This window comes from Baaleninema sp. (assembly GCF_049974805.1).
Classification (GTDB): domain Bacteria; phylum Cyanobacteriota; class Cyanobacteriia; order Cyanobacteriales; family Geitlerinemataceae; genus Baaleninema.
On record NZ_JBNGCO010000005.1, the window covers coordinates 33,465 to 89,414 of the forward strand.

The 55,950-nt window shown below is 53.3% G+C and carries 56 protein-coding genes and 1 tRNA gene; 26 read left to right on the forward strand and 31 right to left on the reverse strand.

What is annotated here, in order from left to right:
- The 4 genes from ACP5D4_RS02005 to ACP5D4_RS02020 all read right to left on the reverse strand — a co-directional run.
- Window positions 1-900: calcium-binding protein (locus tag ACP5D4_RS02005; RefSeq protein WP_428009947.1), on the reverse strand; the 900-nt coding region annotated here is incomplete at its 3' end.
- A gap of 674 nt (window positions 901-1,574) precedes the next feature.
- Window positions 1,575-2,855 (reverse strand): valine--pyruvate transaminase, encoded by a 1,281-nt coding sequence (locus ACP5D4_RS02010; RefSeq protein ID WP_428009948.1) that lies wholly within the window; start codon window positions 2,853-2,855, stop codon window positions 1,575-1,577.
- 211 nt (window positions 2,856-3,066) lie between these two features.
- Window positions 3,067-3,501, reverse strand: a complete 435-nt coding sequence (locus tag ACP5D4_RS02015; RefSeq protein ID WP_428009949.1) for an NUDIX hydrolase — start codon at window positions 3,499-3,501, stop codon at window positions 3,067-3,069.
- Between the two features lie 26 nt (window positions 3,502-3,527).
- Window positions 3,528-3,950: a hypothetical protein gene (locus ACP5D4_RS02020; protein WP_428009950.1), complete on the reverse strand. Its 423-nt coding sequence runs from the start codon at window positions 3,948-3,950 to the stop codon at window positions 3,528-3,530.
- Between ACP5D4_RS02020 and folD the strand changes: the two genes are divergently transcribed.
- The gene (gene folD / locus ACP5D4_RS02025) at window positions 3,950-4,819 is read left to right on the forward strand and encodes a bifunctional methylenetetrahydrofolate dehydrogenase/methenyltetrahydrofolate cyclohydrolase FolD (protein WP_428009951.1); all 870 of its coding nucleotides are present in this window, start codon (window positions 3,950-3,952) and stop codon (window positions 4,817-4,819) included. The two genes, ACP5D4_RS02020 and folD, sit on opposite strands and share 1 nt — an antisense overlap.
- Before the next feature lie 306 nt (window positions 4,820-5,125).
- Here the strand turns inward: folD and ACP5D4_RS02030 are convergent, their stop codons facing one another.
- Window positions 5,126-5,848 carry a hypothetical protein gene (locus ACP5D4_RS02030; RefSeq protein ID WP_428010003.1) on the reverse strand — a complete coding sequence of 241 codons (723 nt, stop codon included), beginning with the start codon at window positions 5,846-5,848 and terminating at the stop codon, window positions 5,126-5,128.
- 321 nt (window positions 5,849-6,169) lie between these two features.
- Here ACP5D4_RS02030 and ACP5D4_RS02035 point away from each other — a divergent pair, with 321 nt between their 5' ends.
- Entirely contained in the window at window positions 6,170-6,697 is a 528-nt protein-coding gene (locus ACP5D4_RS02035; RefSeq protein WP_428009952.1) for a GNAT family N-acetyltransferase, read from the forward strand.
- 203 nt (window positions 6,698-6,900) lie between these two features.
- Here the strand turns inward: ACP5D4_RS02035 and ACP5D4_RS02040 are convergent, their stop codons facing one another.
- The gene (locus ACP5D4_RS02040) at window positions 6,901-7,398 is read right to left on the reverse strand and encodes a thermonuclease family protein (RefSeq protein WP_428009953.1); all 498 of its coding nucleotides are present in this window, start codon (window positions 7,396-7,398) and stop codon (window positions 6,901-6,903) included.
- A gap of 186 nt (window positions 7,399-7,584) precedes the next feature.
- Between ACP5D4_RS02040 and nuoH the strand changes: the two genes are divergently transcribed.
- The 4 genes from nuoH (at window position 7,585) to nuoK (ending at window position 10,521) form a co-directional block, all read left to right on the forward strand.
- On the forward strand, window positions 7,585-8,703 hold the full coding sequence (nuoH, locus tag ACP5D4_RS02045; protein WP_428009954.1) for an NADH-quinone oxidoreductase subunit NuoH: 1,119 nt from the start codon (window positions 7,585-7,587) through the stop codon (window positions 8,701-8,703).
- A gap of 86 nt (window positions 8,704-8,789) precedes the next feature.
- Window positions 8,790-9,419, forward strand: a complete 630-nt coding sequence (ndhI, locus tag ACP5D4_RS02050; protein WP_428009955.1) for an NAD(P)H-quinone oxidoreductase subunit I — start codon at window positions 8,790-8,792, stop codon at window positions 9,417-9,419.
- Window positions 9,420-9,508: 89 nt separating this feature from the next.
- Entirely contained in the window at window positions 9,509-10,129 is a 621-nt protein-coding gene (locus tag ACP5D4_RS02055) for an NADH-quinone oxidoreductase subunit J (protein ID WP_428009956.1), read from the forward strand.
- Between the two features lie 89 nt (window positions 10,130-10,218).
- Window positions 10,219-10,521 (forward strand): NADH-quinone oxidoreductase subunit NuoK, encoded by a 303-nt coding sequence (gene nuoK, locus ACP5D4_RS02060; RefSeq protein ID WP_190288540.1) that lies wholly within the window; start codon window positions 10,219-10,221, stop codon window positions 10,519-10,521.
- A gap of 339 nt (window positions 10,522-10,860) precedes the next feature.
- Here the strand turns inward: nuoK and ACP5D4_RS02065 are convergent, their stop codons facing one another.
- Window positions 10,861-12,792, reverse strand: a complete 1,932-nt coding sequence (locus ACP5D4_RS02065) for a GTPase family protein (RefSeq protein WP_428009957.1) — start codon at window positions 12,790-12,792, stop codon at window positions 10,861-10,863.
- Between the two features lie 127 nt (window positions 12,793-12,919).
- Here ACP5D4_RS02065 and ACP5D4_RS02070 point away from each other — a divergent pair, with 127 nt between their 5' ends.
- On the forward strand, window positions 12,920-13,708 hold the full coding sequence (locus tag ACP5D4_RS02070) for a hypothetical protein (protein WP_428009958.1): 789 nt from the start codon (window positions 12,920-12,922) through the stop codon (window positions 13,706-13,708).
- 144 nt (window positions 13,709-13,852) lie between these two features.
- Here the strand turns inward: ACP5D4_RS02070 and ACP5D4_RS02075 are convergent, their stop codons facing one another.
- A complete protein-coding gene (locus tag ACP5D4_RS02075; protein WP_428009959.1) occupies window positions 13,853-14,722 on the reverse strand; it encodes a 6-carboxytetrahydropterin synthase in 870 nt (289 codons plus the stop codon).
- Between the two features lie 658 nt (window positions 14,723-15,380).
- Between ACP5D4_RS02075 and ACP5D4_RS02080 the strand changes: the two genes are divergently transcribed.
- From ACP5D4_RS02080 to ACP5D4_RS02100, 5 genes are all read left to right on the forward strand, one after another.
- Window positions 15,381-16,685: a glutamate-5-semialdehyde dehydrogenase gene (locus tag ACP5D4_RS02080; protein ID WP_428009960.1), complete on the forward strand. Its 1,305-nt coding sequence runs from the start codon at window positions 15,381-15,383 to the stop codon at window positions 16,683-16,685.
- Window positions 16,686-16,792: 107 nt separating this feature from the next.
- Window positions 16,793-17,713 (forward strand): LysM peptidoglycan-binding domain-containing M23 family metallopeptidase, encoded by a 921-nt coding sequence (locus tag ACP5D4_RS02085; RefSeq protein WP_428009961.1) that lies wholly within the window; start codon window positions 16,793-16,795, stop codon window positions 17,711-17,713.
- A 246-nt stretch (window positions 17,714-17,959) separates the two neighbouring features.
- Window positions 17,960-20,374, forward strand: a complete 2,415-nt coding sequence (locus tag ACP5D4_RS02090; RefSeq protein ID WP_428009962.1) for an ATP-dependent Clp protease ATP-binding subunit — start codon at window positions 17,960-17,962, stop codon at window positions 20,372-20,374.
- Between the two features lie 514 nt (window positions 20,375-20,888).
- Entirely contained in the window at window positions 20,889-21,362 is a 474-nt protein-coding gene (gene scpB / locus ACP5D4_RS02095) for an SMC-Scp complex subunit ScpB (RefSeq protein WP_428009963.1), read from the forward strand.
- Window positions 21,363-21,551: 189 nt separating this feature from the next.
- Complete coding sequence (locus ACP5D4_RS02100) at window positions 21,552-21,899, forward strand: DUF760 domain-containing protein (protein WP_428009964.1); 348 nt, start codon at window positions 21,552-21,554, stop codon at window positions 21,897-21,899.
- An 18-nt stretch (window positions 21,900-21,917) separates the two neighbouring features.
- Here ACP5D4_RS02100 and ACP5D4_RS02105 read toward each other — a convergent pair whose 3' ends face one another.
- Window positions 21,918-23,141, reverse strand: a complete 1,224-nt coding sequence (locus tag ACP5D4_RS02105; RefSeq protein WP_428009965.1) for an HhoA/HhoB/HtrA family serine endopeptidase — start codon at window positions 23,139-23,141, stop codon at window positions 21,918-21,920.
- Entirely contained in the window at window positions 23,138-23,281 is a 144-nt protein-coding gene (locus ACP5D4_RS02110) for a hypothetical protein (protein WP_428009966.1), read from the reverse strand. The genes ACP5D4_RS02105 and ACP5D4_RS02110 overlap by 4 nt, the downstream gene beginning before the upstream one ends.
- A 357-nt stretch (window positions 23,282-23,638) precedes the next feature.
- On the opposite strand from ACP5D4_RS02110, the gene ACP5D4_RS02115 reads away from it, so the two are divergent.
- The 3 genes from ACP5D4_RS02115 (at window position 23,639) to ACP5D4_RS02125 (ending at window position 26,990) form a co-directional block, all read left to right on the forward strand.
- Complete coding sequence (locus ACP5D4_RS02115) at window positions 23,639-25,171, forward strand: DEAD/DEAH box helicase (protein ID WP_428009967.1); 1,533 nt, start codon at window positions 23,639-23,641, stop codon at window positions 25,169-25,171.
- A gap of 129 nt (window positions 25,172-25,300) precedes the next feature.
- Window positions 25,301-26,125: a DUF3153 domain-containing protein gene (locus tag ACP5D4_RS02120; RefSeq protein ID WP_428009968.1), complete on the forward strand. Its 825-nt coding sequence runs from the start codon at window positions 25,301-25,303 to the stop codon at window positions 26,123-26,125.
- Between the two features lie 58 nt (window positions 26,126-26,183).
- A complete protein-coding gene (locus ACP5D4_RS02125; protein ID WP_428009969.1) occupies window positions 26,184-26,990 on the forward strand; it encodes a peroxiredoxin-like family protein in 807 nt (268 codons plus the stop codon).
- A 113-nt stretch (window positions 26,991-27,103) separates the two neighbouring features.
- On the opposite strand, the gene rplL is transcribed toward ACP5D4_RS02125, so the two are convergent.
- From rplL to ACP5D4_RS02170, 9 genes are all read right to left on the reverse strand, one after another.
- Complete coding sequence (rplL, locus tag ACP5D4_RS02130; protein ID WP_428009970.1) at window positions 27,104-27,511, reverse strand: 50S ribosomal protein L7/L12; 408 nt, start codon at window positions 27,509-27,511, stop codon at window positions 27,104-27,106.
- A 66-nt stretch (window positions 27,512-27,577) separates the two neighbouring features.
- Window positions 27,578-28,138 carry a 50S ribosomal protein L10 gene (gene rplJ, locus ACP5D4_RS02135; protein ID WP_428009971.1) on the reverse strand — a complete coding sequence of 187 codons (561 nt, stop codon included), beginning with the start codon at window positions 28,136-28,138 and terminating at the stop codon, window positions 27,578-27,580.
- Window positions 28,139-28,506: 368 nt separating this feature from the next.
- Complete coding sequence (gene rplA / locus ACP5D4_RS02140) at window positions 28,507-29,229, reverse strand: 50S ribosomal protein L1 (protein ID WP_428009972.1); 723 nt, start codon at window positions 29,227-29,229, stop codon at window positions 28,507-28,509.
- A gap of 135 nt (window positions 29,230-29,364) precedes the next feature.
- Window positions 29,365-29,790, reverse strand: a complete 426-nt coding sequence (gene rplK / locus ACP5D4_RS02145) for a 50S ribosomal protein L11 (RefSeq protein WP_428009973.1) — start codon at window positions 29,788-29,790, stop codon at window positions 29,365-29,367.
- A gap of 3 nt (window positions 29,791-29,793) precedes the next feature.
- Window positions 29,794-30,447: a transcription termination/antitermination protein NusG gene (gene nusG / locus ACP5D4_RS02150; protein ID WP_428009974.1), complete on the reverse strand. Its 654-nt coding sequence runs from the start codon at window positions 30,445-30,447 to the stop codon at window positions 29,794-29,796.
- Complete coding sequence (secE, locus tag ACP5D4_RS02155) at window positions 30,444-30,668, reverse strand: preprotein translocase subunit SecE (protein ID WP_017661078.1); 225 nt, start codon at window positions 30,666-30,668, stop codon at window positions 30,444-30,446. Before secE ends, nusG begins: the two co-directional genes overlap by 4 nt.
- 233 nt (window positions 30,669-30,901) lie before the next feature.
- Window positions 30,902-30,974, reverse strand: a tRNA-Trp gene (locus tag ACP5D4_RS02160).
- 69 nt (window positions 30,975-31,043) lie between these two features.
- Complete coding sequence (gene rplS / locus ACP5D4_RS02165) at window positions 31,044-31,445, reverse strand: 50S ribosomal protein L19 (protein ID WP_428009975.1); 402 nt, start codon at window positions 31,443-31,445, stop codon at window positions 31,044-31,046.
- A 201-nt stretch (window positions 31,446-31,646) separates the two neighbouring features.
- Entirely contained in the window at window positions 31,647-32,600 is a 954-nt protein-coding gene (locus ACP5D4_RS02170; RefSeq protein ID WP_428009976.1) for a class I SAM-dependent methyltransferase, read from the reverse strand.
- A gap of 171 nt (window positions 32,601-32,771) precedes the next feature.
- Between ACP5D4_RS02170 and ACP5D4_RS02175 the strand changes: the two genes are divergently transcribed.
- Both ACP5D4_RS02175 and ACP5D4_RS02180 read left to right on the forward strand, forming a co-directional pair.
- Entirely contained in the window at window positions 32,772-33,401 is a 630-nt protein-coding gene (locus ACP5D4_RS02175; RefSeq protein WP_428009977.1) for a phycobiliprotein lyase, read from the forward strand.
- 175 nt (window positions 33,402-33,576) lie between these two features.
- Complete coding sequence (locus tag ACP5D4_RS02180) at window positions 33,577-34,332, forward strand: phycobilisome rod-core linker polypeptide (protein ID WP_428009978.1); 756 nt, start codon at window positions 33,577-33,579, stop codon at window positions 34,330-34,332.
- Between the two features lie 113 nt (window positions 34,333-34,445).
- Here ACP5D4_RS02180 and ACP5D4_RS02185 read toward each other — a convergent pair whose 3' ends face one another.
- Window positions 34,446-35,006, reverse strand: coding sequence for a hypothetical protein (locus ACP5D4_RS02185; RefSeq protein ID WP_428009979.1), 561 nt, complete (start codon window positions 35,004-35,006; stop codon window positions 34,446-34,448).
- A gap of 633 nt (window positions 35,007-35,639) precedes the next feature.
- On the opposite strand from ACP5D4_RS02185, the gene dnaN reads away from it, so the two are divergent.
- The gene (gene dnaN / locus ACP5D4_RS02190) at window positions 35,640-36,794 is read left to right on the forward strand and encodes a DNA polymerase III subunit beta (protein WP_428010004.1); all 1,155 of its coding nucleotides are present in this window, start codon (window positions 35,640-35,642) and stop codon (window positions 36,792-36,794) included.
- 262 nt (window positions 36,795-37,056) lie between these two features.
- On the opposite strand, the gene ACP5D4_RS02195 is transcribed toward dnaN, so the two are convergent.
- Window positions 37,057-37,449 carry a DUF4278 domain-containing protein gene (locus ACP5D4_RS02195; RefSeq protein ID WP_428009980.1) on the reverse strand — a complete coding sequence of 131 codons (393 nt, stop codon included), beginning with the start codon at window positions 37,447-37,449 and terminating at the stop codon, window positions 37,057-37,059.
- A 377-nt stretch (window positions 37,450-37,826) separates the two neighbouring features.
- Between ACP5D4_RS02195 and ACP5D4_RS02200 the strand changes: the two genes are divergently transcribed.
- Window positions 37,827-38,651 (forward strand): glycoside hydrolase family 24 protein, encoded by an 825-nt coding sequence (locus ACP5D4_RS02200; protein ID WP_428009981.1) that lies wholly within the window; start codon window positions 37,827-37,829, stop codon window positions 38,649-38,651.
- A gap of 58 nt (window positions 38,652-38,709) precedes the next feature.
- On the opposite strand, the gene ACP5D4_RS02205 is transcribed toward ACP5D4_RS02200, so the two are convergent.
- Window positions 38,710-41,037, reverse strand: a complete 2,328-nt coding sequence (locus tag ACP5D4_RS02205; RefSeq protein WP_428009982.1) for a putative PEP-binding protein — start codon at window positions 41,035-41,037, stop codon at window positions 38,710-38,712.
- Between the two features lie 274 nt (window positions 41,038-41,311).
- On the opposite strand from ACP5D4_RS02205, the gene ACP5D4_RS02210 reads away from it, so the two are divergent.
- From ACP5D4_RS02210 to ACP5D4_RS02220, 3 genes are all read left to right on the forward strand, one after another.
- Complete coding sequence (locus ACP5D4_RS02210) at window positions 41,312-42,139, forward strand: DUF4114 domain-containing protein (protein WP_428009983.1); 828 nt, start codon at window positions 41,312-41,314, stop codon at window positions 42,137-42,139.
- 195 nt (window positions 42,140-42,334) lie between these two features.
- Window positions 42,335-43,009, forward strand: a complete 675-nt coding sequence (locus ACP5D4_RS02215; RefSeq protein ID WP_428009984.1) for a ComF family protein — start codon at window positions 42,335-42,337, stop codon at window positions 43,007-43,009.
- A gap of 55 nt (window positions 43,010-43,064) precedes the next feature.
- Entirely contained in the window at window positions 43,065-43,700 is a 636-nt protein-coding gene (locus ACP5D4_RS02220; RefSeq protein WP_428009985.1) for a MarC family protein, read from the forward strand.
- 58 nt (window positions 43,701-43,758) lie between these two features.
- On the opposite strand, the gene rbsK is transcribed toward ACP5D4_RS02220, so the two are convergent.
- The 5 genes from rbsK to ACP5D4_RS02245 form a co-directional block, all read right to left on the reverse strand.
- Window positions 43,759-44,685 carry a ribokinase gene (gene rbsK, locus ACP5D4_RS02225; protein WP_428009986.1) on the reverse strand — a complete coding sequence of 309 codons (927 nt, stop codon included), beginning with the start codon at window positions 44,683-44,685 and terminating at the stop codon, window positions 43,759-43,761.
- 215 nt (window positions 44,686-44,900) lie between these two features.
- Window positions 44,901-45,287 (reverse strand): 6-pyruvoyl trahydropterin synthase family protein, encoded by a 387-nt coding sequence (locus tag ACP5D4_RS02230; protein WP_428009987.1) that lies wholly within the window; start codon window positions 45,285-45,287, stop codon window positions 44,901-44,903.
- A gap of 72 nt (window positions 45,288-45,359) precedes the next feature.
- Window positions 45,360-46,202 (reverse strand): sulfotransferase family protein, encoded by an 843-nt coding sequence (locus ACP5D4_RS02235; RefSeq protein ID WP_428009988.1) that lies wholly within the window; start codon window positions 46,200-46,202, stop codon window positions 45,360-45,362.
- 143 nt (window positions 46,203-46,345) lie between these two features.
- Window positions 46,346-47,692 carry a class I SAM-dependent methyltransferase gene (locus ACP5D4_RS02240; protein ID WP_428009989.1) on the reverse strand — a complete coding sequence of 449 codons (1,347 nt, stop codon included), beginning with the start codon at window positions 47,690-47,692 and terminating at the stop codon, window positions 46,346-46,348.
- Window positions 47,693-47,822: 130 nt separating this feature from the next.
- A complete protein-coding gene (locus ACP5D4_RS02245) occupies window positions 47,823-48,122 on the reverse strand; it encodes a 30S ribosomal protein PSRP-3 (RefSeq protein ID WP_428009990.1) in 300 nt (99 codons plus the stop codon).
- A 90-nt stretch (window positions 48,123-48,212) separates the two neighbouring features.
- On the opposite strand from ACP5D4_RS02245, the gene ACP5D4_RS02250 reads away from it, so the two are divergent.
- On the forward strand, window positions 48,213-49,037 hold the full coding sequence (locus tag ACP5D4_RS02250; protein WP_428009991.1) for a TIGR01548 family HAD-type hydrolase: 825 nt from the start codon (window positions 48,213-48,215) through the stop codon (window positions 49,035-49,037).
- A gap of 4 nt (window positions 49,038-49,041) precedes the next feature.
- On the opposite strand, the gene ACP5D4_RS02255 is transcribed toward ACP5D4_RS02250, so the two are convergent.
- From ACP5D4_RS02255 to ACP5D4_RS02265, 3 genes are read right to left on the reverse strand one after another with little or no spacing between them, the layout of a single operon-like run.
- On the reverse strand, window positions 49,042-49,461 hold the full coding sequence (locus ACP5D4_RS02255; RefSeq protein ID WP_428009992.1) for a hypothetical protein: 420 nt from the start codon (window positions 49,459-49,461) through the stop codon (window positions 49,042-49,044).
- Window positions 49,462-49,514: 53 nt separating this feature from the next.
- Window positions 49,515-50,507, reverse strand: a complete 993-nt coding sequence (locus ACP5D4_RS02260) for a glycosyltransferase (RefSeq protein WP_428009993.1) — start codon at window positions 50,505-50,507, stop codon at window positions 49,515-49,517.
- 4 nt (window positions 50,508-50,511) lie between these two features.
- A complete protein-coding gene (locus tag ACP5D4_RS02265) occupies window positions 50,512-50,745 on the reverse strand; it encodes a hypothetical protein (RefSeq protein WP_428009994.1) in 234 nt (77 codons plus the stop codon).
- A 234-nt stretch (window positions 50,746-50,979) separates the two neighbouring features.
- Here ACP5D4_RS02265 and clpS point away from each other — a divergent pair, with 234 nt between their 5' ends.
- The 3 genes from clpS to trxB all read left to right on the forward strand — a co-directional run bounded on the left by clpS (window position 50,980) and on the right by trxB (window position 54,698).
- Window positions 50,980-51,261, forward strand: a complete 282-nt coding sequence (clpS, locus tag ACP5D4_RS02270) for an ATP-dependent Clp protease adapter ClpS (RefSeq protein WP_428009995.1) — start codon at window positions 50,980-50,982, stop codon at window positions 51,259-51,261.
- A 612-nt stretch (window positions 51,262-51,873) separates the two neighbouring features.
- Window positions 51,874-53,130, forward strand: coding sequence for an RNA polymerase sigma factor SigC (gene sigC, locus ACP5D4_RS02275; protein ID WP_428009996.1), 1,257 nt, complete (start codon window positions 51,874-51,876; stop codon window positions 53,128-53,130).
- A 182-nt stretch (window positions 53,131-53,312) separates the two neighbouring features.
- Window positions 53,313-54,698, forward strand: a complete 1,386-nt coding sequence (gene trxB, locus ACP5D4_RS02280) for a thioredoxin-disulfide reductase (protein ID WP_428009997.1) — start codon at window positions 53,313-53,315, stop codon at window positions 54,696-54,698.
- A 125-nt stretch (window positions 54,699-54,823) separates the two neighbouring features.
- On the opposite strand, the gene ACP5D4_RS02285 is transcribed toward trxB, so the two are convergent.
- A partial coding sequence (locus ACP5D4_RS02285; RefSeq protein ID WP_428009998.1) for a Calx-beta domain-containing protein occupies window positions 54,824-55,950 on the reverse strand: 1,127 nt, incomplete at its 5' end.

The following is a 55,950-nucleotide window of genomic DNA, read 5'->3' on the forward strand; positions in this document are numbered from 1 at the left end:
ACCGTCATCGGTTCCGCCACCGTCATCGGTTCCGCCACCGTCATCGGTTCCGCCACCGTCATCGGTTCCGCCATCGTCCGTTCCGCCGCCGTCATCGGTTCCGCCACCGTCGTCCGTTCCGCCGTCATCGCCATCGTCCTCGTCCTCGTCGCCACCGCTACTCGGAGGATCGGGCGGCCCGGGATCGGGATCGTCGGAGGGGGTGAGATCGTCGGTGAAACTATCTGCGGTGAGAACGCTTTCGGTTACGTTTTCGAGGATCGCCACGTACTCGCCCGTTCTCAGGTTAGAAAAGACGTAATTCCCCATACTGGAATTGGGGTCGGGACGCACGAAGGCGATGTTAATTTCTGAAATATCGACATCGCCCATTAAGGCGATTTTATCGTCGCCGTCAAAGCCGATAATGCGATCGGCCTCTTCAATAGACGGTCCGCCAGAGTTGGTATTAATAACGTAAATATTCTTACCTGTCCCACCGATGAGAACGTCGGCACCTTTGTCACCGGAGAGGACGTCGTTGCCAATTTCACCGTAAATCGTATCGTCCCCTTCGCCGCCGAAGAGGAAATCGTTACCGTCGCCACCAAAGATCGTGTCGTTGTCTTTGTTGCCGAAAATGATGTCTTCGCCGTCGCCGCCTTCTAGAAAATCCGCCCCGATATCGCCGCTAATTACGTCGTTTCCGTCATCGCCGAAGATATAGTCGTCGTCTTTCCCCGACAGCAGCGTATCGTCTCCGTCTCCACCTTTAAGAGTGTCTTTCCCTTGATTTCCAAATTCGAGGTCGTCTCCCTCGCCGCCCAGGATATTATCGTCTCCATCGAGACCCACGATCGAATCGTCTCCAAGGGTACCGAGAAGGGCTTCGGAGTTTTCGGTTCCAGTAATTAAAGGCATGGGTTCGATCTCCTAGGGAATCCCTGACACGCAAAGGTAATAGTACAGTTACAAAAGCAGTGAAATGAGTGGGTTGAAAAGTCGAGGCAGCGTTTAACTGAGTCCCTCGGTGGTAAATGCGATCGATCTCAGCGTATCATCGGCTTCGAGACTCTCGATCGACAAGTTCGATGGGAGTTCAGCAAAATCGCGCACGCCGATATTTTGCACCCTATCTTAATCAGTCGTTGCCCCGATGGATTTTGTTCCCGAGTCCTTCTGCGGATGGCTTCAGGAAAACGGGGACTGTTAAACCGATGCGATCGCGATCGCTACAACGCTAACACAGCAAGAATACAGCCATCCAGCCAAATGCTGTTACTTCTATTGTGGCGAATTTTTGGCGAATTGCCTATAAAATTTATCAAAACCTTAATTTCGAGGAGTTTTTTTAAAAAAACGTAAATTCACGGATCTTAATTTTTCCCAAAACACTTGAAACCAGGGAAAACAAACAGGGGTGATACAGAGTTTCGAGAAACCCGTTTTTTTCAACGCAGAAACCCGGTTTTTAACGAGATTCTGTGATTTTACCCCGAAGCTTGCCACGAAAAACCGGTTTTCTTAACTGATAACTGCCTCACTTCTATTCGGGCAGAAATCACCCAATTTCTTTAAAAACCAGGTTTGCCCTCTTAACTCACCAAAGACGCGGAATAAACGCGATTTGCCACCTCTGCAATCCGCTGCATCGCCGTAGCGATTTCCTCAACCGTCGCCGTCAGACTAATCCGCAAACACTGCTGTTTGTGAGTCCAGTCCTCCCGCAAACCGGGGAAGAAGGGTTCGCCGGGAACCGCAATCACCCCCACTTTCTTGAGTTCCTGATAAAACGCCTTGTCGGTCATGGGTAAATCGCGGAACCACAACCAGGCGAAAATCGCCCCTTCTCCACAATGCAAGAACCAGGGTAACTCTTTCGGCATCGCCTGCTGTAATGCTTCCTCGAGAACCGCAAATTTCTTCTGATAGTGGGGACGAATCACCGATTCCGAGAGTTCGGCTAACTGTCCCGATGCAATGGCTTTAGCGGCGATCGCCTGTCCGTATCGCGACGAGTGAATGCAAGCGTTCGTCTGGAACGACTGTAACACCTCGATAATCGCTTCGTCACCGATGGCAATTCCCACCCGTTCCCCCGGAAGTCCCGCTTTCGACAAACTCATGCAGTGAACCAGGTTTCCGCCGAATTTCGGGGTCATCGGCGTAAAGTTCAACGCCGGAAACGGGGGTGCGTAAGCGGAATCGATGAGAACCGGAACTTCGTAAGCGGCGGCGAGTTCGCCGATTTTCGCCACTTCTTCGTCGCTGAGAACGTTTCCGGTAGGATTGCAGGGACGAGAAAAAATGACGCATCCGGTATCTGCCCCGATATCCACTTGGGAGAAATCCGGGCGATATTTAAACTGGTGGTTGGCTTCGTCTATGTCTAAGGTGGGTTTATAAGACACCACGGCTTCGGGAACCAAGCTGACACCGCCGTATCCGGTATAGTCGGGATTCAGCGGTAAGACGATTTTTTTCAAAGTTCCGTTTTGGGTATAGCCGCCAAAGGCATTCGCCCCGAAAAAGTAAATGGATTGAGAACCGGGGGTAATTAAGATATTTTTTGAAGTCAAATCCGAGTCGTAGCGACGGTTAAAATCATCGAGAACCGCATCGACAAGGGGTTGGTAGCCTTGACTGGAACCGTAGCGACAGACGACTTCGCCGTATTCGGAACTGTTGAGAAGTTCGGCGGTACAATCGCGCCACATCTGCTCGACTTCCGGCAAAATCACCGGATTTCCCGCACTTAAATTAATGAAATCCTGGGCGTTTCCACTTTGCAAGGTTTCGATAATATCTTTCATAATTGCCCGCACCCCAGTGAGGTGGGACATTTGTTGACCGAATTGAGACAGTGCAGGATTCATACGACAGCGTTTTCAAAGCGGAGTAGCAGGGTGTGTGATGCGGGCTGCAAAATGGTCTTTTTTGACGTTGACATGGGCTTTCCCGCGTCACGCACCTTTGACAGTGAACAGTGAACAGTGTAAGCCAGCCGGGGAGAGAATTTCAGATCGTCCCATCATCTCATCATCCCATCATCTCATCATCCCATCATCTCATCATCCCATCATCTCATCACCCCAAACCCGGGGCGACGCGATCGAGGAATTCGAGTAAAATCCGCTGGTGGGGTGGGGAGATCGATCTAACTTCCTGGGCTTTGGGGGAATACCGCTGTCCTTGACGGATTTCTTCCGGTGTCCAGAGGGCGAAATCCCAGCCTTCGCACAAGACTAAGCGATCGAGTTCTACTGTCAAGGGTGCGTAAAAGACGTAACGCACCAGGTCCGGGGAAAAGGTGAATCGATCGAACAGCGTCACGTCCGAAGTTCGATAGCGAATTTCTTCGTACAATTCTCGCACGATCGCCGCTTCTGGGGTTTCGTTGGCTTCGATGTGACCGCCGAAAAACGCCCAAAAGCCAGGATAGACGATCTGGGGAATATCGTCGCGCAGTTGCAGTAAATATTTACCCTCTCGGTGGAGAATGGCGGTTGCGACTTGTTTCATGGGGGAAGTTAGCGAGTTGGGAACTGTTATTTTTCTACGGGTTGGCGATCGCTCTCTTTGAGGTAAACTTCTCCATAATCGACGCCGTTGATGGGAATCGATCGATCGACTAAGGTTCCCGTCACCTGAAGCGGTTGTCCCACTTCCGGAAGCGCCTCGTCCGACAACACCCACAGCGTCCCCGTGTCGTCTTGGAGTTGATACGCACCGCCTTCGACAAAAGGAGCGAGATCGATCGTCGTTCCGCGCACGATCGCCTCTGTATTGTCCTCTAAATTGGCACGGGAATTTTCCCCGGAACCGCTTAACTCGGAAATCGGTGTGATTTCAACGCCGACGCCGCACCCAGCCAACACCAGGAGAATCGGAAAGAAGGGTAAAACTTTGCGTCGCACCGCAGAAGGAAATGATAGGGTATTGAAGTTCAACTGCACGGACTCGATCGTCAATGGATACGACTCGCATTTTAGACGGTAAAGCCCTCGCGAAAAAGATTCAAGGGGAGCTTCGATCGCAAATTCAAACGCAAGTTGAAAGCGGAAAGCGGCCGCCGGGTTTGGCGGTGTTGCGAGTCGGCGACGACCCCGCCAGTGCGGTATATGTTCGCAATAAAGAGCGGTCTTGCGAGAGAGTGGGAATTGCGTCGTTCGGTCGTCACTTTCCCGCCGATACCTCCGCTGAAGAGATTGCGGCGGAGATCGATCGCCTCAACACCGACGATCGCGTTGACGGTATCTTACTGCAACTGCCCCTCCCCGACCACCTCGACGCCGTATCGCTGCTGTTGAAAATCGACCCCGACAAAGACGCCGACGGACTTCATCCCGTCAATATGGGACGGTTGATGCGCGGCGAACCGGGACTTCGCAGTTGCACGCCAGCGGGGGTCATGGCACTGTTGAAAGAATACGACCTCGACCCCAAAGGGAAAAACGCGGTTATCGTCGGTCGCAGTATCCTCGTCGGAAAACCCATGGCGTTGATGTTACTCGAAGCCAACGCCACAGTGACGGTGGCCCACTCGAAAACGCAAAATCTCCCCGAGGTGATTCGCAACGCCGATATCCTGGTGGCGGCGGTGGGTCGCCCTCAGATGATAACGGGGGATATGGTGAAACCGGGTTCGATCGTTGCGGACGTGGGAATCAACCGCATTACGGACGGTGAAGGGAACTCGAAACTCGTCGGCGATGTGGATTTTGAGTCGGCCAAAGAAAACGCCAGTTTCATCACCCCGGTTCCGGGGGGAGTCGGACCGATGACGGTGGCGATGTTGTTGAAAAATACCGTCGAGGCGTATTTGGAAAAGATAGGTTAAGTTTTTTTTTACAGCCGAAATAGGAAAAATAGAGGATTTTAAAATGATTTCCGCAGCGTTTTTTATTAAATAAAACTGCGGAAATCTCGATTTATTTTGCACAAAAAATGTTTTTAGCTTACCAGAAAAACAGTAAAAAATGTTTTTTAATTCCAAAAATACAGGTGTTTGTTTGAATACAGCGAACCCGTCGATAAGTATTGAATTTTAGATTTAAGACGCAATTTCTGCACGATGAAGGTTCTCAAATTCGAGTGATACGGAATTCCTTTTCGATAAGCTGAGTTTCAACCACATCCCCCAAAATCAAGAACTTCCCAACAAACGCTGACGCACGCTTTCGGCGATTTGATTGCCCAAATAATCGGGAATCGCGCATTCGTTCGGGCCGAGTAAATACAAAATCAACCGAGTGCGACCGCGCCACACCAACAAATTCGCGTTGACGACCAATAAATCCTCTTGCCAAATGGCATACATCACCTTATAAAACAAACCCGGTTGGTTGTCTGCCTCGATTAACAACGCCGGAAGGTGAAACACGGGATCGACGTAAAACTCCGTTTCCACATCCTCCAACCCCGCATCGAGATTGAACTCCACCGCCAACATCTCTTCCACCTCGAAATGTCCCGCCAGCGCCTCCTGAATCGCACGCGCTACGTTTTCAGAGGTTTTCTCAGACAGCGCCTGACCACCGCGAGAGACCACCAACTTAATAAATACCAGCATCGGCGGCGCGATTTGGCCGTACAAACTCAAACTGTGAATCGTCAGTCCGTAAGCCGCCAGCACCCCGAAAATATCGCTGAGGAGAAAGGATTGATTGCGATAGGCGAAGTGTAGGGCGCTTTTCTGGCCTTCCGGACGCAGTTCGATGACCGCTTGGCGAGTTTTGTAAAGATGATAGGCCAACTTCAGATTTTGAAGTTGGATCTCGCTACTGACAAACTGCTCGTAAAACTGCGGAAACGCTCGGTTAAAGCGTTTCAACAGGTCTAAGGTAGATGATTTTAAGCCCGGAGCCATAGATATCGTCCAATTACTGGCCAGGTCGTCGTTTGATACGGCACCCCAAGGAGAGAGGGCAGCTTTGTCAGATGCAACCACAACGGATAACGTAAAGAACGCTATTCTACTTTAGGCGATCGACACAGAGTTGGAGGTTCGGGCGTTACGGGTGGATACCCGCCGACCGCGCTCGATGTCAAGTCGTTCGTCCTGGCTGAGCTAGACGACGATCGTAGATTTGTGCGGCGTCGTAGCCTGGAACAGGCAATCCCCAGATATAATGAAGCTCTAGGGCAACTATCCCGTTCGCGAACTTCTACTAACCATTACCACGCCTGCATGGGTTTTTGGAAAAGCATTTTCAGTAGTTCCGATCCGGCTCCGTCGCCGAACGCGCTGTCCTTGGAAGAGTACGCAGCACCCGGGACGATCGAGCGTTTAGGCACGCAAAGCCGGATCTTCTTTAGTACCGATCGCAGTATCGACCTCTACGAACTTGAGGAACTCTGCGATTCGGTGGGTTGGGCCCGTCGCCCACTCCGCAAAGTGCGCCGCGCACTCGAAAACAGTTTCCTCGTCGTGTCGATGTGGGAAGTTCGAGGCGCGAGAAAGCGATTGATCGGTTTCGCTCGCGCGACTTCCGATTATGCCTTCAACGCCACGGTTTGGGACGTGGCCATCCGACCGGAATTCCAAGGTAAAGGCCTCGGCCGTGCCTTGATGAACTATTTAATAAGTAAGCTCCGCCGCGAAGATATTAGTAATATCACCCTCTTCGCCGATCCTCACGTGGTCGATTTTTACCGAGGTTTAGGCTTTATGTCCGATCCCGAGGGCATTAAAGGTATGTTTTGGTATCCCCGTTGAGGGGGATGAGGGGATGAGGAGATGGTGGGATGAGGAGATGATGGGATAACAAGGGAGAAACTGTTGACTGTTGACTGTTCGGTGGTGCAGAAAACTTTTCGAGATCTGGTATTGACAAAATCCACGAAATATGTATTTAAATTCCCGATCCCCGGTAGCCAGTTGACGGTTGACGGCTGACTGTTCGCGGCAAAACACGCCCCCTAGGGGTCGTTACGGTTTTGCTGGCGAAATTCTGAGGGGGTTTGGCGCATGGGGTTGTCGGGATTCCAGATGCCGAGGCCGAGGATGCGGGCGCGATCGCGGGCCGGTTGGAGTCGGCGATCGTATTTGAGGTTTGGGGGACGGGAGACGAACAAAGCATGGCCGCGGGCGATCGATCGCTCGTTAATGAGTTGTCCGTCGAGCCAAATGTAGCCCAGGAGTCGATCGAAGCGATCGCGGGTCTCAATATCGAATTCCAGCCGTACCGTTTTCCCGCCCACATCTTCTTCCAAAGCCTTTTTAGCGTTCTCACCCCACGGCACTTGTCGCAAATCCGGCGCGTCGAGACCGACGAGGCGCAGCCTTTCCACCGCTCCGGCTAATTCCACTTCCACCGTTTGACCGCTGACGACCCGCACCACGCGGGCGGTTTCCGCGTGTTGGGGCGACTGGGGCTGACATCCCGCCAACCACAGCCCACATACAAGCAGCGCCATCGCCAATCGTCGCATCACCTCATCACCCCGATCGCATCATCATCCTGTCATCCCGATTGCACCCTCATCATCGACTTCAACCGAAATGAGTAGTAATTCTTATGAGTCCGGCGGCCGTTTGTTCTCACCTTGCAATGTACACTAGAAAAAGTATTGGTAAAAAATCTTCATATTTTATCCGTCAATATGGAATCAGGAATTGACCTTCAAGGCAGTCTCATCGACCTACTCACGAACTTCGGTTTACCCCCGGAAGTCGCGAAAGTCGTGTGGATGCCCCTGCCCATGTTGCTGATGCTCGTTGTGGCAACGGTGGGCGTTCTGGTGGCGGTGTGGTTGGAACGGAAAATCTCCGCCGCCGCACAACAGCGCATCGGACCCGAATACGCCGGTCCTCTCGGCTCCCTGCAACCCGTCGCCGACGGCGTAAAGCTTTTGTTCAAAGAGGACATCATCCCCAACCGCGCCGATCCCTGGCTGTTCACCATCGGCCCGGCGTTGGTGGTGATTCCCGTGTTTCTGTCCTATCTCATCGTTCCCTTCGGACAGAACCTCGTCATTACCGATTTGGGAATCGGGGCGTTTCTGTGGATTGCCCTGTCCAGCATTACCCCCATCGGGCTGTTGATGTCCGGCTACTCGTCTAACAACAAATATGCCCTTCTCGGGGGGTTGCGGGCTGCCGCACAGTCGATCAGCTACGAAATTCCGCTGGCGTTGTCGGTTCTGGCGATCGTCATGATGTCGAACAGCCTCAGCACCATCGACATCGTGGAACAGCAATCGGGTTACGGTATTCTCAGTTGGAACGTCTGGCGTCAGCCAGTGGGCTTCATCATTTTCTGGATTGCTGCCCTGGCAGAAACCGAGCGTTTGCCCTTTGACTTACCCGAAGCCGAAGAAGAACTCGTCGCGGGATATCAGACGGAATACGCCGGGATGAAATTTGCCCTGTTTTACCTGGGGTCTTACGTGAACCTGGTGTTGAGCGCCCTGCTGTTCGCTGTGTTCTACTTGGGCGGATGGAGTTTCCCCGTTCCCGTCGAAGCGATCGCGGGCTGGTTGGGATTGAACGAAATGTCCCCTTGGGTGCAAGTGATTACAGCATCCCTCGGCATCACGATGGTTCTGCTGAAAACCTACCTCCTCGTCTTCTTGGCGATTTTACTGCGGTGGACGGTGCCTCGGGTTCGTATCGACCAATTGCTTAACCTCGGTTGGAAGTTTTTGCTTCCGGTTTCCCTGGCGAACCTGCTGATTACGGCTGGGTTGAAGCTGGCCTTCCCCGTAGCGTTTGGCGGTTAAACCAGTTTTTCGTGCAGTTGTCCGCGATCGCGTCAGATATCGCGTGAGATATCGCATGAGACAACGAGATAGATAGGGAGAACACCATGCTTAAGTTCCTCAAACAAGTCAGCGACTACGCTAAAGAGTCGTTTCAAGCGGCGAAATACATCGGTCAAGGGTTGTCTGTTACCTTCGACCACATGAGCCGCCGCCCGGTGACGGTACAGTATCCGTATGAAAAGCTGATTCCGTCGGAACGGTATCGCGGTCGGATTCACTTTGAGTTCGATAAGTGCATTTCCTGCGAAGTCTGCGTCCGGGTTTGCCCGATCAACCTGCCCGTGGTGGATTGGGAATTTAATAAAGAACAAAAGAAAAAGAAACTCAACCACTACAGCATCGACTTCGGGGTTTGTATTTTCTGTGGAAATTGCGTAGAGTACTGCCCCACCAATTGCTTGTCGATGACGGAAGAGTACGAATTGAGTGCTTACGATCGCCACGAGTTGAACTACGACAACGTGGCCTTGGGTCGCTTGCCGGAAAAAGTCACCCTCGACCCGATGGTGACGCCGATGCGCGAGTTGGCGTACCTGCCGAAAGGCGTCAACGACCCCCACGATTTGCCCAAAGGCGCTCAACGGGCCGGTCAACGTCCGGAGCAAATTCTGGAACAATTAGAACGGGAAAAGGGCGATCGAGACGATGCGGCTTCTGATGCCGAGAAAAACTAGAAACTCGTCAATAGGAAGTCCGGAACGGGTGGGATTCCCGTTCCGTCGCTCGACCCCGTTCGCACAAGACAAGAGATAAGGAAAAAGTCGTGAATTTAGCCGAAGGCGTTCAATTCGTTTCGTTTGCAGTTTTGGCAGCAGCGACGATCGTCACCGCTCTGGGTGTGGTGCTGTTGGAAAATATCGTCTACTCTGCCTTTTTGTTGGGGGGCGTGTTTATCAGTATTGCGGGGATGTACCTGCTGCTGAACGCGGATTTCGTGGCCGCCGCCCAAGTGTTGGTTTATGTCGGTGCGATTAACGTACTGATTTTGTTCGCCATCATGCTGGTGAACAAAACGGAAGTGTTCCAGCCGATGAAAAATGCCTGGTTCCGCAAAGGGGCTACCGCTTTGGTCTGTGTGGGACTGTTCGCTCTGTTGGCGACGATGGTGCGATCGACCTCGTGGGCGGTGTTGGATAGCATCGCCCCCATCGAAAGCACGGCGATTCGCTTGGGCGAACACTTCTTTAGCGATTTTCTGCTCCCCTTCGAGCTGGCGTCGGTGTTGCTGTTAATTGCGATGATTGGCGCGATCGTTCTGGCACGTCGCGAGTTCGTTCCTGAAGAGACGGACGCCGAGCGCGAAGTGGTGTTCCGCTTGCCGGAGCGTCCTCGCGAACCCGTCGGCGCTATTGGTGAGTCTTCTTCGGCTTCAGACAACTCCTGACGGGCGATCGGCTCAGCCTCAACTTGGTTTAGCGTCACCTTCGTTTTCGCAATTCGTCACTCGAGAAAATCACGAGAAAATTAATGGAACTGCAACTCCAGTATTATTTACTCCTTGCGGCTGCGCTTTTCTGTATCGGCATCTACGGTTTGATTACTAGCCGTAACGCGATTCGCGTGTTGATGTCGATCGAACTGTTGTTAAACGCTGTCAATCTCAATTTGATGGCGTTCTCCAACTATTTGGACGAAGCCGCGAAAGGACAGGTGTTTTCGGTTTTCGTCATTACGATCGCCGCCGCCGAAGCTGCGGTGGGTTTGGCGATCGTCCTGGCGATTTACCGCAACCGCGACACCATCGATATGGAACGGTTCAACCTGTTGAAGTGGTAAATTACCGAATTCCGTTCGTTGGCTGACCCCCGTAGAGACGTTTTTGGAAACGCTTCTACGGGGAATTTTTAGGGAATTTTTGCGTCAGACTCCATCCCTCCGTGGTGCAGACAACTTTTCGAGATGGGGGGAGTTGACAAAAAACATCAAATATGTATATGAATCCCCGATCCCCGGCATCTTGGAGATGCCGGGGATCTCCGGGTCATTGGTTATAGAGAATACGAAATCGTCTAAAATCCGCCGATGGCCTCAAACTCCGAAGACCTGGCAAAAACCGCTCTGTGTCCGCTGTGTCCTCTGTGTCTCTGGACGTGAAGATCGACGCCGCAACACAGCCTATCGGGATTTTTCTGGCTCCTGAAAATAGAATTCAAATCGATCGCGAAACTGCTCGATCGACAAATCTCGCGTCCAATATTCCACCAACGCATGACCGAACGCCCAAGCATTGCGATCGGGCGGTTCCGGGTTGTCTAACAACACCGGCCACAAGGACAACAAATCGAAATTGCCAATGTTGGAATCCCCCGAACTTAACAGCGAAAACAAGTCGTAAGCCATCTGAAGTTTGCCGATGACGATAGGTAACTGTTCCACGGGAATCTGTTCGGCGAGGAGATACGCCAGCGTCGGTTGTCCGGTGGTGAGGGTGGAAATAAACTGAAGAACTGGACTTTTCAAAAACGTGGTGACGCCCTGAGTTGTCGCCATTTGGAAGGTATAGCGATCGATCGTCTTCGCCGCCGCCCGAACCTTAGCCTCGCGATCGCGCAGAAACCGCGCCAACCGCAACTGTTTCGCCGGTTCGATCGCCTCCATCACCGTCACCGACAACCTCTCGACGTTCCAGGGGCTGCGCCCAGTTTTCTCGTCTCGCGTCACCAGCGGAAGCACTTGTGTGCAGAGACTTCCCAACTCTTCCCGGCGGTAGTTCGTCGCTTCGCGAATCGACTTTTCCTTGGGTCGATCGCCACTTTCCCAATCGTAAGGCGGATTCCACTGGCGAATCGGACGCAATCGATCGATCTGCGTCACGATGGCGATCGTCGGTAAATCCTCGATTTCCTTCGACAAATCCCGCAAAAAATCCGCATCCATCTGCAAGGCGGGATCGAGGGCGGGTGTCACCAACAATACCGCATCCGCCGTTCGCGCGTAATCCAACACCAACTCCCGAAACTCCTGGCGCTTCGCTTGTTCGTATCCCGGCGTATCCCACAGCGTCAGGGTTTCGCCTTCCTCGCTTTCCCAAACGTACTGTTTCACCTCGTCGGTACTGGGTAAAACGTCCACCTCCGCCCGTTCCGCCTGAAATAAGGTATTGACGAGGCTGCTTTTTCCCGCCCCCGTGCGCCCTACCAGCAGCAGGTTCACGGGTTTTTTCTCCACCGTTTCCCTGGGTTGAGATCGATCGAGAATTTCCCGCAGCGTTTGCGTCTTCGCCTCCACCTGTTGCGGTTTTTCCATCTCCAAACTGGGGAGATTCAAACCGGGGAGAGACGTACCGCCATACAACAGAACCGCTTGTTGGGCGAGGTTTCGCAACGCCGCTTCCCGCAACATCTGACTTAAATTCCCCAGGAGTTGTTGCGTGGCGCGATCGCTCGATTTCTGCGTGGTTTGTCGCGCCAACGCCGCCGCCGGATTGAGAACCCACTGCGCCAGATTCCAAATTTTCCAAAGTTTTCGCGCCGAGGGTTCGAGTTTCTGATACATCTCGTATCCCTGATAAGCTTGTCCCACCGTTACCTGTCCGAGAACCGGGGAAAGCTGCTGCATCCAGCGATCGAGATCGTCCACCGTTCCCCGAATCAACCCGTAAGCCTGGGGAACGTAAATATTCAGCAGCGGATATTTGACTTCCGGGTGGTAAGCGTTCGCCACCGCCACCACCACCGCTTGACATCGCTGCCAAAACTGCTGCCAATCTTCCCAAATCGGCGCGTCGTCGCGACAGTCTTCGAGGATGCGTTGCAAGGCGGGTTCCACTTGTTGCGCGGCGTCGTCGCCTCCCGTGGCTTCCGTGTCGGCGACGGATTCCAGCTTGGCGTTGACTTCTGCGACGACGGCTTCCACCTCTGCGATCGCCGGTTTCGTCCACTTCACCAACAGCCACCGCCACCCGGCGAAGAGGAGAACGACGATTCCCCAAATCCAGTTAATGCCCCAGTTGTGAATCTGGAGTCCGGCACAAACGAGTAAAAATGCCACGATACTGGCGATGGGGGTGGCTAAAATCGCCCACTGCCACGGTTTCAAACGCACCATCTCGATCGATCCTTTGTTGCGAAAATTTCTATAAGATTGTCGTTCGATCGCTAGTTTAGCGTTGGCGTCTGGAATCGGAGGCCGTGGGGATGTAGATCGTCGAAAGTGTTAATGAGGGACTCCCGCCATGCAAAATCGAGGGTTTCAATGGCAGCTTACGCGATTTCTCGGACTGTTCGTCCCCTTCGCCGGGTTGAGTGGTATTGCAGCGATCGTCTTCGCGCGGTTGTACTGGGGTTACTTTTTTCAACCGCCCCGCGTTCCGTCGCAGGTGAGAGAATTTGAGAAAATCGAGTCGATTACCCCAGTTTCGTCCTTAGAAACGGCAAACGGTCGATCGGTGTTTCAAGTCGATCCGGCGATTTTGTGCGATCGCAGCTATCAGGAACCGTTGGGCAATTCGGGATATTGCGGTTCTTCTAAATGTAACAGCGAATATTGCGATCCGACGCGGGGACTCGTGGAACTGTTCGATCGGGGAACCCTCACCTCGATCGAACCGCAAATGTCCTTAGCCAAACTCGCCAAACTCTACGATTCGATCGAATCCACCAACGCCCTCTATTCTCCCGAATCAGAGGTTTACGAAGAGCAAGCCAAAGTCCTGCAAGGCATCGCCATCGAAGCCACAGCTAAAAACGGTCGAGAATTCGTCTTAGTTTCCCTCACAGGTGGGCAGTTTAGCAACGATCGCTATCCCTATTATGACTTTTTGTTCCTGAGACAGTCCGACAACTCCCTACAACTGGTCGATACAAATAAATTCGTTTACGAAATCGCCGGACTTGAAGGCATCTTAGAATGGCATACCATGTGGTCAGTTTTCTTAGTCGTCGGTTCTATTTTAACTGTTGTTTTTGTAGGAATACTCGATTTAGCCAGTCGATCGTCTCAAGCTCGGAAACCGTTAAGTTAAACCGTTGAAGCTAAATTATTCTAGCCTCCCAAATCAGGGAAAAGAGCATTTTTACAAATTTAACACCAGAACACTGCCAGATCCCCGGCATCTCCAAAATGCCGGGGATCTCTGTTCGAGATGCCGAAGCTCTCACAACAAACCTTATTTCGTAGATACCAAATCGCGGTCGATCGAAGCCTTCGCCTCATCTTCCCCATGGCTTGCATAGACCTCGCAAGCATTCCCAGGACTTTCAATCAGTTTAATTTTATAAAGTTCCGCCCCCAACTCGCGAACAGGATTTTTCAACAGATCGCAAATGTGGAGAGCAAAATTTTCGTTCGTGGGAACCACCGTCTCAAAATGAGGAATATCCAGATTGAGAAACGTATGATCGAACGGTTCCGCGACGCGATCCTCGACGAGTTGCATCAACTGGCCCAAATCGACCAGCATTCCCGTGCGACGATTCATTTCGCCCTTTACCGTCACTTCGATATGATAATTGTGTCCGTGTCCGTAGGGATGGGCGCATTTTCCGTAAATCGCGTAATTTTCCTCATCACTGGCCTCAGGAATCGCCAAACGGTGCGCGGCGCTAAAATGCGTGCGCGTCGTCAGATAAGCTTCGTCACCGTTTCCGAAATAATCCGCCCACAAATCGGGATGTTCGAACAACTGAATTTGCACCAACGGAAGATGAGGCGCGAGGCGATTCCAGATAACTCGCGCCACGTTTTCCGTCGTTGGGAGCGTCTCTTGAAACTCCTCCCACACCTCGTTAAGAAAAGAAAAATCCAGTTGGCTGGTGACTTCCCGCTTAATATCGTGTTTGATATCCGAGAGGTTTAACACCATCCCGTACTCGTCGAGTTGTCCCGCCATAGAGACATAGAGGACGTAATTATGTCCGTGTCCCGGTGCTTTCGCACAAGCGCCGAACTGCTTGAAATTCTCGGCGTCACTGAGTTCGGGGAGCCAATATCGGTGGCTGGCTGAAAATTGCGCTCGACGGTTGATGATACAGTCCATGAGATCGCGTGTGAAGTTCTGTTAAGGTCTCTCTATTGTATCGCGCTGTTTTCAGAGTGGCGGTTGGGGCGTGCGGGAAAGCCGGCCAGCCGTAGGGTGCGTGACGCGGGGGGGGGAAACCACGATATCGAAATCCAGAAAATGGAATTCCCGCGTCACGCACCGCACCCAACCGGAAGATGAGGAGATAATGAGATGGGGAGAAAGGGAGGTTGCTGTAGAGTCGGTGCGTGACGGATTGGCCGGTAAAGCACGATACTTCTCCTGTTTTTAGGTCACGCACCCTACGATTACGACTCTCAATTATCAAGGATCGACTGCTGAAGTCGCGTCATGGACTGCACTCACATCAAGATGGAATCCTTACAGGAAGGATCGAAGTGTTTATTTCTGGTATTTAAATAGCATTTTTCTTTGACTGTTCTATAAATTTAAGCCGTAAAACATAAAAAAATAATTACTTGTTATATGCAGAATGCTAACGATAGAAAAAACAGATTAGACAATATAAAAAAACTTAAAAATCAGACTCTAAACTATCAAAGTCCATCGACTCACCCCATCGTCGCCCCTACCCCACCCCATCATCGCCCTACCCCCTCAGACGGTACACTAAAGAAAGAGTAATCCAACGATTCAGCCCCCTCGATCGAACACGATGACCGTTTCTGCTATCGCATCAGACTCCCTCGCCGACAGCGCCCGCCAAACCCGGCAAGCGGCGCGACATCTCGGAACCCTGTCCACCACTGACAAAAACGCCGCGATCGAATCGATCGCCGACGCCCTCGACGCCGCCTCAGAAGAAATCCTAGCCGCCAACGCCGCCGACTGCGAAGCCGCCAAAACCGACGGCATCCCCAAACCCCTCTACGATCGCCTCAAACTCGACGAAACCAAACTGCGCGGCGCGATCGCAGGAGTGCGCGGCGTCGGCAACCTCCCCGATCCCGTCGGTGCCGTACAACTTCACCGAGAACTGGACACCGGACTCGTTCTCAAACGCATCACCTGTCCCCTCGGCGTTCTCGGCGTCATCTTCGAAGCGCGTCCCGACGCCGTGATTCAAATTTCGAGTTTGGCTATAAAATCCGGAAACGGTGCCATCCTCAAAGGCGGAAAAGAAGCCGTGCGATCGTGTCAAGCCATCGTCGCCGCTATCCATCGCGGATTGAACAACGTCGGACTGGCACCCGAGGCGATTCAACTGCTGACGACGCGGGAAGAAATTGCCGAACTCCTCAAACTCGACGAATTCGTGGATTTGATTATTCCGCGCGGTTCCAACGCCTTTGTCCGGTTCGTGCAGGAAAACACCCGGATTCCAGTATTAGGTCACGCCGACGGTATCTGTCACGTCTACGTGGACGCAGCAGCAGACATCGAAAAAGCGGTTTCGATCGCCGTCGATGCCAAAGTCCAATATCCCGCCGCCTGCAATGCCACCGAAACCCTCTTGGTTCACCGCGACATTGCCCAAACCTTCTTACCCCAAGCCGCCCAAGCCTTGCGCGATCGCGGCGTGGAACTGCGCGGGGATGCAGCGGCGCGTCAAATCGCAGATATGACAGAAGCCACCGAGGAAGATTGGCGCACCGAATATAACGATCTCGTGTTGTCCGTGCGCGTCGTGGATTCGATCGAAACCGCCATCGACCACATCAACACCTACGGTTCTCGCCATACCGACGCCATCGTTACCGAAAACGACGACGCCGCAAATACCTTCCTCAGCCAAGTGGATGCCGCAGGCGTGTTCCACAACTGCTCGACCCGCTTTTCCGACGGTTTCCGCTACGGATTCGGCGCGGAAGTGGGCATCAGTACCCAAAAACTCCCCCCACGCGGTCCCGTGGGCTTAGACGGGCTTGTGACCTATAAATATCAAGCTGTCGGAGACGGTCACATCGCCGCCACCTACGCCGGACGGGATGCCAAACCGTTTACGCACCGGGATTTGTGATGAGGGGGCGGTGCGTGACGCAGTAACAGTCCATTAACCTGACTTCGCCCACCTTTTCCGGCCGCGTCACGCACCCTACCGTTTTCATTTTTGACTCGAACAAACTCGTGAATTTTCGCCGTGTTTCCGTGGTTTCTGTTGCGATCGCCCTGTTGATGGGAGGTCGATCGATCGCCCAATCCGATGCCGAATTGGGATTTCCCCGCATCGGTACGCCGCAAAATACCTGTCCGCCCTCAGTTTTATCTCAACTGCAGCGACATACCATCGCACCCGGAGAAACCCTCGACAGCATCGCCGCCCAGTACGACGTACTTCCCACGACACTGCTGGGGATGAATCCCATCTTACGGGGCGATCGACTCCCCGTCGGACGAGACATTCTCGTTCCCCCCATCAACGGCATTCGCATTGACGTTTCCGCCGGGACGACCTGGCAAGACTTAGCCGAAGAATACAACGTCCGGGCAGATACCCTGTTCGAGGCCAACGGCTGTCAACCGCCCTCCAATACCGCGTTTGTACCGGGCGTCAACTGGTCGCCCTTGTCCGAAGAAGTCGAAACGCCCATCGCCGAAAAACGGGCGAGTGCCTTTGCGGTCTATCCCCTACCCAACCCCGTCGAGGCGATCGTCGGTTACGGGTGGGTGTTGACGCCCCGCAGCACCTCCGTGGTGTTTCACAGCGGCATCGACTTACCCGCCGCCGTGGGGACGCCCGTGAGAGCCGTCGAAGGCGGAACCGTCGCCTTTGCCGGAACCCGAGAACCCTACGGGAACCTCATCGTCATCAACCACCGTCAGGGACGCCAAACCCGTTACGCCCATCTCGAGAGGATTAACCTGCGTCAGGGTCAAACCGTCGAAACGGGCGATCGAATTGGGACCGTCGGAACCACCGGAACCCCAGACAGTCCCCAACCCCATCTCCATTTCGAGGTTCGCAGCAACTCCAATCTCGGCTGGGTGGCGGAAAATCCCCTATCTTATTACGAGAGAGAAGGAGGAGATGATGAGGTGAGGAGATGATGAGGTGAAGTAGGGTGTGTGACGCGGGCTGGAAATGATGTCGAAGTCAGGTTAATGGACTGTTACCGCGTCACGCACCGCCGCCAGTTCGGGAAGAGGGAAAAGTGAAGACAGTGAACCGTTTCTCCCCATCCCATCATCCCGATCGCACCATCATCTCCCTAAAACGCTTCACAGTCTTCAATCGCACGATGTCCTCGTGCATAATCAAGATAGACCGTTCCCGCACTCAACTGGTTTTGTCGGATGGCAGTTTACGCGCCCAGTACCGTACTCGCTTGGAATATTGCCGCGATCGAAGCGAAATCCGGTCATGCCAGCGAAATCTCCCCAGCCCACCTGCTGCTAGGGTTATGCAAGCTGTGCGATCTCGATCTCGAACGCTTTTGTCCTCGGCAAATTCGCAACAATCCCCTGCAAAAGCGAGAGTTTAAAAGCGACATTCAAGTATTACAACAATGGTTCGATAGTTGGGGACTCGATCGAACCCAGTTTCGCCGTCAGTTGCGATCGCAAATCGCCCGTCCGACGCCCGTGCGCGTTCACCAGGGCATCATGCACCGCGATCGCGCCGCCCGAGAGGTGTTCGGACGCGCCGAAGAAATCTCCACCCTCCAGTCGATCGACGAACCCACCGTTCGCCCCTATCATCTCCTGCAAGCCCTCTTCGAGCTACCCAACGCCCCCTGGGAAAACCTCTTAGCGGAACTGGGCATTTACGGCGTAGACGCCCCGGTTCCCGGCGATGATTGGGATCTCGATCCTCTCCCCCCCGATCCCCATCTCATGCTCGATGGCGATTCTCTCTATCCCGAAAATAACAAACGATCGACGCCGCTGTTAGATTGTTTCGGGCGGGATTTAACGGAACTGGCGCGAAAACGTCAACTCGATCCCGTGGTGGGGCGACAGGCGGAAATTCGCACCCTCGCCAGCATTTTGATGCAGAAACGCAAGCGCAACGCCATCCTCGTGGGAGAACCTGGCGTGGGCAAAACCTGCATCGTGGAAGGGTTGACGCAATGGCTGGCTAGTCCCCAAGCGCCCCCAGCCCTCGCCGAGAAACGAGTGGTGGAAGTGTCGATGGCGTCGCTGTTGGCAGGATCGAAATATCGCGGCGAATTTGAAGAACGCATTCAAGCCCTCGTCAACGAAGCCAGTTCCAGCGACGACACGATTATTTTTATCGACGAAATTCATACCGTGTTGGGCGCCGGGGGAAGCGGTGCCAGCGACGCCGCCAACATCCTCAAACCGGCGTTAGCCCGAGGGGAAATCCACTGTATCGGCGCGACGACGGTGCGGGAGTACCGCCAAACTATCGAAAAAGACGGCGCACTCGATCGCCGCTTTCAAGTCGTTTGGGTACAAGAACCCACCCCAGAAGAAACCCACGCCATCTTACAAGGATTGCGAATCCAGTTCGAGCGCCATCACGACCTCAAGATCGACGATAGCGCCCTGGCGATGGCGGTGGAACTCAGCGGACGCTACGTCAGCGATTCTCGATTTCCCGACAAAGCCATCGATGCAGTCGATCGCGCCTGTGCCGAAGCTCGGTTACAATCGGGGCCGAGGTTGCGATCGCGTCCCCGCCGCGTCAGCAAAACCGACATCGCCCGCGTCATCGCCAAACGCTGTCGTCTTCCCGTCGAGCAAATTACCGAAGACGAGCGATCGCGCCTGTTGCGCCTAGAAACCTATCTCCAACAGCGCGTCATCGGACAAGACGAAGCCGTAACCGCCGTTGCAGACGCCATCCGCACCGCCCGCGCCGGATTGAAACCCCCTCAAAAACCCGTGGGCGTGTTTCTGTTCGTCGGACAAACGGGAACGGGTAAAACCCAACTAGCCCAAGCCCTCGCCGAATTCCTCTTCGACGATCCTCAAAAACTCGTCCGCATCGATATGTCGGAGTACATGGAACCGAACTCCGTGTCTCGCCTCATCGGTGCGCCCCCCGGATATATCGGATACGAAGGCGAAGGACAGCTAACGGGGGCGGTCCGCACCCATCCCTACAGTGTGGTGTTGTTCGACGAAATCGAAAAAGCCCACCCCCAAGTTTTGGATTTGTTCCTACAAATTCTCGACGAAGGGCGCTTGACAGACAGTCACGGAAATCACGTTTCGTTTCGAGAAACCATTATCGTGATGACCTCGAATTTAGGCGCCAACGTCAGTTCCGAATCCTCCCTCGGCTTTGGCTTAGAATCGGAAAATTCCCGGCTTCCCAATCCCCAACAATACCGAGACGGTCTTTTCAAAACCATCAGCCAGTCGTTGCGTCCAGAACTGCTCAACCGCATCGGTCAAATCGTCTACTTCTCGCCCCTCTCGCCGACAGTAGTTCGTCAAATCGCCGACAAAGTTCTCGAGAACGTCCGCCAACGCCTCCACGCCCAAAACCTGCGTTTGAAGCTCACAGAGGCCGCTTACGAACTGTTGATGGAACAGGGATACAATCTAAAACTGGGAGCGCGAGAAATGGAACGCACCATCGAGCGATTGTTAGTTCGTCCCCTCGGGGGCGCCATTCTCAAAGGTCAATTTCTTCCCGGTTCCTTAGTCTATGTAGACGCTCGCCAAGGCGAATTAACCTTCGAGGGCGTCGCCTTACGCCGCCGAGAGCGATCGACTCAAACGACGGTGGAGCAGTAGTTTAGAGAGGGAGATGGGGAAATGGGGAGAGGGTTTTGGTTGTGAACTCTAGTAATATTAAATGATTCTTGGGAAAATCCTCGATCGGTTCAAGTCTGTGTTAGATATCCGGCATCTTGGAGATGCCGGATATCTGGAGAGATATGGAGAGACGAAGAGACCATCCGACCTTCAGTCTTGAGTTTTACTTCTGTTTGTTGTCACTTCTGCTTGTTGTCACTTCTGCTCGTTGTCACAATTGAATTAGAATTTTTATATTTACAGGGCTGGATTTAATATTGTTTTTATTTAAAATCATCAAAAATAGTGTATAATATTAGTTTGCCCTTATTTCAATGTATTTGGGTTCGATCGAAGCGAACTTTAAAGCGATCGAAATAGGCTTATTTGCCATAAAATCATTAACATTAATAATTCCAGCTCCGACTTCGTTTTTATCTCGATCTAAAAACCTTTCCAAAGCCAAAGCGGAAACCCAAAATATCAATCATAAATTGTCAAGTCTTAATCCTCAATGAGACGATTAGCAACAACGATCGAAGCAATTTTATATTTAAAAGGAAAAGCGATGTCCCTGTCGCAGTTAGCAGAATGCACGAACTGCGATCGAACCGACATTGAAGAAGCCCTCCTCGAGTTGATGGACGATTACGCCCGTCGCGACAGCGCCTTAGAAATCGTCGAAACCGAAAACGGCTACAGCCTGCAATTGCGGGAAGCCTTTCGCGATCTCATGCTAGATTTAGTTCCTCCAGAAATGGGAGTCGGAGCGCAACGCACCCTAGCCGCGATCGCCTTAAAACAGCCAATTTTGCAATCAGAATTAGTAGATTGGCGCGGTTCCGGGGCGTACCAGCACGTCAAAGAACTCATGGAACTGGGCTTAGTCCGCCGCCGCAAATCCCCCGAAGCGCGTTCCTACGAACTGCGCGTCACCCCCAAATTTCACCAATACTTCCAAATCGAAAATTTACCCCTTTTACAGTGAGATGAGGGGATGAGGAGATGAGGAGATGAGGAGATGATGGGATGATGGGATGATGGGATGAGGTGATAAGAAACCGCGAACTGTTCGCAGTTCACTGCTCACTGTCCGCTGTTCCATCTCTCCAAACTAACGTTACACTAGACCTAGTTCAGGCTATTCTGAAGCCCATTGACGGATTATTACACGCTCATGGTTTTCGACCCCGAAATTTTCTCTCAGCTCGACGAGGACGCAGGCAACCCACTGCTGACGTATCTTCAAGACCAATCGCCTGAAATTCTCGCTCGCGTCGCCAAGTCGGTTAGCCCGGAAATTAAAGATATTATTTCCCGCAACGTTCAAGGGCTGGTTGGCGTTCTTCCGGCTGAAGGGTTCAACGTTCAAATTTCGACCGATCGAGAGAATATGGCAGGAATGCTCGCGTCTGCGATGATGACGGGTTACTTTTTGCGCCAAATGGAACAGCGTATGGAACTCGATCGCCGACTGTCTCAAGGAAGCGGATTCGATCGACACTCTGACGACTCCGAAGCTTAACTGAGCTCCCCAACAGCCTTAACGGGCGAAGGCTTCTGAGGGATAGGGTTCCGGGCGAACGCGAACCATTTCCAGTTCTCCGTCCCGGCGCACTTCCACCTCGAGGGCTTCCCCAACCTGACTCGCTTCAACGCGCTCTTGGACTTCGGCCGCCGAGTCGATGTCAAATCCGTTGATGCGAGTGATGAGATCTCCGGCTTCTAAGCCGCCCGATGCTGCTGGAGAACCGTCTAAGACGCGCATAATCAGGACGCCTCGATCGCGATCGACCTGTTCGATGGGAAAGTCCAGGTTCTGCGCGTTTTCCAGTTCGGCTTTCAAATCGGGATTGAGATCGACCATTTGAATGCCTAAAAACGGATGTTCCGCCCGACCGAGATCGAACAGTTGCGTCGCCACCCGTTGGGCGGTTTCGATAGGAATAGCAAATCCCAACCCCTGGGCGTTGGCGCGAATCGCCGTGTTAATGCCAATCACGTCGCCGCGATCGTTGAGTAGCGGACCGCCGGAATTCCCCGGATTGATGGCGGCGTCGGTTTGGATAAAGCGAACTCGTTTGTCGCTAATTCCCACCTGGGCGCTCGATCGACCTGTGGCGCTGATAATGCCCACTGTTACCGTATTATCTAAGCCGAGAGGGTTTCCAATGGCGATCGCCCACTGACCCGGCACCAAATTCGCCGAAGACCCCAGAGGCGCCGTGGGTAAGTTTTGCGCCTCAATTTGAATGGCGGCGATATCGGTGAGGGCGTCCGTTCCCAGCACTTTCCCTTCAAAGCTGCGTCCGTCTCGTAACGTCACCTCCACCACGTTCGCCCCTTCCACCACGTGGGCGTTGGTGACGATGCGTCCGTCGCTGGATAGGATAAATCCCGACCCCGTACCCCGTTCGATGCGTTCGGAGGGTTGGGGGAAATCTTCGCCGAAAAAGCGGCGGAAAAAGGGATTTAACGGATCGGAGTTTTCTGGCGAAACGGTTCGGGCGGCGTCGATGCGAACCACCGCCGATCCCACTCGTTCCACCGCTTGGGCGATGAAGTTGGGGCTGGCTTCGACCTCGGAGTCGTCTTCGTTGAGGCGTCCGGGTTCGAGGGCGGGGGGACTTAACCTCACTGGCGTGGCGGTGGTTGTCCCGGTGTCGGGCGATCGCGCGTCGAGATAGCGGCTGACGGCTCCACCCGCTGCCCCTCCCACGGCGAGAAGGGCGGCGTAAACCGTCAGTTGTTTCCAAGAGACGCTCATAAGGAGTTGGGTTGAAAAGAACTCGAAGCCAGTCGTCCGATACGGGGTAACGGCCATCGATAGGGACGCGATCGAACCTCGTACTTCCAAGCCTGACGCCTAGCCTGCGTTCGGCGGACGAGTTGACAGGTCGGTTTCATTTTGGCATTTTCGATCGGTGTTTGGCAATCGTGAAATATCGACCTTTGACTTCGGGCAACTCGTCACCTGAAACTGTTGGGTTTCGTCAGTATAATTAACAAGATAATTAATCGCCCAGGCTACGAAATTTCGATTTGTATTCGATCGAACTCCTCGATCGAATACTTTGTAAAACATACAAAAAATATCGAAAAACTATTTTTGAAGATATACCAAATATCTAAATCCTCAAAAAATAAATCCAACTGTCGCCATTTTGCGGTATTTTAAATATCTGAAAAAAACCTGAATTTCTCGAGGCAAACTTTCCCCTCGAGCGTCAATTCTCCCTCTCACACCGTCAATCGTAACGCAAGATGTCTTTGCGATATTCCCTGCGAGAGTACCAATCTATTCTCGTCCAACAGATTTTTCAAGAATGGACGAGCGGGCGATCGCGCCGAATTTTACTGCAACTACCCACCGGCGCCGGAAAAACCGTTGTATTTTCCAGTATTGCCCAACAATTTACCGCTCGCAAACAGCCAGTTCTAGTTTTAGCCCATCGCGAAGAACTGCTCTTACAAGCCAAAGAAAAACTCGAACGAGTCACCGACGAACCCGTGGGACTCATCAAAGCCGGATACGCCGAACAGCGATCGCGCCTCGTGCAAGTGGCCAGTATCGCATCTCTCATCAACCGAAAACTGCCCCCCGCCGCCCTCGTCGTCGTAGACGAAGCGCACCATTCCACCGCCGCCACCTATTCCCAACTCCTCGAACAGTTTCCCAACGCTTACATTTTGGGCGTTACCGCCACCCCCGCCCGCATCGACGGTCAGGGATTCAAAGACCTCTACGACAGCTTGATTTTAGGTCCGTCGGTGGGAGAACTGATCGATCGCGGCTACCTCTCCCCTTTCAAACTGTTCGCCGCCCCCAAAACCGTCGATACCACCGGACTCAAAAAAACCGGCGGCGACTACAACCCCAAACAACTGGCCAAAGCCGTCAGTAACTCCCTCGTCATGGGAGATTTAATCGAAGCGTGGCAAGAATTCGCCGCCCATAAAAAAACCGTCGTCTTCGCCGTCAACGTCGAACACAGCCAAGCCATCGCTGAGGCTTACCGCAACGCCGGAATTCCCGCCGAACATCTCGACGGAAATACCAAAGATATCGATCGAAAAGCCGTATTAGAGCGATTTTCCCGAGGCGAAACCCTCATCCTCAGCAATTGCGGCTTGTTCGCCGAAGGCTTCGACCTCCCCAGCATCGAAGCCGTTCAATGCGTGCGTCCCACGCATTCCCTAACCCTGTGGCTGCAAATCGTCGGTCGAGGCTTGCGTCCTCATCCCGGTAAAGATCGCGCCATCATTCTCGACCATACCGAAAACTGGATCGTTCACGGAACCCCCGATCGCACCCACAACTGGAGTCTCGACCCCATCAGCCTTTCACCCGGTCGTTCCAACGTCCTCTGCGGGAGTTGTCGCCACGTTTTCAAACCCCGTCGCGACGCCTACCAACCCCACCGTTACCAATGGAACCCGCAAGCGGGAGAATACGCTTTTATCTGTCGCTACAGCTGTCCCAACTGCGGCGAAGTCCTCGAATTAGAAGTGACCCACAGCGGCGAATCCCGTCCGCCTCGCACCTTTGAGAAAGACACCACCGCCGAAATTTGGGAAATTCCCCTCGACTGTCGCATCGAGGTGTTAGCGGAACTCTATCGCTTGGTAGGGTTTCAACGGCGGGTGAAACGAAATATTACCTTGCGCTGGCTGACGAATCAGATGTTGAAAAAATGCCCCGATATTGAAGTTCCCGAACTGCGAGAATGTGCCTTACTCTTGGGGATGGATGAAGACTGGGCGATCAATTGGGCGAAGCAGTTTCGAGGAAGATGAGGGGATTGGGGGATGATGGGATGATGAGATAAAGGGATGATGAGGCTTCCTTGTCCCCCTCTCCCCCTCTCCCCATCTCGTAATAAAATCGGGAAACGTAGTTGTCTGCAAAGAAAAATCGTGAATCCCGTGAACTCCCAACCATCCGCCGATCGATCGCCCTTGTCGTGGTTCCGTCGCCTGCGCGGTGCGATGTCTCGTTATCGAACCGTTATCGTGGCGGTCATGCTGGCGATCGCCCTATCGGGATGCGTCAAGTACGATGTCAATGTGAACTTCCAAAGTCAGACCCACGGCGAAATCGTCCAGCACATCAATCTCTCGAAGCGATTTGCCAGTCTCAGTAGCGTGACGGTGCGGGAGTGGTTAGACAGTCTCGACCGACGGGCGCGATCGCTACAAGGATACGTTAAACGCAAGGGCGATCGCGAAGCAACGGTAGTAATTCCATTCAACAACGGCGACGAACTCGTCAGTCGCTTCAACAAGTTTTTCAACCCCGTGGACAATCGCGCTGTCGCCCCGGAAATGGCTGACGAAATCCCGCAACTGGCGACCCATCTCGACCTGCAACAGCGAAACTTCGTCTTTGCTATTTACAACCATCTCAGTCTCGACGTGGATTTACAAGCCCTCGGCGTTTTGTCCACAGAAGGAAACGTTCTCGTCAGTCCCGGCGGGTTGCTGGATTTGAACTTTCGCCTCAATACTCCTTGGGGTGCCAAGTACGATACAGAGGTGCCGGAATTTTCGCTTCCTCACGAAACTTCGGGAAATTCGCCCCTGGTGTGGACGTTGGAACCGGGAGAAATTCAACATCTCGAAGCTAATTTCTGGGTGCCGAGTCCCATTGGTATCGGTGCGGCGATTATTATTGCTGTGGTTGCCCTCGGCAGTTATTTGAAACACCAACTGTTACCCGCCTTGGGAATTGGCCAGCGCAAAGCCGCGTAAAATTAGCCGCGTAAAATTAGCCGCGTAAAATTAACAGTTAACGCCGCCTCAAATCGCCATGAATCCCTACCCCATCCTTCAAAACACCCAACGCCAGCGAGTCAGCGACGGAACCACCCAACCTATCCTCAAAAACGGCGAGACCTCCCCCCGTACCCTCGTCCTCGTCTGGCCGCAACTTGGGGATTTCGACTCTCTCGAATATGCTTGGTGGGTGCAGCGAGAACGGAAACAGTTGCAAGCTGAAGGATTGGCGATTCGCGCCGTTGGCATTGGCGATCGCGCCTCTGGTGAAAAGTTCTGCCAGTATACGGGATTTCCTCCAGAGGAGTTATTCGTCGATTCCGAGGCGGAACTCCACCGCCAACTCGACCTCTATTCCGGACTCTCCGTCAACGTTCCCGGTTTGTCCGAGGGTCAAAAAGCCTGGTTGAATTTACTGTTAATGTGTGCTGGCATTGGCAGTCCCGGCACGTTAGCGGAAGTGTTTCGCGGCTATCGCGGCGACAAAAAGGCACCGCAACTTATCGGCGACGAGGAGGTGGTGAAAGCGCCTCCGCTACCACCGCTGAAAGGCTCGTTTTTCAACTTTGCCGGAGGTCGTGGCTTTCAGCGTCCGTTTGAGTTGGCCACGTTGCGACTGCGAAATATGGTGGAAGTACTGCGCCATTGGAATACCTACGTTCCCAATCCGGCGTATTTGACTCAGCGAGGGGCAACTTTTCTGTTCGATCGCACCGGAACTCTACTCTACGAACATCGCGATCGCGCCATTCTAGGATTTGCCGAAAATCCCAGCAATCCCCTTTCGTTTTTGTCGAGCGATCGCGACGCGGAAAAAGCCGCAATACCGACAAACTCGTAACAACAAAGTCGTAAAAAAGCCATAAAAAAGCGATCGCCTAAATCCAAGATTCGGGCGATCGACCATCGAGGGAGGGATTTTCAACCGTAAAGCGAAATTCCCTCCCTGCAACTCTATTTGACAGACACTTTCGCGCCAGCTTCTTCGAGTTGTTTCTTGGCATCTTCGGCAGCGTCCTTGGCCACAGCTTCTTTGATGGCTTTGGGCGTGCTTTCGACCATTTCTTTGGCTTCTTTGAGTCCCAATCCGGTCAAGCCACGAACGACTTTGAGAACCGCGATTTTCTTGTCGCTGGGGACTTCTTCCAAAACCACGTCGAATTCGGTCTTTTCTTCTTCTTCCTCAGCCGCAGCACCAGCAGCACCGGCCATCATACCGGGTGCCATCATCATCATGCCGCCGCCACCGGAAGCAGAAGCGTCAACGCCGAAGGCTTCTTCGATTTGTTTGACGAGTTCGGAAGCTTCTAGCAGAGACAGGGTTTTGAGCTGTTCTAAAATTTGATCGGTTTTTTCGGACATTGTAGAGAACTCCTTGTGTGTTGACAAAAAATCCAGTGTTGAGAAGAAATCGGTATACGATCGAGCTTAGGACTCTTCTTTTTCGGATACCGCTTTGACGGCGCGTACCAAAGAAGACGGAACTTCTTTGAGACCCACAGCCAGTTTCGTCGGAACGGCGTTGAGTCCGACTGCCACTTTCGTCGGAATCGAATTGATGGCGCCAGCGATGCGGGCGATCAGTTCTTCCTTCGTCGGCAGTTCGGTCAGGGCTTTCACCTGATCGACGTCCAGTTTTTGCCCTTCCATGACACCACCGCGCAATTCGGTTTTTTTGGTGTCTTTTTGGAAGGCTTGGTACGCTTTAATCGCGCTACCGAGATCCTCTTTAATGAAGAGGAACGCCGAAGATCCTTTCAGGAACTCGGTCATCGGTTCCCAAGTTTCATCCCCTTCAACGGCAATTCGCATCAGGGTATTTTTGGTGACTTTGCACGTGGCATCAGCTTCGCGCAAACGTCCCCGCAAATCGGTAATCTCCGCCACCGATAACCCTTGGTAGTCAATGACTACGGTCAGTTGAGTTTCTTTCAACTGTTCCTTAAGTTCGGCGACGATTTCTTTTTTGTTTTCTAGTGTTCTGCCCAAACGGATTCACCTCCTTGACGGCTGGGCTATACCTTGGGAGACACGCTCGAACCAGTTCTGTTATGTCAGAACTCCGCTCTCCCATCCCTTGAAGGAACGGGTTACGAGTGCCGAAACACTCTTGACTGTTCCCTCTTCTCTGTTGCCCCTCCCTCCCCCCTGAAAAAAATCCCCCGGACGCACTGCCGGGGGAAAGCTAGCGTTTGGAGGCGATCGAACTGTATCGCTCTTCCAAAGCTTTGATGCTTTTCACCTCGGCAGGACGTTACGCTTTGCAGCAGCCTGCGGTCTTTGGCGTGAGGGGGTATTCAGTTTTTAAGTCTTTTTCATTGACAAACTGAATGTTTTGTGGTAAAAAATTCTGTTTTTTACGCGGCGGCAGCTTCGGCAAGTTTCAGGTCGCGCAGAGCGGTCACGTCCACTTCGATCGACGGACCCATCGTCGAAGAAACGTACACCGTGCGCCAGTAACGACCTTTCGCGCCCGAAGGCCGGTTTCGATCGATACATTCTTGCAGGGCTTTCAGGTTGGACAACAAATCTTCCACGGAGAAGTCGGCTTTGCCGAACATCACGTGAACGATTCCGGTGCGGTCAGCCCGAAACTCTAGTTTACCAGCTTTAAACTCAGAAATGGCCTGTGCCAGATCGAAAGTTACGGTTCCGCCTTTAGGCGAAGGCATCATCCCTTTCGGACCGAGGAGACGACCGAGTTTCGCCACCTGGGGCATCATGTCCGGCGTGGCAATTACCAAGTCGAAATCGAGGCGACCTTGCTGGATTTCTTGAATCAACTCTTCGGAACCCACCACGTCAGCCCCGGCGTCGGAGGCTTCCTGAACCTTCTCGCCTCGGGCGATAACGGCGACGCGAACCGTTTGTCCGGTTCCTTTCGGCAGCGCCACGGTCGTCCGGAGTTGTTGGTCGGTATATTTGGGATCGATCCCCAACCGAATATGCGCTTCGGCGGATTCGGGGAACTTTGCCGTTGCCGTTTCTTTGAGGAGTTGGAGGGCTTCGGCGGGTTCGTAGGGACGCTCTTCAACTTTTTGTTGAAGTTCTTGTAATCGACGAGAAATTTTCTTTGGCATTAACTTGTTTGGGGTCGCTAACGAAGTTTGTGACCTCTCCCCCATTCAACAGTTCGACAGTTCGACAGTTCGACAGTTCGACAAACAATTAGAAATGTCGCGTGAGATATCTCGGGCAATTGTGAAAACTCGAGATTAGTCTTCGACTTTCACGCCCATGTTGCGGGCGGTGCCTTCGATGATGTTCATGGCCGCCCCGATGTCGTTGGCATTGAGGTCGGGCATTTTCGTCTCGGCAATTTCTTTCAACTGCGCCCGAGAAATGGAACCGACTTTGGTGCGGTTGGGTTCTCCCGAACCTTTCTCGATTCCGGCTGCTTTCTTAATCAAGACGGAAGCCGGAGGCGTTTTGAGAACGAAGGTGAAACTCCGATCTTCGTAAACCGAGATTTCGACGGGAACGATGGTTCCGGTTTGGTCGGCAGTTTTGGCGTTGTACTCTTTGCAAAACTGCATGATGTTCACGCCATGCTGACCCAACGCCGGACCGATGGGCGGTGCGGGGTTCGCTTTACCCGCCGGAATCGCGAGTTTGATAAGCGCGACTACTTTTTTAGCCATTCGTTAACTCTGTTTTTCGACTTGATTGAACTCTAGTTCGACAGGCGTATCCCGTCCGAAAATCGATAGCAAGGCTTTGAGCTTGCTCCGTTCGGGACTCACTTCAATGACTTCGCCTTCAAAGTCTTTAAACGGTCCCGACAGCACAACTATCTTGTCGCCCGTCTCCATATCGACTTTGACGACCGGTTCTTGTTCTCCGGTTTGTTTGAAGATCCGTTCGACTTCGGAGGGACTCAGTGGCATCGGTTTGACGTGACCGCGCCCTCGTCCGTAGCGGCGTCGTTGTTCTGCCCCGACAAAGTTAATCACATTGGGGGTGTTTTTGACAACCTGCCAGACGTCGTCGTCGAGGATCATCTGAATCAGCACGTAGCCGGGAAAGACTTTTTCCTCGATGTTCTGACGAGAGCCGTCTTTACGGATTTTGACGGCCGGCGTTTGGGGAATCGCGATTTGCAAAATGCGATCGGCAACGTCAAGGGTCTCCTTGCGCTGTTCGATGTTCGCTTTTACCCGCTTTTCGCAGCCAGACGCCACTTGCACGGCATACCAACGCGCTCGCGCCGGTTTCCGTGGTGCCTCTTCTTTCTCTTCTGAATCAGCGTCGTCCCAACGTTCGTCGGGTTCGTATGGTTCGTTCGATGAAAAAGTCATCCGAATATCTGCTTTGCAGCCCAACCGAACAAGTTATCGACCAAATAAATGGCCGTCGCCAGCAGCGTGACCATCAGCAATACGGCGGCTGACTCGCTGATGACTTGTTGTCTCGACGGCCAAACGACCTTGGCGAGTTCTTCTTTGGTTTCTTGGAGAAACTTCAGGGGATCGAACCCTTTGCTCGTCTCTTGGGCGTTGGCTCCGTTTTTCTTCGCCACGACGATTCACCTCTGTTGACGGATTGCGTCTCGATCGATTCGAGTTCCGACGAATCGATTGTGTTGCCCGATGCTCGGCAAGACCGTGTTTGTCTGTGGCCTCGATGTTACCGACGGACTCGATCCGCTCATCAGACGAACTCATCCGAAAGCTATTGAGTTCCTCCGAGAATTCGGTCGGCAACTAACTAGCTTTCGGGTAGAGCGTCTCTCAAAGAAGTTGAGTGGTTCAACGCGCCCTGGAGGACTCGAACCCCCGACATCGGGTTTTGGAGACCCGCGTTCTACCAACTGAACTAAGAGCGCATCTCGTCTCGTTCAGACGTTGAACCCCTTCTTAAAGAGTGTACCACACGGCTGCCGCACTCGCGCAAGTTATTTTTTGGATTTTTTCTTTTTGGTTTTGGCGACTTTCTCGATGGGGCGATCGAAACGCTGTTTGAGTCGAGTAGCCTTACCGACGCGATCGCGCAGGTAGTAGAGTTTGGCACGGCGGACTTTACCGCGACGGATCACTTCGATGTAGCTAATTCTCGGAGAGTGAGGCAGGAAAACCCGCTCGACACCCACGCCTTGGAAAATCCGGCGGACGGTAATGCTTCGGTTGACACCGCCGTTTTTCATGGCGATGACGGTTCCTTCGTAAGGCTGAACCCGTTCTTTACCGCCTTCTTGAATCACGACGCCGACGCGAACGGTGTCGCCGACGTAAATGGTCGGAATATCGGACTTGAGATATTCCGATTCGATCGATCGGAGAAGTTCTTGACCCTTCATAGCTGCCTCGATACGTTGCAGCCTTCTATCGTAGATCGGACTTCCCCGTCAAGTCAATTTTTGGAGCGTCCGGAGAGGGTGAGATGGGGTGATGGTGCGATCGGGGAGAAACTGTCAACTATCCACTGTCAATTGTCTTGTCTCATCATCCCCTCATTTCATCATCCCCTCATTTCATCATCCCCTCATTTCATCATCCCCTCATCGCGCTCTGGCCACGATCGCCCGGTGTCGGGGATCGCTGGGGGCGGTTTCGAGATAGTCGAAGCCGAGTTGTTGTAGGGTGGCTTCGACGTCGAAGGTATAGTATTCGTCGCTCCAGGGTTCGGTACTCTTCATTAAGACGAATAACGCTGGAGGTAGGTTCTGAATGACGGTGGATTTTGGGTTGTTGTCTGCAATGGCGATGATTCCGCCGGGACGCAGGAGGCGACGCACTTCTTTGAAAATGGCTTCGGTGGCGGCGTTGGGGAGTTCGTGCAAGATAAATTGCAGCGTCACTAAATCGAAGCTGTTGTCGGGGAATTCGGTGGCTTCGGCGAGTCCGTGTACCCAGCGATCGATCTCGTTGTCGGTGTCGAGATGTTGCGCTACCGCCAGCATTTGCGGGGATAAGTCCAATCCGATGGTTTTGATGGGTTCGCTTTGATGCGATCGCAGGTAACGATGGAGCGATCGCGTGGACATTCCAATCGAACACCCCACGTCTAATACATCGCCCACAGGATAGGAAAGGTGTTTGTTTACAATGTCGTAAAAACTCGTCCGCAGTCGATCGTAAGCGGCGTCAGGGGACAGGTTCTCTTTCGGTGTCACGCGCAACGCCATGGCGTAAGTGGCGGGTTCGGCTTCAAACGCCGCTAACCAACAGAGGTTTCCTTCGTCGTAGGCGTGAAACGGAACTTGGTAATAGTCGGGATAGGTGACGTCGGGATTCGTCAGGCGTTCGGCTAAGGCTTTGACGTTGGAGGCTTCTAACGCTGCGACGCGATCGCGCCAGGGGATACCGTTACGTTCGGCGGTGCGAATCATCACCCGCCGCGCCTGCTGTTTCATGGCACGATACAGAAATGGCGTTTGAATCAGTTGGTTGACGAGGCGAGAGAGCCAGTCGTCTCCCGCCCAGGCGGGTTTGTTTAAGGTTTGGCTGGTCATCGTAGGTCTGTTTTATATCGATAGAGCGATTTTATCGGATTTCTTCCCAATATCTCGACGATACAGTGTGGGAAAGCAGTTCGGCAGAGTTGTGACTGGCCGCGAACCAGCGATCGTCTAAAATTGCAAGGATATATGAAACGTTAAAAACCTCGATCGAACGAACTGAAAATGAATCAAGCGACCCAAGCCAAGCCTCTCGATGCGATGGCCTTTTTCGAGCAAAGTGCTGGAACTTGGCATTCTCAACGAACTACCCATCACCTCCCTTTCCGTCGCGCCGAGTTAGGCGGTTCGGAGATTTACGTGGAAACCCTCGCCGCCGACGATCCCCGCGTCGTGGAAATCTGTCAAATGCACGAGATCGATCCCGCTGAGGCTTCGGGTGGGGCGTTCGTGCGTTGGAACGGTTCGATGCAGTGGGATCGGGAAAACGATGAAAACCACGCCGGATCGACGGTGTTCGCGATCGTTCCCGATGCCAACGATCCCAGTCGAGGCAAGATGCTGCGCGAGCGGGGGTATGCTGAAGTGGTTCCCGTGGCCGGACGCTACGAACTCGACGACGATGGCGGCATGATTTTGATTACGGAATACGAAACCATGAGTTCGATCGAGCGGTTTTGGTTCCCCAGCTCCGGCGTGCGGATGCGAACCAGTACCGTCAAGCGGTTTGGTGGCTTTAGTACGGCGACTTTCTGCACGGAAAGCCGTCTCGAGGAGACGCCGGACAATTTGGACACGAACCCCGATGCCAGTGCCGAAGCCAGTCAACCGTTTTATTCGGTTTTGGGATGGTAAGCTATAACACAAAAAATGACGCTTTAACAAAAATGTAAGCAAAGTTTACGTTTTTTGTTAAAAATTGTTGCTGGCATTCATAAAAATGAGACTGGAAGAAACCCGATCCCCTACTCTAAAGGTTGGCTAGTCCATGGCTGAATAGCAAATCGTTTAAGCGTAGGGAGATATTAACGTGGCACTTCCCTTACTCAATTACACGCCGAAAAGCCAAAACGTGCGTGTAGCCGGATATGAAGTTCCCGGTGACGAGCAGCCCTACATCTTCGATACCGAAAACCTGCCTTCGGGCGGTGGCATGGAAGAAGTGATCTGGGCTGCTTATCGCCAAATTTATAGCGAACACCAAATTCTCAAAAGCAACCGTCAATCGGCTTTAGAGTCTCAACTCAAAGACGGTCGCATTACGGTGCGCCAGTTTATTCGCGGCTTGTTGTTGTCCGATCCGTTCCGTCGTCGGAACTTCGAGGCGAACAGCAACTACCGTTTTGCAGAACTGTGCGTGCAGCGAGTTCTCGGACGCGACGTTTACAGCGAGCGCGAGAAAATCGCTTGGTCGATCGTCATCGTCAACGAAGGCGTTCAAGGGTTCGTCGATAAACTGCTCAACAGCGACGAATACTTGGAAAACTTCGGTGACACTATCGTGCCGTTCCAACGTCGGCGCAACCTGCCGCAGCGGGAACGGGGCGAAACGCCGTTCAATCTGAAAACGCCTCGTTACGGTGCGTACTACCGCGATTTGCAGGGCTTCCCTCAAATCGTCTGGCAAAACGCCGTGCGTCGCTTCCGTCCTCAAGAAAAACAACCCGTCGAGGGCAATCCCGAGCGGTTCTTGGGTATGGCTCGCAATATGGCGCCGCAGCAAAACCCCGTTCCTCGGGTGTCGCTGCAAACCCTCAACTATCTGGCTGCTGTGCCTCGCCGCTAAGGCAAGGTTTGACGTTCAGTCGGATTGTATCCCAATAACGGAAAAGATTGGGGCGAGTTCGTCCGCGTTCGATCGCCGAAGCGATCGAGGCGTGGTAGGGTTCGCCCCAATTTTCAGTGAATCAGCCAGTGGGTGTAACTATAAGAGGAAGACTGACAGAGGTGGTTGTCAGGATAGGATTTGAGGGTATCGCAGACGACTGCGGCGAGGTGGGAATAGTTGGGAGGGGAACTTTCTAACTCGTAGGCTAAACTCCAACTGGTACGACGGTCGCTTTGCAGTTGGGTCAGTTCGTAGCGCACGCCGCGATATTGTCGCTGCCAGCGGGTTTTGTGGGCTTCCACCCACCAGTCTTCGGAGAACTGCTGGAGAGATTCGGGGGAGAAACTGCCGTCTTCAATCCATTTACGCCAGCGTTCGACTTGGCCGCTGTGGTCTCCGATCTGCCAAACTCCTAATATAGACTCTCGCCATTTCAATTCGAGGCTGTGGCCGTTGCGTTGTTTGATGTTGATGGCTTCGCTTTCGGGAAAGATTAAGTAAACGTCGGTTCGGGAATCGGCGAAAGACAGCCAGTCGCCGGGACAGTCTTTGAAAAACCACCGTTTGACGGGTTGGGGGGGGTCTCCATCGAGAAACCAACGCACTTCTTGGGTGATGAGGGGGCTGGACATGGTAGCGCGATCGCGAACTTTGTTTTTTTCTCCGTTCTGTTTCGATTGTCGCAGGTGCGATCGCTCCCCGTCTTCCCTCGATCGCTAGAAAAATCGACGGCTGGCCGAAACTTAAGATTTTTGGCAGATCGATCGAAGTTGAGGCTGAGGCGATCGAGGTTCGATCGAAAATTTTGGGTCTTTTACCCTAGGACGGCTTTAACTTAGCATGGTAAACTAGACGTGAGTGGGTAAACGAACTAACGAAAATCAAGTTAGTGAGTTAGACTCACATTCCGAAATCGAATTGAACTTTTGGCGGTGGGACACACCGTTACAGCCTGTGGAGCGAGTGTAAGACTTGAAGGATTGATTCCCGAGAGCAACTGCGAAAAACCCCTGAGCGTAGTCGAAGGGGAAGGAAGCAGGAACCCAAATCGCGAGGTTTGGGAATCACCGTCTTTCCTTCGGCGGTGAAGATGTCAACCTCAGAAGGTTGACGGGTCGTGCGCCCAAACTTCACTGAATTTTTCTTCAATACGTTCTCTCTTCACGGCGAGGGGAGGGCGATTGTGTTTTTTAGACGTTTTTTGACGAAGTTTGGGGTCAAACGACCGTCCGACGTTCGATCGCTATCCTATCCGAAACGTTCTCATGAAACTGGTCTGTACCCAAGGGGATTTCAACGCCCACTTGTCCCTTGCTACCCACGCTGTCCCCTCTCGTCCCACTCACCCGGTTTTAGCCAACGTGCGCTTGACGGCGGACGCGGACAAGCAACGCCTGCAACTGACTGCTTTCGATTTAAGTTTGGGCATTCGCGTCAGCCTACCGGCCCAAATCGAAACCGGAGGCGATATCGCACTTCCGGCGAAGCTCCTCAACGATATCGTGTCTCGTCTTCCCGACGGTGAAATCACGGTAGAAAACGAACCAGATACGACGCAAACCACCCTCACCTCAGCTTCGGGACGTTACCAGGTGCAGGGGATGAGTTCGGAAGAGTTTCCCGAACTTCCCGCGATCGAAAACGGTAAAGTCGTGCGACTGAGTACCGAAGCGCTCATCGAAGGCTTGCGGGGAACTCTCTTCGCCACCAGTTCCGACGAAACCAAGCAGGTGCTAACGGGGGTTCACCTGATGATGAAGGCGGACGGCTTGGAATTCGCCGCCACGGACGGCCACCGTCTCGCGGTGGTGGAAGCGGTGAATTTAGAAGACGAAGAGACCCCCAAACCGGAACTCGAAGAGGGAGAAGCTTTTGAGGTGACGGTTCCCGCGCAAGCGTTGCGGGAATTAGAGCGGATTATCGGCAAACGCGCCGGAACTGACCTCATCGCGTTACATTTCGATGAGGGTCAAGCGGTGTTTGAGATTGAAGACCGACGGCTGACGAGTCGGACGCTGGAAGGTTCGTATCCGGCGTACCGTCAGTTAATTCCCCGCCAGTTCGAGAATCAGGTGAACGTGGAACGACGCCAACTGTTGGGGGCGTTGGAACGGATTGCCGCGATCGCCGATCGCAAAAACAATATCGTCAAGTTTAGCTTCGATGCGGAGGCGCAGCAGCTCGCGTTGAGCGTGGACGCTGCTGATGTTGGCAGTGCTTACGAAGTGCTTCCGGTACAGGTGTCTGGGGACAGTATCGAAATTGCTTTTAACGTGAAGTACGTGATGGAATCGCTGCGGAACCTGCAATCGACGGAAATTCAAATGCAGCTCAATACTCCGGTGTCTCCGGTGATTTTAACGCCGTTGGGCGGTACGAAGATGACTCATTTGGTCATGCCCGTGCAGATTCGCGATTAGAGGCCAAACCCAATCGCCAGATCCCCGGCATCTTAGAGATGCCGGGGATCTCGAGAGGTGCTGGGTATCTCAGGCAAGCTCTCAATTAGAGATTGAAATTAGGTGTCAAATAGCCATCAAAAAGGGGACGCGGTGAAGCGTCCCGGCTTTTGTATCCCAAATTTTTCGAGGGTTCCAAGTATTTCGAGTTGTGTTTCGAGTTGTGTTTCGAGTCGTCTTGTGTGCTTGTGGCTGAGAAGAACTCGCGGGTTTTAACGGGAAGTTAACGAGAACAGACGAGTTGTTCGCTTTCCCGTTCGAGAATTTCGAGCAGTTGTTGGTTGCCTTGGGCTTTGGCGGCGTCGATGCGTTCCGAGAGCCGTCGGCACAGGTTTTCCTGGTGGATGCGGGCAACTTCGCTCAGGCTCACGTCCGTGGCGGTGCTGGCTGTAGCAGAGACGGGGCGACCGTCGGCGGTTTCGATGCGGCCGGTTTCTGTCGTCCGATAGGGAACGCCGCGATATTTAAATTCCGCAACGGGTTGCGGAACGGGGATGTGGCGCGGATAGGTCATTCGATAGGATTGCCCGCGATAGGTGGCTAGAATTTCGCTTTCGGTCATTTCTAGCGTGGGGGGATTGGGTTCGTACCGAACGCCGCGATAACAGAGTTTCATATGGTTCAGTTTCCTGAGTCCGAGACAACAAAGAGATTTACCTAGAGGTCGAGACTTCGCTGCCGAAATCTGGACTTAGATGCTATTAACAGAGTTTATTCTGTATCTATTTTTACATTTTTGGGGTGGCTATGTCAACGTAAGCCGACATAAATCTTTGCAATAGGACTGAGGTAGAAAGTCGGTTTTTAAGGAAATTCAGGTATTTCAGCGGAAAAGTCGGAACGCTAAACCGGGTTTCTCCACTGACGAGCGGGTAATGTCGGTGCGGTTCCCTTTCCGATCGATTTCGGGGATCGATCGGCGATCCCCATGCTTTTATTAGCGTGTACACTAGAGTTCTAGCGTTTGGTGACATAACAAAAGCGAAAGCGTGAATGAGGCTCGCACCCCGCTCCGATTCTTCTAGCACTTCTCGTTCTGTTCCCCCTGGCAAACCTCGCCGCCAAATTGCGGCCACGGCTCGACTGCACTATTTACGACAGCGACGGCGGCGACAGAAACGACTGGTTCGGCTCTTTCTCAAACGAACGTTACTGGTTGTGTTGGTGGTGGTTCCGATTGCCACTTTGGTGTTTCCCAGTTTTCGATGGTTGCTGACACGGGAATTCGACGGCGCGGTACGGTTGATGTCGCGAGAAGTGAATCACGTGGTTGATTTGGTCAGGTTCGATCGCAAGGGGCGATCGCGATCGAATGCCTTTATCGATACCGCCTCTCAAGACTTATCTCCAGAACTTCGCGCCCTCCTCGACACCATCGCTTTCGCCGAAGGCACCCACGACGCCCTGGGCTATCAAACCATTTTTACCTTCGACGAATTTTCTAACTTTAGCGACCATCCCCGACAAGTGCGCTGTGCAAAATACTACGGACAACACCTCTGTTCCGACGCGGCTGGACGCTACCAAATGCTCAGTTCCACTTACGATTCTGTGGTCGAAACCACTGAGCTGACAGACTTTTCCCCCCAATCTCAAGACTTGGCTGCCGTGGAACTCATTCGCCGACGGGGTGGGTTAGAAAAGATAGAAGCAGGAGATTTCGACGGGGCGATGAAAGCGATTCAGCGAGAATGGGCGAGTTTGCCGGGTTCGGGACACGGACAGCCGGAGGTGACGTTTGAAGAGTTAAGGGCGGTGTACGAGCAACGGTTGGAGCATTATCGGCGTGACGAGGTAAGTGGGGAAAGCGAAACCTGAAGTCCCTCAAAGGCTCGAGATCTCGGCGTTCTGGATGTTTTTGCAGTGAAACATTGCCTCAAAGCTGGAGACGTTCTCGGGCTAAGTCTAATAACAAGCGTCGTTCGGCGCGGAGGATGGCCGCGTGCGATCGCGCGATCGCGTCGGGTCGTACCGAAATCCCCGTGACGCCACAGCGAACGAGGCGATCGATAAGCTCGGGTCGAACCGATACCGTATCGATACAAACGTTGCAGGGAATCCCCAAGCGACGGGCGGCTTTGGCCAACTGCGCGATCGCCTGCAACACCGCCGGATGTCGTAACTCGAAAGACTGCGCCATCGAACTGTTTTCGCGATCGAACCCCAAGAGCAACTGCGTTAAATCGTTGGTGCCGATCGCGATTCCCGAAACCCCTGCGGCCACGTAATCTTCTAGCAAAAACAACACTGACGGCACTTCCGCCATCAACCAACATTCAAACGAGGGTTGTTCCGTCAATCCCAGACGATAGCAGCGTTGGCGGCAAAACTCGAATTCCTCGAGCGATCGCACGAACGGTAAAACCAAATGTAAATTAGCGTATCCGGCATCTCGCACCCGTTTCAGGGCGGCCAACTCGCAATCGAAGGCGTGAGAATCCTGCGTGTAGGCGAAGGTTCCCCGGACGCCCAAGGGAGAACCCGTCGTACCATCGAAGGTTCGATAGTACACCGGATAGGGGGCGACGGTGCGCGTAAATTGCAAGAGTCCCTCCGTCAAGCGATCGACCAGTTCCGTCGTGCGACCGTTCCGCACCCAGTCCGTTGGAGTACGTCCTTCCAACACTTCCACCGCCATCAACTCCGAACGAATCAGTCCTATCCCGTCCGCGAGAGCGATCGCTTCAGCAGATCTCATCTCAGCCGTCAGAGAACTCGGCTGACTCACCATCACCGTTAGCTGAGTTCCCCGAACCTCTGAGGTGCCTTCCCAGGACCCTAAAGACGGTTTCGGCGTTTTTGTCTCGGCGGTGTCGGGGTTGGACGTCAACTCGCCGCGATCGCCGTCGAGACGCATCGATTGTCCCGTTTGGAGTTGCTGCGTAGCCTCGGAGACGCCAACCACCGCCGGAATGCCTAACTCCCGCGCTAAAATCGCCCCGTGACTGGTCAAACTACCCGTTTCCATCACGAGTCCCACCGCGTGCTTTAACAGAGAAAAGTCTGTCGGTTCCAAACTCGAGACGACGAGGATGCGATCGAGGGGAGGGGTGATAGTATCTTTGCGATCGGACCGCACGACAAACAGGGGAGCGATCGCTTGTCCCGAAGAAGCAGGAAGACCCCACAGCGTCAGGGGAGGCGAGGTCGCCAGCGGTGCATCGGTGGAAGTTGGCGGCGGCGAGTCGTCGGATAAGGGCTGTGGGGTCGAAGCCGGAGAAGCGGCGATCGTCCAATCGTCTCGCCACAGTCTTTCGTCCGGATAGACTTGACTCAAATAGAATTCTGTTCCGTTCTCGGTGGCGACGAATTCCCATTGAACGGAAAACGGTCGAACGAACTCGGTTTGGAGTTTGCGCCCCCAGTGCAGTAGGGTTTTCAGTTGTTCGGCGTCGAGAACCGGGTCTTGCTGTCGTTCGGGAGGGATACCGACGACTCGCACCTCGGCGGTTGCGGGATCGAGGTCGTACTTACAGAGTCGAACGCCGCTTTGGTGGTTGACAACGGTGTGGCCAGCGGCGTCGATGCGGTAGAGGTCGGGAATGACGACCCCTTCGACGAAACTATCGAAGCGTCCCGAGGTCGCAGCGATATGGAAGTGCGTCCTGTCCGATCGTAGGAACCCTGTCGCGAGGACGCGATCGAGCGGTTGTAGGAGAACGGAAAGATACAGGCGATCGAGGGAAATATTGGACTGTTGCCAACAGAGGAGACTTCGCGCCCGGAACAGCTCGGCCCAGGTGCGTTTTAAGGCCAGGACGACCGAGGCGGGGTCGTTGGGACTCGTTTGGCTCTCGAGGGAATCGGCATAATCCGAGGTATCGCCCTCGCCTTCTATGTATAAAGACGGATGGAGGACGATTCCAGAGGTCGAGAGAGATGACACCGCTTCCAGCAGTCGATCGAACCCAGGTGTGGGTAATTCCGCTGTTAGGAGGGCTTCGCGAATTTGTCGGGCGATCGCTTGAAGTTGTTGGGCGTCGTCCGCTTGTAAGTGCAGGGCGGTATGGGAGATTTCAGCCAACAGCGGATTTTCCCAAGTATTATTTTGCCAAAATTCTCGAAAAACGCGGGATGAAACCACAATTCCCCATAAAACGGGGTAATTTTTCGGCGCGAGTCGCCCTAGGTAAAATCCCCGCTCTCCACTCCAAGGGCATTCGATCGACCCGGCTCGATCGATCGGAAACACTTCTTCCGGCATACTTGGCGCCCCTCAATCGCACTATATCCGGATTTTATCGTTCTCAGCCAGCCGACGCGATATCGAGAGCGACGGCTTGGAGAGGCGACAATCGATGTTCCCGACTTTCTACCAACTTTGAGAATTCTACCTATTAACCGTGAAATAACGGTTCTTATTTAAAGTAGACATGAATTTTTACGTAAAACTACCGTATTTTTTAGTGAGAATGTTTATACTAAATACTAGAAAATAATTAAGCAAATATACGCAAGAACGAAACAGGGGCAAGATTATGACAATGTGTTTTTCCAGCAAACTCTCAACTGTCGCAACGGGTACGGCACTCGTACTCAGTAGCACGATTCTCGGTGCGTCACCTGCATCTGCGATCTCGTTTGGCACCTCGATCGACTGCGATCCGGCCGCTTCAGGCGATCCCCTCGATCGAACCTGTTCGTTACAAAGTCGGCTCGACGACATGACGGTTAGCGGTGGCATCGATACCACCCAGGACACAGGTTTCGACTACTTCACCAACACCGCCAGCGGTGGTTCGATAGGTCGTCTGATGTTTGAAGTAGCTGGCTTCGCCTCCGGTAACAAATTTGGCATTTTCAACCAGGACGGTGTCAAAGCCGAGTTGTTTGACGGTTTTCACGACGAGGCCGATCGCACCATTGTAGATTTTCTCAGCGGTGGGGATCTGCTGATTAATACGACAGAGATCGATCCAGTGGGATCGACGGTCACACAAACGATTGCCAATTTCGGCAATATCTTCGGGTTTTATCTAGAAAACCCCGAAGGCGATACGTTCTTCTCCGATATTTCCCTGAACTCCGACGGGCGGCAACACAGCGCCATTTATCAAGGGGATAACTCCACGGTATTAGACTTACCCGGCGTACAACCTGGTGTTTTTACGGACAACGAGTTTATCATCGCCTTTGAGGACTTACCGGAAGGCCATACTTACGCAGACTTCGACTACAACGATTTCGTCGTGATAATGGAATCCATCGACCCGGCGGGCGTTCCCGAACCCTCCACCCTGTTCGGTTTGGGTTTAGTTGTCAGTGCTGCGATCGCCAGCCGTCACCGCCAAAGCCGTCGCCGCTAAGCCGAAAAACGCCATCGGGATACAAAGGACAGCTTGTTACCAAGGCCGTCTCGAAGTTGTTCCCACTCAAGCATCATTGGGCGCTCGCTCTCGCGAAAGGACTTCTGTTTAAAGACTTCGGTTTGACGAGAGCGAGCGCCGTTTGGATCGCAGTTTTTTCTACAATGAGAGTCGTTCTTTTACTTCAGCGAAAAAGTGCGTCTGCTCGATCGAATTCTCGACCTGTTTTTACATCCCAACTGTCCCTTGTGCGATCGCCCCGCCGAAGGCGAACTCTGTCCCGCCTGTTCCCGACAACTCCAACGCTGTCGCCGTTCTCACCCTCAACAGTTATGGCGCGGCGACGTTCCGGTTTTCGCCTGGGGCAATTATAGCGGAACCCTCAAACGGGCGATCGCCGCCCTCAAATACGAAAACCATCCCCAACTGGCTCGTCCCCTCGGACATGACATCGGACGAGCGTGGCTGAAAACCCCTCCTGTTCGAGAGAGACGACTTACCGTCGTTCCGGTTCCCATGCACCCGGACAAACAACGCCAACGGGGATTCAACCAAGCCGAACTCCTGGCCAAACACTTCTGCGAGATCGCACGCTTTCCTTTGCAATCTCACGGATTAACGCGAGTCAAAAATACCCAAGCCTTGTTCGACCTCAACCCCGAACAACGGCGTCAAACCCTGAACGAGGCGATCGCTCTCGGAAAAGCCTTTCACCGCCGCAAACCCAAACATCCCGTCCTCCTCTTTGACGACATTTACACCACTGGAACCACCGTCCGCGAAGCGACTCGCGCCCTGAAAAACGCCAGAATTCCCGTTATCGGCGTCGCCGTTTTGGCCAAAGCAGGCGGAGATGACGTGAGGCGTTGAGGCTCAAAATGGTTAGATTAGACGAGAAGCGCCTTCGACGAAAATCGAAGGCGGTATGCAGAATTCCGAGATCGAACCCATGACAGACTTCCTCAGATCTGCGGCTTTGCTCCTCGTCTTGCTCAACCCGTTTCTCGTTATTATTTATCTCATCGATGTCGTACAAAAGCTGAAGTTGAAACCCTTTGCGTGGGTTTTGATACAAGCCGGTTTAATTGCCACAGCCGTCTTTTGCTGTTTTGCCATTCTCGGCGACGCCATATTTTCCAATGTCTTACAGGCCAATTTCGCCTCGTTTCAGATTTTCGGCGGAATTGTTTTTCTTCTCATCGGTCTGGAATTTGTCTTTCAAGGTCCGACGGCCATTTCTATTTTGCGAGGCGAATCAAAAAACCTGGCTGGGGCGATCGCCATGCCGGTCTTTATCGGGCCGGGAACCCTTAGCGCCAGTGTCGTCATCGGCGAACGACACGATCCTCTCATTGCTTGCTTGGCGGTAGTCGTGGCTGTTTTCGTTTCGATCGCCCTCGTCGTCATACTCAAATTAGCCCACGATCTCGTCCGTCCCCATCGAGAACCCTTCATCGAAAGATCCATCGAAGTAGTCGGACGAATTGCCGCTTTGTTTATCGGCACCATTTCGGTGGAAATGATTATGCAGGGACTCATCGTGTGGTTCGAGAAATTCTGAGGGCGAAGATTGCGATCGATACTGTCTCGAGCTTTTTCAATCGTTCAATTCTCGAACTTCAATCTATATCTTCGACCCCCCGAAGCGCCTCTTCCACCATCGCCAAATCCGGCATCGACGGCTGCGCCCCCACCGTCGTCGCCGAGAGCGCCCCCGCCGTCATCGCCCAGCGCAAAGCATCCAGCCAAGACAATCTGCGATCGATCGCCGCCGCCAACGCCCCGTTAAACGCATCTCCCGCCGCCGTAGTATCTACCACCTCCACCGCAAACGCGGGAACGAACGCCGCTTCCTCCGCCGTGGCGTAAGCCACACCTCGCGCCCCCAACGTCACGATCGCCCGTTTGACTCCCCGACGCCGAAACGCGGACGCCGCCTGTAACGCCGTTTCCGGATCGTTGACCGACACCCCCAACAGTTGACTGGCTTCGATTTCGTTAGGCGTCAAAATATCCACGTATTCGTATAGCGATTCAGAAAAGTCCGACGCCGGAGCGGGATCGAGAATTACCGTTACCCCCGCCTCTTGCGCCGCTTTCGCCGCCGCCTCCACCGCCGGAGTCGGGATTTCCAATTGCAGCAACAACACCTTGGCGTCTGTCAACAGGGCTTTCAAACGCTGTACGTCCGACTCATCCACTTCTCCGTTCGCGCCGGGAACGATGACAATGGCGTTTTCTCCGCTTCTGTCTACCGACACCACCGCCACGCCGGAATAGGTCTTCTCGTCTACCCGTACTCCCGCCGCGTCCACGCCGCTGTCTCGCAATCCGTTGAGGAGTTGTTCGCCGAAGCGATCGCCCCCCACGCGCCCCACCATTTTCGTCGAAGCCCCCAGACGCGCCGCCGCTACCGCTTGATTCGCCCCTTTTCCCCCAGAACTGGTAAAAAAGTTGTCCCCTCGAATCGTTTCCCCCGCCACGGGAAGTCGGGGCGTTTGCGTAACTAAGTCGAGATTGAGACTTCCGAAGACAACGACAGCCATAGGTTTGGGGCGAATAGACGACACAGACCCCTATTATCATATTTTTGATATTTTGTCAATAATTAAAACCCGTTAAAAAGTCGGGTTTTTGGAGATGCGGGAAAGGCAGAAATCCTGAATCCCGTTCTGGCGCTCTAGATCCCCGGCATCTCCAAGATGCCGGGGATCTGAAGACTTCAGAGGGATATTAAGAGGGAAACCGAGAGATTCCCCCATTAATCCTCGTATTCAACCCAAGAATTCGGCGTTTCGGACACAGCAACTTTTAAGTCAATCCCTTCAGGAACGCGGTTTTTGGTTTCGTTGTAAATATAGCGAGCGATTTCTTCGGCGGTCGTCGCGTATTCTTTCGGTAACAACTCGTTTAAAACTCCGTGATCTAAACCACCTTTCATCGAGTCCCGTTTCGCCCAACGCAAACTGCGGAAATCCGCCACCATCACGGGATGGGGGCAGTATTCTGACGGGTGAAGTTTCGTCGAACTGGCGGTGACGCGCACACGATAGGTGTGGCCGTGCAACCGTCCGCAGGGTCCGTCATAATCTTCGATGTAGTGGGCGCTATCGAAGGTGAATTCTGTTGTTAACGTCCATTTGGGCATGGTCGTATCCTATGGATCTTATTCCTATTTTGACGTGGATTCTCGAACAGGGATTTTGACAGAGTTCAAGCATTAAAAGAATGCGTCGCGGCGATATCCTCCTAACTCGAAAATCTCCGCACATTCCCGTTCGATATCGCGAATTTGCGGCGGCGAAAGCACCTGGCGGTAACGTCCGATGCTGTCGGCAGAGAGGCCTTTGCCGTAAAGTGGCGTAGACCACCAGGGGCGATAGCGTTCGGGGAGTCGATCGAAATCGAGACGGCTGCGTTTCCAGGTTTGGCGGGGGTCGAAATCCTTCAGCGACAACCCGGTAAAGGTTTCGAGTTGTTCGATCGCCGTTTGGGGATGGCGCACCAATCCCTCGTACCGAACGTAACGAGTCCGACTCCAAAACTCCGCATCTCGGCAACGTTGACAGGGGCGGTAATAGGCGTTGTAAAACTGCGCTAATCCCGTCATATCCGAGGTTTCCAGCATTCGCACTAAAGTCGGATTGTCTCCTTTATTTTTGAGTTTGTCTCCCACTTGTAGCAGAGAGGCGATCGCATCGCGAGGATCGCGCAGCAAAATCAGAAACTTCGCATCGGACACCAACTCGAACAAATCGGGGAAGTATTTCGTCAGTTCCGGAGATTTGAGAACCAGATGTTTGGCGTTAGCATAGCGGCGTGTAGTTTTCTCTAAAAACGCCGTCACCCAAGGACGGGAAAACGCGGCGTAATCCTGCAAATCGTCGAAATAGGTATCTCCTTCAACCTTCCACAGGTATTTTCCACGAGAGTACGTCGAAAGAACGTAAGCAAAATAGCTCGCTTCAGCGATAAACGGATTGGTTTCTGGCGCGTTGCAGAGAATTCCGTTTAACACCGTCGTTCCCGTTCTGGCTGCACCTCCGATGAAAAAGTAGGTCATTGTTTGGCAGCGTAGAGAATCGTAGGGTGCGTGACTTGAAACATCGGGTGTGAATCGTTAGACCGAGAAATCGTCACGCACCGACCCCCCATCACCCCGATCGCAACATCATCCCATCATCCCCTAATCCCCTCATTCCTTCATCACAACTGAACCGGTTCCGAGGATTCAGCCTCAGCCTCGCCAACGCGCTCCAACGTCAGCCAATGTAGGGAAATCGGCGGGTTGGACATGGCAAATACCTGTTGTCCCGCCGCCCACCGCAGATACCAGGAATCGAGTTTGGGGGCGTCTTCGGGACGGTGTTGGCGTTCGTATTCGAGAACTGGGGTTTCGTCGGTGGGAGTTAGGGGGATATCCGTTAAGATTTCCTCGAGTTGCGATCGAGTCACAATGGTAGAATTGGCAGCCCTCGCCGCTTCTAACACCCCGCGATCGAATTCCATGCCCTCGTCGGCTAAAAACAGGTTCAACAACAAGGTTCCGCCAGGAACGAGGGCGTTGGCGAGTTTGGAGAGTAAAGCTTTTAACGCATCGCTGTCGCGCAGGCGAGAAGCCACTTCGCTCACCACCGCCAAACGGTAATAATTCGGTTTCAGCGACACCAGAGGATCGAGAATATCCTCCGCCGCGACGGAAATCGCGAGGTTGTCCGACTCCGCCATATCTCGCAATTTCTGGGCGAAGGGCGTCGCTAACTCGAAGGCTTCCACCGTAAAGCCGCGACGCGCCAGGGGAAGGGCGTGTTGGGCAGTGCCGACGGTGGCGACGAGAGCGGTACTGTCTGAGGGATCGATCGATTCGCCGACATCGGAAACTTTCGTCAGAGACGGCAGTTTTGCCAAATAATCCGGCGTTTTGGCGAGGATATCTCGCGCTTGTTCCGAGAGCGATCGCGTCGCCACGGAGACTTTACAATTCAACCCAGTTTGCGGAGGCGTCCCCGTTCCGTACACCACCCGAATCCGCGATTGAGGGGAAAGCAGGAAACCTTTGTCCAACTCCCGCTGCAACATCTGGCGCAGGCGATCGATCTGTTCCTCGTTCAACGGATACGTCAACCCCGCAAACAAACTCGTTAACTGTTTCAAATAGGCATCGCACAACGCCGGAACGCAAGGTAAAATCAACTGTCCCTGCGCCAACAGGGCGTTAATCGGCGCTTCCGTTTTCACCACCTGCACGCCGTACACCAATCCCTGACGGGGAAACGATGCCGGTTCGTAACTCACGAGCAGTTGTGTCGGCGAGTCCTGTTGGGCGGCCCTTTCCAGGCTTTTGGCCAGGTTTTCGCACAGCGTCACCAGTTCCTTCGCCGAAAACGGTTTTCCCAAACCCGCGAACAGCCGTTCTAACCGTTTGGCGTAGGGTTCCACAGCCCCCTGCACTCCCGGTAAAGCCACTCGCCCTCGGGCGGACATATTAAAACTGATGGCATTGGCGATCGCCCGTTGTAACGTTGCTGAATTCGTCGCGGCGGAATTCGTCACAGTTTCCCCCTCTTTTCCCCTCTGATTTTCCCCTCTGACCAATTGAAAAACCCGCTTTCGACTCGAAAACGGGTCGCGACACGAAAGCCGCAGTAGCGATCTTATCGTGCGATGGCGGTTGGCGCGAGGGCTATTTGCTCCCCGTAAATCCGACTTCGGGAAATTTGGTTTGCGCCTCGGCCATGGATTTTTTCTTGCCTTCTTCTTGCCAGTAGTTGATGACCTCGGTGGCTTTGTTGAGCAGTTCCACGCGCTCGACTTCCGAAATCCAGTGCTTGGCTTCCATCTCGTTTTTGAGCTGTTCCCAAGCGTCGTTTCTCGGCCAGAAGAAATAGGTCGTCAAGGGGCTGGTGCCTTTTCCAACCACTTGGTCAACGGCAATGGCAACGTTGTCCTCTAACCAGAGGACTTTCAGCATGAATCGGGACAATATAGACCTCCCAATATGGTGTCAAAACTTTGCAAATTATCATTATACTGTGTTCTACGAACCAGCACCAACGCCGAACGAGGAATTGTCGTGATCGATCGCATTCGTCCCGAACCCACCGCCCCCGTCGCCATCGCTGTCTTCGACATTGACGGCGTGATTCGCGATGTGGGCGGCTCTTACCGTCGCGCTTTAGCCGATACCGTCGAACGCTTCACCGACGGGGCGTATCGTCCGACCCCCGAAGATATCGATCGACTCAAAGCCGAAGGCATTTGGAACAACGACTGGGAAGGCTCCCAGGAGTTGGTGTTGCGTTATTTCGAGTCCCAAGGAACGGATCGATCGCGCGTTTCGATCGATTTCGAGACGCTGGTGGACTTTTTCCAATCCCGCTATCGCGGCGAAGACGCGGAAAATCCGGACAATTGGACGGGTTACATTTGTCAAGAACCCCTTTTAGCAGACGTTCCCTATTTCGACCGCCTCACAAAGGCTCAAATTCTCTGGGGCTTCTTCAGCGGCGCCACGCGCGGCTCGGCCAGTTACATCCTACAACGACGCATCGGCTTAGCCGATCCGGTGTTAGTGGCCATGGAAGACGCCCCCGGAAAACCCGATCCGACGGGACTTTTCGCCACGGTGAAACAGTTAGAGGAACGGGCGGAAGTTTCGACACCACTCCCCGCCCTTTACGCTGGAGATACCGTCGCCGACTTGTACGCTGTGGCGAAAGCCGCCGAAGCAGATCCCTCTCGTTCTTGGATTGGCGTCGGCGTGTTACCGCCCCACGTACAAACCACCCCAGAACGTCAGGCGGAATACACGCAATTGTTAACGGAGGCGGGGGCGAAACTCGTCGTCAAGACGGTTCGCGAGTTAACTCCGGAACGAGTGCGGGATCTGCTTGGGTAGCGGATTAATACTGTTCGAGAACCCGATCGACTCTCACTAAACGATTGTGTTGCCAAACTTCCACTTCGTAGGGGGTGACGAGATAGGTCGTCGATTCCGATCCGTCTAAACAATAACTGTTTCCGTCGAGGGGGCGAACGTTGCTGAAGCGGATTTCTTCGTCCCCTGCTTTCGATCGCGCCAAACCCACCAGTTCGCCATCGTTGCGCTGGCAAATATTAATATAAACGTCTTCGGTTTCAAAAGCGGCAACTTCGCGATCGCACTCTCGCCAGCTTTGAACCCGTTCTTCTGAAGTTTCCTCGAGGGTGGTAGTCGCCACCGCCGGACTGACGAGGACAGTTCCACCCCACAACATCAATACCATCGAAAACAACCCAACACGCATCGCGAGTTCCCAATTTCCCAGATCGTCTTTTTTCATCGTGATCTGGAAAACGGGGCGATCGCATCCCTCTCGTGACAATTTCTAGGCTGTCAAGTTTCCGCTGGAGGCGGCGAATCCTCCAACCATTCGATTTTTCTGGCAATTTCAGGAAGTTTAGCGTCTTGCTGGCCGCGCGATCGCGCCTGTCCGGTATACCATCCAATCGGAGAAGCCCACATCTCCACCATCGTCCCCTTTCCCAAAATCCACTTCGCCATCGAAACCGGGAACTCCTTCACCATCCACCGCAGAATTTGACGAGTCGCCTCTTCAAGGGATTTCTCCGGCTGCAAATCGACGCCGTGCAACTCATGTAAGTAGCGGTTAGACTGTCCGTATCGCCGCCATTGTTTATAGAGTTCTTCTAAAGTCGCCCGATGGCGGTGTCGGACGACAGCGGTTTCGGCGAATTCCAGTTTCCAATCGGTTTGACGCAGAATCCGCCAGCACATATCCGCATCTCCCCCCGTCGTCAGATAGGGACGAAACAAGCCCACTTTCACGAAGGCTTCCCGACGAACCGCTAAATTCGCCGTTTGTCCGTAGGGACAAAAGGGATGTTCCAGGGTGTAGGTTTGCGAGAGGACTTTATATCGTTCGGCGTAGCGTTCGAGAAAAGTTTTCGGGGCGAGGGCTTGAATTTCACCCGCCACCAATCCCACCTCGGGATTTTGAAAGGGTTTGACGAGGTTTTCCAGCCAAGTGGACTCGGGGCGACAATCGGCGTCGGTAAACGCCAACAGGTCGTGACGGGCGGCGCGAATTCCCGTGTTGCGGGCGGCGTAGGAACTTTGAATCTCGGTTTCAGAGAGCGGATGCAGGGGAAAATCAGCCCCTTGGGCGACGTCTTTGAGGAGATCGAGGGTTCGATCGCTGCTGTTATTATCCACCAGCAGATATTCAACCTTTTCTCGAGGGTAAGTTTGCCCTTTTAAACAGGAAATTAAATCCGGTACGTCCGCCTCGCCGTTATAAATTGGGACGACGACGGAGACCGGATAAAACGCAGATTCGGTTGAATTTGAAGGAAACTTGTTTATCACCAGGTTAACGCCATAGCGCGTCGCGACGACGCTGTTGTTCGATGTAAAACCGCTCTAACAACATCAGAGCGGTGACGATTCCGACTTGAACCGGCCAGGGAGCGGCGGCAAACCCCAAAATTAAACTGATTAAAGCTGTTCCACCTGCTAGGATACAGTAGATGTCCTCAGAGGTTTGGCGGAACCACCAGATCGAGCTACCTGCGATCGCGAGTGCGACAACGTAGACGGGTACCATATCGATTACCTCTGACTGAATTCGAGCGTGCTGTTAACTTGACGCTGTCCCGAGAAAATCTCGGTTCGTTCCTACACACAGACGAATGAAAACGTCTCTTCTGTTGTATTCTAACATCCACAACTTGGCAGTTATGTATCCGCGATCGCTTTCATCTAAAAAGTTAATATATCTCTGCCTTTAAACCCATTCTAAAATAAAGAACTGTAAACCGTCTATTCAGGAGATCCAATCGTGTCTGTTGAAACCATCGAAAAACGTTCGACCGTTCGCAAACACGCCCCCCGTTATCGGGTTTTGCTGCATAACGACGATTTCAACACGATGGAGTACGTCGTGCAAACTCTGATAAAGACGGTTCCGAGCATCACGCAACCCCAAGCCGTCAGCATCATGATGGAAGCTCACACCAACGGAATGGCGCTCGTCATCACCTGCGCTCAGGAACATGCTGAGTTCTACTGCGAAACGCTTCGACGTCACGGTTTGAGCAGCTCGATCGAACCTGACGATTAGACTTTTCCTGGGATCGTGAGATGATGAGATAATGGGATGATGAGATAATGAGATAACCAGATAGTCCAAAAGGTTTTCTTTTGGGTAGGGAACCGGGAACGGGAAACAATCAAGACAGTTAATTGGCAGAGTTGACAGTTTCTCCCATCATCTCAGCTCTTCAGCTCTTCAGCTCGTCATCTCATCATCATCTCACCTCCTCATCCCTCCCTTTCGCTTCACCCCCCCACGAGACTGTCTGTTGTCTGGAATACAACTTTTCAGAAACTTTAATATTCTTTAATTTTAGTGAAGAAAATTTAAATTTTTGCCGATTGATTGGGAATCTGGGCAAAAAGTGATGAAGATTAGCGTGGTGGTTTGACGCAAATCACTTTGTAAAGTTTAGGAACTCCCTATACTAATTTTAGTCCGTAAAAACCTATGGATTTCGGCAATTGAATACCTGTTTGCCTCAAAGCTTTTACAGGCAATTGTCAGTTCGTTCACTGGGGGCCGTCACCGCGCCAGCATCGATCGAAGGTTTCGACTCGGTACGAAAAAGGTGCAGCAGACGTAACGGAAATCACATCCACTGACCCCTGTTTACCTGGAGGGATTGAGACGAGTATTATGCCAGGAACGACTTCTTACACCCAATCTGATTACGACGATCGTTTTGTAACGGACGAATTAGACGCACTGGCGGCCGATACCGAAGCCAAGGCAGACGAGGACAACCTCGATCGCGCCTCGGGCATGGAAGTCGAATATGCTGATGCTGACGAATTCGTTCGCACCAGTCGCACCACCACGGATTTAGTCCGTCTGTACTTGCAAGAAATCGGGAAAGTCAATCTTCTCGGTCGCGACGAAGAAGTCTCTGAAGCGCAGAAAGTTCAACGCTACGTGAATTTATTGGAGGTGCGCCAACAAGCCGCCGATCGCGGCGACGAACTCATGCAACGCTGCGTCCGTTTGGTTCGCACCCGCGATCGACTCACCTCACAACTCGGTCATCGTCCGTCCCTCGAACGGTGGGCTAAAGAGGCGGAGATCGAGGTGTCGAAACTCAAACCCACCCTCTCAGCCGGAAAACGCCGTTGGGCGAAACTGGCGGAACTGTCCCTCGAAGAACTCGAACAGGTTCAAGCTGAAGGGATTCGCGCCAAAGCGCACATGATTAAAGCCAATTTGCGCTTGGTCGTCTCCGTTGCCAAAAAATATCAAAAACGGGGTTTGGAACTCCTCGATTTGATTCAAGAAGGTACCATCGGCTTGGAACGGGCGGTGGAAAAATTCGATCCCACTCGAGGCTATCGTTTCAGTACCTACGCCTATTGGTGGATTCGTCAAGGGATTACGCGAGCGATCGCCACCCAAAGCCGCACGATTCGCCTTCCGGTTCACATCACGGAAAAACTCAACAAAATTAAAAAAGCACAGCGTCAGTTCGCTCAAGACAACGGACGCACCCCCACCATCGACGACATCACCAAAGAACTCGACATGACTTCCGAGCAAATTCGCGAAGTCATGTTGCGCGTTCCGCGATCGATCTCCCTCGATGCGAAAGTCGGCAAAGAAAAAGACACCGAACTCGGCGAACTCCTCGAAACCGACGACGCCTCCCCCGAAGATTTACTCATGCGCGAGTCCCTGCAACGGGAACTCCACCAGCTTCTGGCAGATCTCAGCAGCCGCGAACGGGACGTGATTCGCCTGCGCTTCGGTTTGGGCGGCGAAACCCCCTACTCCCTCGCTGAAATCGGCCGCGCCCTCGAACTCTCTCGCGAGCGCGTTCGTCAAATTGAAGCCAAAGCTCTGCAAAAACTGCGTCAGCCCAAACGCCGAAACCGCGTGCGGGATTTCCTCGAATCCCTCAGCTAAGCTCCTTGAGCTTGTTACTCGAAGCGACTCGACTCGAGGAATTTCAGATGAATTTCAGACGAGTCCGCCAAGGGGAGCAACCGTTCGGTTGCTCCCCTTGGCGTTTGCGCTTCCTTTTTTGCGAAAATTGTGAGTATACTAGATCCATCTAGTCATAGTCATTATGATTTTATATACGAGCCATGAGTAACACCGTCGTTGAAAACTTAGTCATTATCGGTTCGGGGCCGGCCGGATACACCGCCGCCATCTACGCCGCTCGCGCCAACCTCAAACCCGTGGTTTTCGAGGGCTACCAAATGGGGGGGATTCCCGGCGGTCAGTTAATGACCACCACCGAAGTCGAGAACTACCCCGGATTTCCCGACGGCATCACCGGCCCCCAACTGATGGACCGCATGAAAGCCCAAGCGGTGCGCTGGGGGGCCGAACTCTACACCGAGGACGTTACCGAAGTCGATCTCAGCCAGCGTCCCTTTACCGTGCGTTCCGACGAACGGGAAATCAAAACCCACAGCATCGTCATCGCCACTGGCGCCACCGCCAAACGGCTCGACCTTCCCCACGAAAAAGACTTCTGGAACACGGGAATTTCCGCCTGTGCTATCTGCGACGGCGCAGCACCTCAATTTAGAAATGTGGAACTGGCGGTTATCGGCGGAGGCGACACGGCCGCAGAAGAAGCCGTTTTCTTGACCAAATACGGCACTCACGTCCATATGCTGGTTCGCCGCGACGTAATGCGGGCCAGCAAAACCCTGCAAGATCGGGTGTTGGAACATCCGAAAATTACGGTTCACTGGAACACGCAAGCCACGGACGTTTACGGCGAAAACGGCAAACTCCAGGGGTTGAATATCGTCAACACCCAAACGGGCGAAGAAGGGAAACTTCCGGTGCAAGGGTTGTTTTATGCGATCGGTCACACGCCGAACACGCAAATTTTCCAAGGTCAAATCGACCTCGACGAGGTGGGCTACGTTAACACCCGCAACGGTTCGGTGGAAACCAGCGTTGAAGGGGTGTACGCCGTGGGAGACGTACAAGACCACGAATTCCGCCAAGCGATTACCGCCGCCGGAAGCGGATGTATGGGGGCGATGTTAGCCGAGCGTTGGTTGTCGGAAAAAGGGTTGGCGACGGAGTTCCATCACGAAGGCCAGGGCGCCCCTCCAGAACATACGGAAGCCAAACCCGAGGCGGATTCGGAAGAAACCTTCGATCCCAGTCAAACGCGGCATCGCGGTAGTTATGCGTTGCGTAAGCTGTATCACGAGAGCGATCGCCCCGTCATCGTCAAGTACGTTTCGCCCACCTGCGGACCGTGCCATATGCTCAAACCGATTTTCGATCGCGTTATTGACGAGTTTGTCGATCGCATTCATTTCGTGGAAATCGACATCGTAGACGACCCGGAAATCGCCCAAGCGGCGGGCGTCATCGGAACGCCGACGGTACAAATTTTTAAAGACAAAGACAAAGTGGCCGAACTCAAAGGCGTCAAACAGAAGAGCGAATACCGTCAAGCTATTTCCGACAGCTTAGAACAAGCGGCTTCGGTCTCGTAAGCTCAATTTCAACCTGAACCCCCGTAACGGCGTTTCAGGTCAAGAAACCCGGTTTGGCGTTTTGAATTCGCGCTTCGTTCGCGAAATTTCGTTAAAAAACCGGGTTTCGACGTCAGTCGTAGAAGTTAAACCCAACCCACGGCAGAAGTATCGACGACAGTACGAAGATCTGGCGAAATTTCTAAGGTGTAGTCGAAGGGCGAGCCGCCAGAACCGACCTGCGTCATAGCTGTCCCGTCCGGATTGCGGGGACTGAAGAAAGATTGGGCGCTGACGATGAGGTTTCCGCTGCTGTTGGTCGTAACGTCTGTAATCGTCAGAGTGTTACTATTGCCGTTGCTCAACTGCGCCGAAAGGTACGCTGCACTTTGTAACTCCCCTGTGGCTAAGTCAATTTGACCGATAACGGAAACCTTGGCGCCGCCACCAGCCCCGTAATTCTTCAACCAGTTTTGAGTGGCGTCACCGCTGGCTCGCCGCCAGTCTTCGCTAACAGAACCTTGAGTGCCGTCGGTACTGAAGACGGCGTAGAGGTTGCTGCCGTTCCAGAACAAGCCGTACCCGCGGCCATCTGCGCCAGTGCTTTCGTAGTCCGTGCGTATCCAGTTGTTACTGGGGTTGCTGCTGTCGAAACTGGCGATGATGGGGTTTTGATTGTTACTGCTGGCTTGGTGCGTGCCGATGTAAAGGGTTTGGGTGCCGACGGTCAAACGTTGGGCGCTGGTGGCGGCGATGCTGGCTTCGTCGTCGCTGGGGGTAAACTTCACAACGGTACTGTCGATCGCGGCGGGTAAACTACCCGTTGACGGTGTAGGCACGTTATCGTCGTCTTCGATGGTGACGGTTACTTCATCGGAACTGTCGAGAATGCCGCCGTCGATGTTGGTTAGGGTAACTTTAAAGGTTTCGTCTCCTTCGTCGTCGCTGTCGTTGGTGAGGGGAATCGTGACGGTTTTGCGGACTTCGCCGAGGTTAAAGGTGACGCTGCCGGAGGTGCTGGTGTAGTCGCTTCCGGCTTGGGCAGATCCGTCGCGGGTACTGTACTCTACGGTGGTGGTGGCGATGGCGTCGGAGCGTTCGAGGGTCAGACTTACGGTTCCGTCGTCTTCTCGCACGATGTATTGAGAGCCGATGAAACCGACTCGCAGGTTGGAGGTGTCGAAGAGGGAATTGTTACCGCTTCCGGAACTGGGGTCGCTGGGGTCGCTGGGGTCGCTGGGGTCGCTGGGGTCGCTGGGGTCGCTGGGGTCGC

Excerpts from the sequence above, each read along its gene's own strand:
- ACP5D4_RS02010 (WP_428009948.1), bottom strand. The coding sequence starts at position 2,855 with ATGAATCCTGCACTGTCTCAATTCGGTCAACAAATGTCCCACCTCACT.
- ACP5D4_RS02015 (WP_428009949.1), bottom strand. The coding sequence starts at position 3,501 with ATGAAACAAGTCGCAACCGCCATTCTCCACCGAGAGGGTAAATATTTA.
- folD (WP_428009951.1), top strand. The coding sequence starts at position 3,950 with ATGGATACGACTCGCATTTTAGACGGTAAAGCCCTCGCGAAAAAGATT.
- ACP5D4_RS02030 (WP_428010003.1), bottom strand. The coding sequence starts at position 5,848 with ATGGCTCCGGGCTTAAAATCATCTACCTTAGACCTGTTGAAACGCTTT.
- ACP5D4_RS02035 (WP_428009952.1), top strand. The coding sequence starts at position 6,170 with ATGGGTTTTTGGAAAAGCATTTTCAGTAGTTCCGATCCGGCTCCGTCG.
- ACP5D4_RS02040 (WP_428009953.1), bottom strand. The coding sequence starts at position 7,398 with ATGGCGCTGCTTGTATGTGGGCTGTGGTTGGCGGGATGTCAGCCCCAG.
- nuoH (WP_428009954.1), top strand. The coding sequence starts at position 7,585 with ATGGAATCAGGAATTGACCTTCAAGGCAGTCTCATCGACCTACTCACG.
- ndhI (WP_428009955.1), top strand. The coding sequence starts at position 8,790 with ATGCTTAAGTTCCTCAAACAAGTCAGCGACTACGCTAAAGAGTCGTTT.
- ACP5D4_RS02065 (WP_428009957.1), bottom strand. The coding sequence starts at position 12,792 with ATGGTGCGTTTGAAACCGTGGCAGTGGGCGATTTTAGCCACCCCCATC.
- ACP5D4_RS02070 (WP_428009958.1), top strand. The coding sequence starts at position 12,920 with ATGCAAAATCGAGGGTTTCAATGGCAGCTTACGCGATTTCTCGGACTG.
- ACP5D4_RS02075 (WP_428009959.1), bottom strand. The coding sequence starts at position 14,722 with ATGGACTGTATCATCAACCGTCGAGCGCAATTTTCAGCCAGCCACCGA.
- ACP5D4_RS02080 (WP_428009960.1), top strand. The coding sequence starts at position 15,381 with ATGACCGTTTCTGCTATCGCATCAGACTCCCTCGCCGACAGCGCCCGC.
- ACP5D4_RS02090 (WP_428009962.1), top strand. The coding sequence starts at position 17,960 with ATGGCAGTTTACGCGCCCAGTACCGTACTCGCTTGGAATATTGCCGCG.
- scpB (WP_428009963.1), top strand. The coding sequence starts at position 20,889 with ATGAGACGATTAGCAACAACGATCGAAGCAATTTTATATTTAAAAGGA.
- ACP5D4_RS02100 (WP_428009964.1), top strand. The coding sequence starts at position 21,552 with ATGGTTTTCGACCCCGAAATTTTCTCTCAGCTCGACGAGGACGCAGGC.
- ACP5D4_RS02105 (WP_428009965.1), bottom strand. The coding sequence starts at position 23,141 with ATGAGCGTCTCTTGGAAACAACTGACGGTTTACGCCGCCCTTCTCGCC.
- ACP5D4_RS02110 (WP_428009966.1), bottom strand. The coding sequence starts at position 23,281 with ATGAAACCGACCTGTCAACTCGTCCGCCGAACGCAGGCTAGGCGTCAG.
- ACP5D4_RS02115 (WP_428009967.1), top strand. The coding sequence starts at position 23,639 with ATGTCTTTGCGATATTCCCTGCGAGAGTACCAATCTATTCTCGTCCAA.
- ACP5D4_RS02125 (WP_428009969.1), top strand. The coding sequence starts at position 26,184 with ATGAATCCCTACCCCATCCTTCAAAACACCCAACGCCAGCGAGTCAGC.
- rplL (WP_428009970.1), bottom strand. The coding sequence starts at position 27,511 with ATGTCCGAAAAAACCGATCAAATTTTAGAACAGCTCAAAACCCTGTCT.
- rplA (WP_428009972.1), bottom strand. The coding sequence starts at position 29,229 with ATGCCAAAGAAAATTTCTCGTCGATTACAAGAACTTCAACAAAAAGTT.
- rplK (WP_428009973.1), bottom strand. The coding sequence starts at position 29,790 with ATGGCTAAAAAAGTAGTCGCGCTTATCAAACTCGCGATTCCGGCGGGT.
- nusG (WP_428009974.1), bottom strand. The coding sequence starts at position 30,447 with ATGACTTTTTCATCGAACGAACCATACGAACCCGACGAACGTTGGGAC.
- rplS (WP_428009975.1), bottom strand. The coding sequence starts at position 31,445 with ATGAAGGGTCAAGAACTTCTCCGATCGATCGAATCGGAATATCTCAAG.
- ACP5D4_RS02170 (WP_428009976.1), bottom strand. The coding sequence starts at position 32,600 with ATGACCAGCCAAACCTTAAACAAACCCGCCTGGGCGGGAGACGACTGG.
- ACP5D4_RS02175 (WP_428009977.1), top strand. The coding sequence starts at position 32,772 with ATGAATCAAGCGACCCAAGCCAAGCCTCTCGATGCGATGGCCTTTTTC.
- ACP5D4_RS02185 (WP_428009979.1), bottom strand. The coding sequence starts at position 35,006 with ATGTCCAGCCCCCTCATCACCCAAGAAGTGCGTTGGTTTCTCGATGGA.
- dnaN (WP_428010004.1), top strand. The coding sequence starts at position 35,640 with ATGAAACTGGTCTGTACCCAAGGGGATTTCAACGCCCACTTGTCCCTT.
- ACP5D4_RS02195 (WP_428009980.1), bottom strand. The coding sequence starts at position 37,449 with ATGAAACTCTGTTATCGCGGCGTTCGGTACGAACCCAATCCCCCCACG.
- ACP5D4_RS02200 (WP_428009981.1), top strand. The coding sequence starts at position 37,827 with ATGAGGCTCGCACCCCGCTCCGATTCTTCTAGCACTTCTCGTTCTGTT.
- ACP5D4_RS02205 (WP_428009982.1), bottom strand. The coding sequence starts at position 41,037 with ATGCCGGAAGAAGTGTTTCCGATCGATCGAGCCGGGTCGATCGAATGC.
- ACP5D4_RS02210 (WP_428009983.1), top strand. The coding sequence starts at position 41,312 with ATGACAATGTGTTTTTCCAGCAAACTCTCAACTGTCGCAACGGGTACG.
- ACP5D4_RS02220 (WP_428009985.1), top strand. The coding sequence starts at position 43,065 with ATGCAGAATTCCGAGATCGAACCCATGACAGACTTCCTCAGATCTGCG.
- rbsK (WP_428009986.1), bottom strand. The coding sequence starts at position 44,685 with ATGGCTGTCGTTGTCTTCGGAAGTCTCAATCTCGACTTAGTTACGCAA.
- ACP5D4_RS02230 (WP_428009987.1), bottom strand. The coding sequence starts at position 45,287 with ATGCCCAAATGGACGTTAACAACAGAATTCACCTTCGATAGCGCCCAC.
- ACP5D4_RS02235 (WP_428009988.1), bottom strand. The coding sequence starts at position 46,202 with ATGACCTACTTTTTCATCGGAGGTGCAGCCAGAACGGGAACGACGGTG.
- ACP5D4_RS02255 (WP_428009992.1), bottom strand. The coding sequence starts at position 49,461 with ATGAAAAAAGACGATCTGGGAAATTGGGAACTCGCGATGCGTGTTGGG.
- ACP5D4_RS02265 (WP_428009994.1), bottom strand. The coding sequence starts at position 50,745 with ATGGTACCCGTCTACGTTGTCGCACTCGCGATCGCAGGTAGCTCGATC.
- sigC (WP_428009996.1), top strand. The coding sequence starts at position 51,874 with ATGCCAGGAACGACTTCTTACACCCAATCTGATTACGACGATCGTTTT.
- trxB (WP_428009997.1), top strand. The coding sequence starts at position 53,313 with ATGAGTAACACCGTCGTTGAAAACTTAGTCATTATCGGTTCGGGGCCG.